Genomic DNA, 57,671 nt, shown 5'->3' with positions numbered 1-57,671 from the left:
GACGATGCTGCAATCTGCGCCAAAGCCCGCGTGTCGACTGCGGCGCGCTTGGTCGCACACGCCCCGATTGCGGCAGCGTCCCCTGTCACCGATTCCCGTCGATCCACTTCGCCATCAGACCCTTGTCGCGAAAGCATTCCTCTGGCACGGCGCGCCGCTTGATGCGGGCCAAACGCTCGGCGAAGGCCACCTGTTTGGAGGACGGCAGGCTGTCGAGGGCAGAACTGGGCGTCAACCGCGCCTGCGCGTCGATCCAGGAACTTAGGGTGCGGCGATCCTGCTGGACGTCCCAAGGGAGCAGCGTCTGGTTCCGCAAAGCCAGCGCGCGCGCATAGGCGATCTGCTTGGGCGTTGCGGGCAGGGAAAAGGTCATGTCTTCCATCGGGGAACTCCCTGTCTGGTTGGCTTTCATATATAGAACATAACCAGAACAAAATCAACCGCCACACTCATGGGAGCCGATGCCGATGCCGCAGCGGTGACCCTTGCCGTGGCTGAAAACTGCAGTCTCATACGACATCGGGTTTCCAGATCGACACGCTGCGCTTGCGGCGGAAGACAAGCCGCGCCTGTGCCGGCCGCAGGACATGGCCCTTCAGGGAGCAGTCTGAGGTCGCCATCCCGGGCAGAGCGATTGGGGGTCCTGAAATTTGCCAAACTCCTCCCTATGCAGCCCGAAGGGGGCCGTGATATCGTTTCGCATGAGGCGGGTGTGAGGCAATCTCATGGCGACTGGCGGCATCACGATCCTTGTCGGCACCACGAAAGGTGCTTTTCTTCTGTCTGGCGGACCTGATCGCGGCGGCTGGAAGGTCACGGGGCCGCATTGCAACGGCTGGCCGATCAATCACATCATCGGCGACCCTGAAACGGGCAACATTTGGGCCGGAGGTGGCGGCGATTGGCATGGTGCCGGCGTCTGGCACTCGGCGGACGGCGGCGCGTCATGGCACGTTGTGAAGCTGACGACCGGCAAGATGGACGAATGGGCCGCCAATGACCCGGGTTTCGCCAAGATGATCGGCTGGACAGGTGAGGCCCCGCCCTTCGCGTCCGAGTTTTCGCAGATCTGGTCGCTGAACCACGCCCACGGCACGCTGCACGCCGGAACCAAACCGGCCAGTCTGCTGCAAAGCCAGGATGGCGGAAAAACCTGGACCAAGGTCGAGGGTCTGACCGACCATCCATCGGCCGGCAATTGGGACGGCGGGGCGGCCGGTCTGGTGCTGCACACGATTCTTGTGAGCCCGTTCGATCCGAAAAAGGTATGGGTTGGAATATCGGCGGCGGGTGTATTCGCCAGCGAAGATGGCGGTGTGACATGGGAGCGCCGCAACCGGCTGTCCAACGCCGAGGCCTGCGCGCATCACGATCATCCGGCAGCCCCGCGCAACGGCGAAACCGGGCATTGCGTGCACAACATGATGCGCGCGCCGGGGACCGAGGATGTGTTGTATCAGCAGAACCACCACGGGGTCTGGCGTTCCTCGGATGGCGGGCGCAGTTGGGAGGATATCACGGCGGGATTGCCCTCGACCTTCGGCTTTCCGATCCGGGTGCATCCGCGCGACCCCGCCACGATCTGGACGCTGCCGTTGAATGGCGATGGCGCTGGTCGCTTTCCCCCGGATGCGGCGGCGGCGGTTTGGAGATCACGCGACGCGGGGCAGAGCTGGACGGCGCTGCGCGATGGCCTGCCGCAGGACTCCTGCTTCTTCACCGTTTTGCGGCAGGCGATGGCCGGTGACACCCGCGAACCGGCTGGCATCTACTTCGGCACCAACAGCGGGTCGGTTTTCGCAAGTCTGGACGAGGGCGAGACGTGGCAAGAGATCGCGCGTCACTTGCCCACGGTCCTGTCCGTCGAAGTTCTTGATCTTGCGGAACCGGCGACGCCGCGCGGGATATGATCAATCAGGGGCGGCTTGCGCCTTCCCGGCGCGCCGCTGTCTGTGGGCCTTCACCCCATCAGCCCCGCTGCGTCAGGCGCTTCCCGATCCCCGGAGGGCATTGCTTCAACATTGCGTTTGACCCGTGTCCGCGTGAAGAATGGACCCGCCAAAGGAGTGCCCCTTGAACCACAACGACGCCGCCCGCCTGCTGGACCGCATCAAGGGCATCCGGCTTTTCGCCCATGCTTATGCCTGGCATCTGAACTTCCGGCTGGGCGATGCCACGCCTTGCGACTTTCTGCAATTCGCCCACCGGCACGGGATGGCGGGCGTTAAGATCCATGTCGAAGACGGCGAAGAGCGTTCGCTTCTGCATGCGGTTGCCATGCGTGCCGTCTTTGGCAAGATGGCCAAATCGCTTGATCTGAAGATCCATATCGAAACCTCGGCCACTGACGAAGATACGCTGCGCGCGGCGATTGACGTGGCGAAGGACACCGGGGCCACCTCGGTCCGCTGCTATCCGCGTCATGCGGGCCCGGTCTCACGGGTCATAGCCCAGACCATCGCCGATTTGCGCCGCTTGCCCGCGCTGGACCCCGAGGGCAGGCTAGACTTCCTGCTGGAGCAGCACGAGGACCTGAAATCGCAGGAACTGGTGGCGATCCTGCAAGCGGTGCAAAATCCGCGTCTGACGCTTCTGTTTGATTTTGCCAACATGATCAATGCTTTCGAGACGCCGGAGGCAGCCTTGGCGCAAATGGCGCCGTATGTGACCGACGTCCACATCAAGGATGCCAAAATCCTGCCGGATCGCGGTGGCTTCGCCCACCTGGCCTGCCGGTCGGGCGAGGGCGACATTGACTTCAAGGGACTGCTGACCAGACTTTTGCTGCTGGGGGAAACACCGCAGGTCCGCGCTTTTGCCTGCGAGGAAGAGAACGGGATGTTCGCCCCGGCCTATCGTTTTCCTACCGATCCCGACGATCCTGTCATCCCACCGCGCGCCGCCTCGACCACCTTGCTGGCGCCGGACGAATCCCTGCCGGCCCGCCTGACGCAGGAAAAGGCGGAGGCGGTCGCGCAGATCCGGTATGTTCGCCAGATCCTGAACGAGATCGACGCAGAGGCCCGCGCGGACCTTTCGTGATCTGGTGCCGTCCTTGTCGTCGGGCTCGCGCCATGAGGTCGGTTGGGGTGGTTTGGCAACGGTCGGGCGTCGGTCCCACGGGGCAAGCCCTGCTTTGCGCGATCCATGGGCCAGGGATGGCATGAATGCCGGTTTGCAAAGGTGATGGTTCCCGGTAAAGACGCCACGCGGGCCGCAAGCCCGCCGGGACTGGCAAAAAGGTGCAGCCAGTCATCCGGATCCCGTCCTGCGCCTGTCCCACCGTGTTTTCAATCTGGCCGTTTCACCCGTGACCCCTGCCGCTCGCCTGCAAGCCACCCTTGATCTTCTGTCTGACGTGGAAAGCGCTGCCCGACCGGCGGACGCTGTCACGTCGGGCTTTTTCCGTACCCGGCGCGACATTGATGACACGGACCGGGGTGCGGTGCTGGACCTGCTGTATACCCTGCTGCGGCATCGGGCACGGCTGGGCTGGTGGCTGGAACAGCACGGGGGGCGTGACACGCCGCGCGCCAGACTTCTGGCGTGGCTGACACTCGCGGATGGCAAGACACCTGACCAGATCAAGCGCCTGTTCGAGGGGGCTGCCGCCCTGACGGAGGTTGAACACGGTCTGCTGACCAAGTTGCGCGGCGGTACGATGGTCCATCCTGCCATGCCCGACGAGGTGCGCCTGGAATGTCCGGATTGGGCGATGGACCCGCTTCGGCGCCGCTTTGGCGAGGCTTTCGGGGCCGAAATGGCGGCAACCCTGACGCCGCCGCCGCTGGATCTGCGGGTCAATCCCGTGAAAGCGACCCGCGAAGCCGTGCTGCGGGAGTTGAAAGCCCTTGGCCTGCCGGCAGAGGTCACACGGCTTTCGCCCCATGGCATCCGTGTGCGCGAACGCCTGTCGCTGGCGCGCCTGCCGGGGCTGAAGACCGGCGAGATCGAGATTCAGGACGAAGGCTCGCAGCTTGTGGCACAACTGGTTGATGCCAAGCCCGGAGAGCGCGTGGTCGATTTCTGCGCCGGTGCGGGTGGCAAGACTTTGGCCATCGCCGCGCAGATGGCCAACCGGGGCCATGTCGTCGCTTGTGATGTCAACGAGGCGCGTCTGAAGCGCTGCGCCGAGCGCTTGCGCCAAGCCGGCCTGCACAATGTGGAGACGCGGGTTTTGGCCTCTGAAACCGACCGATGGGTCAAACGCCACAAGGGTGGTTACGACCGCGTTCTGGTCGATGCGCCGTGCAGCGGCACCGGCACTTGGCGGCGCAATCCCGATGCCCGCTGGCGTGCACCGGAGTTGGGGTTGCAAGGGCTTGTGGCGCTGCAGGCCCGCATCCTTGCCAGTGCTGCGCGTCTGGTAAAGCCGGGCGGCAGGCTGGTTTATGCGACCTGCTCGATGCTGACCGAAGAGAATGAGGCCCAGGTGGCGGCCTTTCTTGCCGCGCATCCGGCCTTTTCAGTCGTGCCGCTGCACGAGGCTGCGCCACAGCTGGCGGGCGACGACGCCCACCTGTCCCTGACGCCGGCCCGCCATGGCACAGACGGCTTCTTCGCCGCCATCCTGCAGCGCGAGGTCTTGGCCCCCGCCCGCCCGCAGGACGGCGCCTGATTTACGGCTTCGGCAAGGGCACGCCTTTGGTGGTGAACTTCTGCCCCCGGAAGTTGAGGCGCGTGGGGCGCTTCTTGGCGTCCCCGGTTCCCATCGGCTGATGGACGGGCACCAGCTGCTCGGGGCGCGGGCCAATCAGATCGGCGCGGCCCATGTCTTTCAAGGCCTCTCGCAGAAGTGGCCAGTTCTCGGGGTCGTGATAGCGCAGGAAGGCTTTGTGCAGCCGACGCTGCCGCCCGCCGCGCACCGTGTCGACCTTTTCAGAGGCCCCGCGCCGGACGCCCTTCAATGTATTGACGCCCGTGTGATACATGGCCGTCGCCGTCGCCATGGGCGAGGGCAGGAATGTCTGCACCTGATCGGCGCGGTACTTGTTCTTCTTCAGCCACAGGGCGAGGTTCAGCATGTCCTCATCTGTCGTGCCGGGGTGGGCTGCGATGAAATAGGGGATCAGGTAGTACTTCTTCCCCGCTTCCTTGGCCGCCGCGTCAAACATCTCCTTGAAGCGGTCATAGGTGCCGATGCCCGGCTTCATCATCACGTCCAGCGGGCCGCGCTCGGTATGTTCGGGCGCGATCTTCAGATAGCCGCCGACATGGTGGGTGACCAGTTCCTTGATGTATTCCGGGGACTTGACCGCCAGATCATAGCGCACGCCGGACGCCACCATGACCTTCTTGATGCCCTTCACCTCACGCACCTTGCGGTAGAGGCTGATCAGCGCGTCATGGCTGGTGTTCAGGTTCGGGCAGATGTCGGGGAACACGCAGGAAGGCAAACGGCAGGCCTTCTCGATGTTGGGGTCCTTGCAGGCCATGCGGTACATGTTGGCCGTGGGCCCGCCGATATCCGAGATCACGCCCGCAAAGCCCGGGGTCTTGTCGCGGATCAACTCGATCTCGCGCAGGATAGAGGCTTCAGAGCGGCTTTGGATGATCCGCCCCTCGTGTTCGGTGATCGAACAGAAGGTGCAGCCACCGAAACAGCCGCGCATCACGGTGACCGAAGCCTTGATCATGTCCCAAGCCGGGATCTTGGCATCGCCATAGGATGGGTGCGGGGCACGGGCGTAGGGCAGGTCGTAAACCGCGTCCATCTCGTCAGAGGTCAGCGGGATCGGCGGCGGGTTCAGCCACAGGTCACGGTCGGCGTGGCGTTGTACCAGCGGGCGGGCGTTGCCGGGATTGGCTTCGCGGTGCAGGACGCGCGAGGCGCGGGCATAGGCTTCCTTGTCGACCTCGACCGTCTCGCAAGACGGAAGGCGGATGACCGTGTTGCCGGGCACGCGGGTGGCGCCCTCGTCCGGCGAGTCCAGATCATCGGCAGGCAGTTCGATGTAGCCTTCCGGCACGGGCCGGAACAGGGCCACGCCCCGGACATCGCAGATCTCGCGGGCCTTCTCGCCTGCCGCCATGCGCTTGGCCACCTCGACCACGGCGCGCTCGGCATTGCCGTACAGCAGCAAGTCGGCCTTGGCATCCGCAAGGATCGAGCGGCGCACCTTGTCGGACCAATAGTCATAGTGGGCAATGCGGCGCAGCGAGGCCTCGATGCCGCCCAGGATCACCGGCACATCCTTGAAAGCCTCGCGGCAACGCTGGGTGTAGACGATCGTGCAGCGGTCCGGCCGTTTGCCACCGTCACCGTCCGGCGTGTAGGCGTCATCATGGCGCAAGCGACGGTCCGAGGTGTAGCGGTTGACCATCGAATCCATGTTGCCGCCGGTGACGCCGAAGAACAGGCGCGGCCGTCCCAAAGCCTTGAACGGCTCTGCCGACTGCCAGTCTGGCTGCGAAATGATGCCGACGCGGAACCCTTGGGATTCCAAAAGGCGACCGATGATCGCCATGCCAAAGCTCGGATGGTCGACATAGGCATCCCCGGTCACAAGGATGATGTCGCATTCCGTCCAGCCAAGCGCCGACATCTCGGCCCGGCTCATCGGCAGGAAAGGAGCTGCTCTTTCGCCGGAAGACTCGCGGCGCGACAGCGGTGTCACGGGGTTTTGGGAAATTGCCATGGGTGGGGTGTATAAGGTGCCGCCCGGGCAAATTCAATTCGCTTTGGGCTGTTGGCTGAAAAGGTGAAGACACATCCGCAGGATCATCCCTGACACCAAAGAGCCCCGGTCAACAGGGCGCAGATCCCCCGGCCCTTCGCATCCTGGGCCACAGCGCCAAGTGCGGTCACCGCCAATCTTGCCCGGGCAAGGTTGCTTGAACCCGACGTGGCACCGGACATGCGGCCGATCCCGACGTGCAGGGTAAGGATGAAGCTGTCCGCCCAAATCCCGACAGGGCGCGAAGTCTGACGGGTCTTGTCTGCTGCCATGAAGCGACGGCGCAAGACTGCGCTGCGGTTTGTTGATTGCCCTGGGCTTGCCGGATCTTTGCCAGCAGGTCTTGTATCCCAAAGATCCTGGTCCGGCACCTTGCGCCGATCCGATCTCTGTGTGCAGCCTTCAACGCTGCGTTGCGGCGGCAAACGAGAGGCCGCGCGACAGGCAAAGACAGAACAAACTGGCGGAGGCACCACGTGCAGGTTCAATTCCCGTGCGACACGAAAGATACTGTCGAAACCTCATGCCGGGTGTGCGGTGGTGCGGCCAAAGGTCCGGTTTTGCGCGTGGCCGGTGCGCCGACAGAAGGTGGCAGGCTTGATCTTTGCCGCTGTGAGGTGTGTCTGAGCCTGTCCTATGCGGGGGACGATCCTGTCATCGGCTATGACTTTCAAGGCTTTGCCGAGAATTACTGGCACCATTACGTGCAAAGTGGCGCGGGACTCATGGCGATGCTGGAACCTCTTCTGCGGTTGAGGCCCAAAGGGGGGCATCTGCTGGACGTGGGCTGCGGTTTCGGATTTGTCCCGCACTTCTGGCAAACGGCGGGGCTGGGTCGGGCTGTCGGCCTTGAAACTTCGGAATATGGTCGGATCGGACGCGATAAACTGGGCGTCGATATCCGGCACAGCTACTATGCGCCGCTGAAGGCAGGGCTGGATGGGCGGTTCCGCTATGTTTTCGCCTCGGAAGTCCTTGAGCATGTTTTGCATCCGAAGGAATTTCTGGCCGAAATCAGTGGCGGTCTGAGCGAGGACGGCATCCTGATCCTGACGACGCCGGCCGCAGAGGGGGTCATCCCCACGTGCGATCCCACCACGCTGCTGGCCAGTCTGTCGCCGGGATTTCACTATTTCTTGAGCAGCAGGATGGGACTGGCACATCTGCTGCATCAGGCCGGGTTTCGCCACGTAAAGGTGGAAATGTCGGGGACCCGTCTTTTTGCATGGGCATCCCATCGCCCCCTTCCCGAACTTGCCCCGGTCAACGAGGGCTGGGACGCTTATATCGGCTATCTGGAGCTTTTGGCAGAACACCCCGATCATCACGTCGCGGGAGGTGCGCGCTATCGGCTTTTCAAGGACACCCTCAACACTGGCAAGTTCGACCGCGCAGGAAAGGCTTGGGCGGCACTGAGCGATCTGGCGAAGAATCACTATCAGATTGACCTCTCCTCGGGATCTTTGACGGCTGACCCCGAACAAACCGGATCACGCCATCGCCCCTTGAAGATCCCGGACTTTTCAAAATCACCGTCCTGGCTTGGATGCGCGCTTTACTTCGGTGCAAAGCATCGCCACGCCCAAGGGGCGCCCGCCGCAGAACTGATCCCTGTGCTGTGCAGGGCCATCGCGGAAATTGGTCGCGACCTGGATGATCTTGCCCAATTTGCGCAGGAACCGGCCTATTTTCTGCCGCAGGCGCGCGAACTCCTGGCCCGTCTGCTGGCAGGACGTGGCATGCCGCCCGAGGCGCAGAACACCTGTGCTTCGGGACCGATCCTCGAAAGCTTCGAAGATCTGCTTCAAGCGGGCTTTCCCCGACGTGCAGAATGTCTGCTTTGGCATGCGCTGGCAGACGCCGTTGCACATAAGGCTGGCGCAAAGACCGAGGCCGATTTCTGGCAGGCGCTTGCGCGGTGCAAGGCGCTTGATCTGGGTCCCGAGGTGCAGGAGATCTGCTTTGAAGCCGCAACGGCACGCAGACCGCAAGATGCACAGCTGCTAGCCGACGCGGGGATGTTTGCCTTTTCGAGGGGGCGTTACCGGCGGGCCTATTCCGCGTTTCGGATCCTGTGCAACATCAATCCGCTGGACCCTGTCCATTGGTCAAATCTGGCGGCAAGCGCGCTTGTGCTGACGTGTTACCGGCTGGCGCGTGCGCATGCCCTGACCGCGCTTTCCCACGACCCCAATAGCCTGACGGCGCGCAAGATCCTTGTGCGCTGCGAAACTTTGCTGGGTCGACCTGCAGCCGCACTTGCCGCCCTGGGACCGCTGACGCCCAGCGTCAGGTCAGAGGATGTTGATGTCCGTCTGCTGGAAATCAATGCGGTCCTTGCAAACGGTGATCTTGAAGTCGGTCTTTTCGGTCTGGCCGAACTTGCGGAAGCGAACCCGAATCTGGGCGCAATCTGCAAACAATTTCAGGAGGCTTTCGGTCGGTCTGTAAATGATCCGGCGCTTGTCGCCTTGATCGACTCCCTTGGCCTGTCGGATGCCGATGAAGTCAACCTTCCGACGCCTGCGGGCGGCACACCGCAAGGCCGCGGTCCGGAACTTTGCGATGTCGTGATCTTGGCTGACGATGCGCAGATCCACTTGCGCGCCTGTCTTGAGAGCCTTGCCCTGCATTGTGAAGAATGGATTGATCGGGTGTCCATTGTGGGGTCGCCCACAAGGCTTGACCTTGCCAATCTTGAAGACCTGCCGTTCCAGGTCCACAAAGCCAAAGACCGCAATGCTGCGCTTCGTGCTGGCAGCGCACCGCGCTTGCTGTTGCTTTGTGCCCAGGCTGCGGTTCTGCCCGATACCTTGCCCCCGCTGTTCCGAAGCCTGGATACCTGGTCAAGGGCGGCGGTTGCCTCGGCTTTGCCTTTGGCGGGTCCATTCTCTGCCCATCCGCTGCGCGCCGAACGCCAATCCATGGAACCCATTCCCGATGCGACCCTTGCCGCATCCATCAGGGATTGGACCCGCGGCGCAGCAGAAGCGTCGGTTCCGCTTGTGCCTGCCGCGTGCCTTCTGATCCGTCGGGATGCTTTTGAAGCGCTAGGCCCGCTTGATCCGGGCCCCATCGCGGGCGCCGTTCAAGACCTTTGCCTGCGCGCAAGTGATTCCGGCCGAAAGGTGCTTCTTGTCCTTGATGCGCCCGTCGCGCTTCACGACCAACTTCCGCCCCCACACCGTGCGGCACTTTACGCCCGACATTCCGCCCTGCGGGTGCTGATGGCCGAGGCCCTGACGGAAAAGCAGCAGTCCATTCATCACCTTCGGGTTAGGATCGAGGAAGATTTGGCGTTGAACCTGCCAGCGGTGCCACCAGATGTGCCGCCGCTGCCCACGGTTCGTCCTGTGGAAAATGGATCAGCCCAAAGCCGATGGCTGACCCCGCCACCAGAAACAATAGGCGAAGCGCAGGAGATCTGCCTTTTTGTGGCCTTCGCGCCGGATGGCGCCCTGCCGGTTCTGACCCGACGATATCTGACCGCCCTGCGCGACGCCGGGTTCAAGATCATTCTGTGTCTGAACCTGATTGATCCGGACGCGCCTGTCGATCCATCCATCGCGCAGGTTGCGGATCACGTCCTGCTGCGCTGCAATGAAGGTTACGATTTTGCCGGTTGGGCAGATATTCTGCGCCGCGCGCCAGCCATCTGGAACGCCGGGCTTGTGGTGTTTGCCAACGACAGCCTGATTGGCCCGCTGGGCAGCTTGGGTCCGCTGGCAAACCGGATACGCCAGTCCCCGGCCGATTTCATCGCCATGACCGACTCCAGAATGTATCGCCACCACATTCAAAGCTTCCTGTTTGCCTACAAGCGCGCCGGCCTTGGCTCAGACGTCATTCGCAGATTCTGGAATGAAATTGAAGTTCTGGAGAATAAACAAGAGGTTATCGACCGCTACGAACTGGCTCTTCTCGATTTGGCCCGAACACAGGCGAAGCTGAAGGTGGAAGTGTTGTTTCCGCTTGAAACCATGCTGGGCAAGGACCGCCGTCGCATGATCGGCCTGTCGCCGACCCATCATCTGTGGCGGCAATTGCTTCGGCTGGGCTTTCCTTTCGTCAAGGCGGAACTGCTCAGGCTGCCACACGCTGGTGTTCGAGGGGGCGACGTCTTGCAAGCCCTGACCGAACACGGCGCCGACATCGAAGAGATCTGCCTTCACCTCGAAGAGACGAATGTGAACCGGCTGCCGCTGATGTCCTACACAGATCCGCTGCCCGATGCGGAAGGGAATTAAGATGAAGTTCTATCCACCCACGGTCAAAACCCAGGCCGCCCCCAATACCACCGCGCAACGTTCGGCCTTGCAGGCCATCGCCTTGGGCTGTGAATTGGGTACGGGACAGGACGGCTGGCGCCATGTCATCAGCCTCGGAACCGCTCGACCCGGGGTCTCCTTTCCGGCCAGCTTCCGTGTGGGCGAGATCGCGACGCTTCAGCTGGTGCTGCGACCCCGCGCAGGACAGACCTTTCGGATCGAAGCGCATGGGCTGACGACGCGCATGGGAAAAGCCGTTGCGACGCTCGCAGCCGCCGGCGACGTTCTTTCCTGCGCCGAAGAGGTCACAGACCTATCGGCTACGGCGCAACCGGATGGGACCCTTCATATCCGGTTCTCGTTCGTACCCTTTCGCAGCCGACAGGAGGCGTGGTTTCTTTGGCTTGACGCGGAAAGTGCCGATGCCGTAGGCGAAACCCTGTTTGACATGGCCCCTGCCGTCATGGAGGCCCGCCCAATCGCCCCGGACCTGCCGATTTCGCAAGACCACATGGCAGCGGTGCCGATGGGCGACGTTTGGGTTGCCTGCCAGAACATGGCCTTTTTTCGCAACAGCCTGCATCTGGAGTTCGAAATTCACAAACCCGGAGCACAGCTTGCAGGCTTGTCGCTGCATTCGCCAATTCCATTGGGGCCTGTACAATGGTGGACGCATGAGGCGTCTCGGATCACGCCCGCTGCAGCGGAATTGAGGCCCCTGCTTCCTGTTCATCCCTTGCCGTCTCCGGCCATGATGGACCGCTTCGGTCCGGACATGTCGTCATTCGGCCATGTGATTTGCGGACTGTTTGCGGATTATGCCAACTTTGAACGGATGCCGCTTGATGTGACCGACGGCGCGCGGGATCTGGTCCTGGTTCTGCGGTTCACGGATGGCGCTGTTCGCCGCGTGTCGCTTCAAAAGGTCATGATGTCCCAAACTGATGGTCAGGATGCCGCGTCTTTCATTGAAGCCGCCCTGACGGATCTTCGCGAAAAACTCGACCGGAAGGGTGTCTTTCTGGAAGTGGGCGCCCGGGGGCCGGCATCGGCGGCCATGAGGCTGCGCCGGCAGTTGGCTTGGGATTATGTGGGTGTCGACTATCTGGCAGATGCGAATGTTGATTTCGTGGCTGACGCGCACCGCCTTTCCCAGCATTTTGCCGAAGCCTCGGTTGATGTCGTCTACAGTGCCGAAGTGATGGAACATCTGCTTTCACCGCTGACATTTGTGTTGGAAGCCAACCGCATTCTGAAGACCGGAGGGCTGTTTATCGCCTCGGTTCCAACGATCTGGCCGCTTCACGCCGAACCTTGGGATTACTGGCGCTTCACCTCGCATTCGTGGAAAGGGTTGCTGAACCGCAATACCGGGTTCGAGGTGCTGCAATTGGCAGAGACATCCGGCGCATCGGTTGTGCCCTTGTTGCCGACCATGTCCGGTTTGACCCGGATGCAGCAAAGTCCGGCGCCAACGCAAAGTCTGGTCCTTGCCCGCCGTATCGGACCTGCCGCGCCCGGCACCACAGGCTGGTCGCAGGGTCTGGAGACCGGCGCCTATGACCATGCCTGATCTGCGCAAAGGGACCGGGAGCCTGCTTTTCGGTCTGCCAAACCGGGTGCAGGCCTTGTCCGGAGGTTGGCGCGCCCTTGCGCCGTTCTTCATTCGCCTGATGTGGACCACAAAAGGTGTGCCGTTCGCTATATAGCGCCATCGCGCGCACGGGCAGCGTCGGCGGGTATTTGGTGCCTATGCGACTTTATGCGGCGGTGGTGGCGCGTAACCGCCGAGCCGGGAGGTCCGGATCCGCAGCTTTACCATGGCTTCGGCCAGCCCAACGGCACAGGACACCCCGTCCAGAACAGGCAGACCGTGTTCGGCGGCAAGGGCTTCCGCCAAATCCGCCATTCCCGCGCAACCCAGCACCACCGCCTCGCAGCGGTCTTCGGCCACGGCGCGGCCGATTTCGGCGCTGATCCGGTTGCAGGCATCGGAACCGGGGCGCTCCAGTTCCAGCACCGCCACCTCGGAAGATCTGACCCGGGCGCAGCGCGTGATCAGGCCGTAGCGGTGCAGGTTGTGTTCCAGCGCCGGGACCGAACGGGCAAGGGTGGTCACGACCGAGAACTTGTTGGCGATCATCGAGGCGAAGTGATAGGCCGCCTCGCCGATGCCAATCACCGGGCGGTCGGTCAGGCAGCGGGCGGCATCCAATCCGGTGTCATCGAAACAGGCGATCACCACGGCGTCGAAGTCTTGCGTGCTGCGGATCACGGCCAGCATTCCCGCGAGGGACAGCGCCTCGTCATAATAGCCTTCGATGCTGGCCGGGCCATTGGCGGGGTTGACCGCGACAATCTCGGTTCCGGGCGAGGCCACGCGCCGGGCCGCCGCGCCGATCTTCTCCGTCATTGACGCGGTGCTGTTGGGGTTCACAACCAGAATGCGCATCAGACTTCACCCCCCAGATAGGCGGCCTTGATGCGGTCATCGTTCATCAGCGCCTTTGACTCGCCGGTCAGCACGACTGCGCCGGTGGCCATTGCATAGGCCCGGTTCGAGATCGACAGCGCCATGCGGCTGTTCTGTTCGACCAGCAGGACGGTGACCTGTTCATCCCGGCTGATCGCCACGATGGCGCGGGCGATGTCCTGCACCAGCTTTGGCGCGATGCCGAGGGAGGGTTCGTCCAGCAAGAGCAGTTTGGGCTTGGCCATCAGGGCACGACCAATCACCATCATCTGCTGTTCCCCACCCGACAGGGTGCTGGCCTGCTGGCCGTAACGCTCCTTCAGGCGGGGAAAGCGGGTCAGGATCGACTCCAGCGTGGTGGCAATGCCCGCCTTGTCGGTGCGAGTGAAGGCCCCCATCAAAAGGTTGTCCTTGACCGACATGTAGGGAAACACCCGCCGCCCTTCCGGCACCATGGCGATGCCGCGCTTGACGATGTCAGAGGGGGACGCGCCGTCCAGCCGTTCCCCCATATAGGTGATCGTGCCGCTTTTGATCTTTCGCAGACCCGTGATCGCCCGCAGGATCGAGGATTTGCCCGCGCCATTGGCGCCGATCAGGGCCACGGTTTCGCCCTGTTGCAGGGTGATCGACACGCCTTTCAGGGCGTAGACGTGGTCGTAGTAAAGCTCGACGTCCTTGAAATTCAGCATCTCTGTCATGGCTTTACATCCCAATCGCAGCGTCTTCGGAGCCGAGATACGCCTCGATCACCTTCGGGTTGGCCTGAATTTCAGCCGGTGTGCCTTCGGCGATCTTCTCGCCGAAGTTGATCACCACGATGCGGTCGGAAATCTTCATCACGGCAGGCATGTCGTGTTCCACCAGCAGCACCGTCAGCCCGCGTTCATCGCGCAGGCGGCGGACGTTGGCGACCATCTTCATCGTCTCGTCATGATTCATCCCGGCAAAGGGTTCGTCCAGCAGCAGGATCGCAGGCTTGGTGGCCAGACCGATGGCCATGCCCAAGGCGCGCAGATGCCCTTGCGGCAAGTTGGAGGCGAGTTCGTTTCGGATGGGTTGCAGGCCAAGGAAATCAACGATCTCATCGGCCGAGGTGGCGAAGGTCGCCTCATCGGCGCGGGCATGGGCGGAACCCATGAAGAAGCCGAACAGGCTCGCCTTGGCGCGCAGATGGTGGGCCACGATGATGTTTTCGCGCACCGTCATCGACTTGAAGATGGTGGTTTCCTGAAACGTCCGCACCACCCCCATCCGCGCCACCTTGTGCGGGGCAAGGTCGGAAATTCGGGTGCCGTTGAACAGAACCTCACCCGAGGAGGTGGGCACGAAGGAGGATATCAGCTTGAACAGGGTGGATTTTCCGGCACCATTGGGGCCGATCACCGACAGAATTTCGCCCTTCTGCACCTCGAAGCTGACGCCGTTGACAGCCGTCAGACCGCCGTAGCGTTTGGTGACGGCTTTGACTTGCAGGATCACGCTCATTTGCGGCCTCCGATCCGGTCCAGCAGGCTGAGGACGCCGTTGGGCAGCACCAGCATCAGGGCGATCATGGCGCTGGAGTAGATCAGCATCTGATAATCCTGTGCGATGGTCAGCACGTCCCAGCCGAAATACAAAAGCAAGGTGCCCACCATCGGGCCGGTGACGTAGCTGAGGCCGCCGACAAAGCAGTACAGCATGAAGTTGACGCTGTCGGTGACGACGAAGCTGGACGGGTAGATCGACTGCGAGATGGCGACGAAGACCACCCCGGCGATGCCGCCAAAGAAGCTGGAAATCGCATAGACCAGCACGCGCAGGTAAGCGGTGTTGACGCCGATCGAGGCCGACAACTCCTCGTTCTGCTGCAGGCTGCGGCAAAGGTGGCCAAGGCGGGAGTTCACGATGCGCCAGAGGACGGCGTAGCTTGCCACCATCAGCGTGACGGCCAGCAGGTAGAACGCCAGCTTGGGGTTCGCCATCGTGGCAAAGTCGGGGATGATGGTCAGGCCAGCGATGGACAGCGCCCCCGGCAGCGGGATCGAGGTGATGCCCTTGGCACCGTTGGTGATGGGCAGGGCGAGGGCGGTCAGCCGGGCAACCTCGGTCAGGACCAGCGTGACCATGGCGAAGTAGACGCCCCGCAAGCGCAGGATCGGGACTCCAATTCCGACGGAGATCAGGGCGCAGAACAGGCCTGCCAGTGGCAGGGTGGCCCAGAAGCTGAAGCCCGCCTGCGTCATCAGGATGGCCGAGACATAGCCGCCCATCAGCGAAAACGCGCCTTGGCCGATGTTGATGCGGCCGATGTAGAAGGTCAGCCACACGCCTGCCGAGCCGATGGACAGAAGCGCCACCGATGTCAGGGTGTAATACAGATCCTTGCGGCCCGTGACGTCGATCACCAGCGGGACCAACACGAACACCACCAGCAGGAAGCCTGCGATACCGAGTATTTTCAACGACTTCATCTGGTCAACCCCACGGCTTGCCCATCAGCCCTTGCGGGCGGAAGGCCAGAAAAACCATCAACGAGGCGAAGATGACCAGATAGGTGATGTCGCCATAGGCCGACAGCAGCGTCAGCCCGACGCTTTCCATCATGCCCAGAATGAACCCTCCGGCGATGGCGCCCGAAATCACGCCGGCCCCGCCGATCATGATCATCATGAATGCCTTGACCGAGGTTGGCCCGCCCATGCCCAGATTGATGCCAGTGACAGCGACCAGCAAGCCTCCGACCAGGCCTGCCAGCATCGCGCCCAAGGCAAAGCCGATCATCGAATAGCGGTCGACATCGACGCCCATCAGCTGTGCTGCCATCCGGTCTTGTGCCAAGGCCCGCATGGCGCGTCCGGTGCGGGAATATTGCATGAAGGCGATGAACGCCACGATCAGCGCCACGGCGAGAAAGCCCACCAGAATGCGGTCATAGGGCATGATGATCCGCATGTTCCAATTGAACACCCCGTTCAGGATCTTCGGCACGCCGCGCTGCTTTTCACCGAACAGCAGCAGGATCACGGCATCCAGAAAGAAGGCCACACCGGCGGCCAGCAGCATGGTGGATTCGTCGCGCTTGGACCGTCGGATCACGGGGCGAAACAGGAAGACCTCTGCCACCGCCCCCATCGCCGCCAGAATGACCGCCGAGGCGAACAGCCCCACGATGAACGGCAAGCCGGCCTTGGCGACGACGGTATAGGTGATGAAGCCACCGAAAACGAACATCTGCCCATGGGCAAAGTTCAACACGTTCATCAACGAAAAGATGAGCGTCAGCCCCAAGGCGATCAGCGCGTATTGCGCGCCAAGATAAAGCCCGTTTGCTATGATCTGTTCCATGCCCGACCCCCAAGCCCGACCTGTTGTGAGAAAGGGGCCCGCCCCGCAGGACAGGCCCCGACTTTGACGTCTTCGCTGATCAGTCGACCTGCGCCACGAACAGCGTGTCGAACTTGCCGTCTTTGAAGGTGTTCACGACCAGCGGCACCGAAAGCTGGCGCTTCTGCCCGAACGAGGTGGTGCCGACGTATTGCAACTTGGCATCGCCCTTCATGTAGGGGTTGGGCGCCGAGAACGTGTCCATCGTCTTCTTGAACTCGTCGACGTTGTCGATGGCCTTCGGGTCAGCCGCGATGGTCGCAAGGATGTATTCCAGGGCATAGACCTTGGTGTTGGACTCATCGTTATACTCGCCGAACTTCTTGGTGTAGCGGGCAACGAATTCCTTCATCATGTCCGAGGCGAGGTCCGGGGTCGAAGCCCCGCCGACCGAGATGAAGCCATTGGCCAGATCGCCGGCACCTTCTTGCAGAACCGCCGCGTCCTGTGCGGTTTCGGTCGAGATCAGTCCGGTGTAGCCCATTTCCCGGGCCGAACGGATCAGCTGCGGGGCGTTGGCGGGCGACACGCCGGACAGCACCAGCAGGTCGGGGGCGGCCTGGATCACCGGGGTCAGAACCGGGGTGAAGTCGGTGGTATCTGCCTGATAGGTCACGGTATCGGATACCACCTCAAGCCCCAGCGCCTTGGCAGCGGCAGAGCCGGAATCGCGCTGGCTGAGCGGGTCGGATTCGTTGGCAGCCACAAAGGCCACTTTCTTGATGCCGTTCTTTTCCATCAGATATTTGTAGATGGCCGGACCGGATTGATAGTTGGCCACCATGCCCAGAACGGCATTCGAGGCCGGGGCGGTGTAAAGCGCCTTGGGGAAGGCGTAGGGGAAATACATGATGCCGTTCTGTTCGGCCACCGGGCGCACAGCGGCGGCACCGTCATCGACGTTGGGGCCGACGACATAGTGAACACCCGCCTGCGCCATCTGCTCCATCCCGGCAATCGCGCGCTTGGGGTCTTTCTGGTCGTCGAACGGCACGATCTCGATGTTGTACTTGGTGCCGCCGATGTCATAGCCGCCGGTCTCGTTGATCCAGTCAGCGCGGGTTTCCATCGAACGCTGGTTCGAGGTGCCCCAAGCGGCAGCCGGACCAGAGGTGACGCCGACGAAACCGATCTTCAGGACCGGGTTTTCAGCAAAGGCGGTGCCGAACATCGCAAAGCTGGCGACGGCGGCAAGGGCGGTGGATTTCAGCATAGAGCGACGGTTCATGGCAGACTCCCTGTAAGCCAAAGGGTTGGTGTTCGGCGCCCCAGTTTCAGGGCTGCCAACGGCCTGACGTAAGGCCTGCCCTGATCTGGGAATATTGTTAACAATCATGTCAACATAGATTTGAAATCGTGTCGACAATATTCCTCGCTTGAAGCAGGGCGGATTGGTAACTATCCCTTTGCATAACCACGCAATCACCTCGGAACAGACCACCATGTCGCTTGCCGCCACCGAAATTGGCAAATCTTCTGCTGCCGATGAAATCGCCGAAGAAGATATCGTCGAGCGCATTTTCGAGGCGGTTGTGGAACAGCGCCTGCCCCCGGGCACCAAACTGTCCGAATCGGCCCTGTGTGAGGCTTTTGGCGTCGGCCGCATGCGGATCAGACGGTCTTTGCTGCTGCTGGCCTCTCGCGAGGTGGTTGAACTGCATGCAAATCGCGGCGCCTACGTCGCCTCGCCCACCGCGGAACAAGCGAGAGAGGTGTTCGAGGCGCGCCTTGCGCTTGAGCCGACCATTGCCAGATTGGCCTGCGAACGTGCGACGGATGCCGATGTCGCCGCGCTTACCCGCCATCTGGAGCAGGAGCACGACGCCAACCACGAAGGCCGCCGCCACGAAGCCATCAGACTGTCGGGCCATTTTCACACCCTACTTGCCCAGATCGCGGGCAATGCCGTCTTGCTGCGGATGATGAAGGAACTGGTCACCCGCACCTCGCTGATCATCGGCATGTTTGGGGCGCCGGGCGCCACCAATTGCCGCGATGATGATCACAACGCGATTGTCGAAGCGTTGATTTCCCGGGATGGTGCGACGGCAGGCCGTCTGATGACCAACCACCTGCGCCATATTGAAAACCACCTCGATCTGGGGGCGCGCAACAGCAATGCTGTGGACCTTGTGGCCCTTTTTGCTGGGCGCTAGCCGCAGGATACCTTTGGGCTGTTGCGTGGCCGTGACGACGCGAAGCACGCGGGCAAGGATTCGGCCGATCGCCCAACGGTCGGCGGTCATTCGCAAATGCTGCTGCCCGTTGGGCGGGCTGGTTAACTGGCGCAGCGCCCCATCTTGCTGACACGCGACCGCTGGGGTCCACATCGCCGACCCCGGGCAACAGGCCCTGCGCTTCGGGTCCCGAGGTGATCTGATCCAGGCGGCGCATGCCTTTCGGGCTTTTCACCCCGGCTATCAAGGTCGTCTTGCCATCGGTCAGCGTCGCCGCATCGCCCAGCCTGCGCGGATCGTTGCGTTTGGGCACCATGACGGCGCAGGCGGCAGGGAGGACGGAATCTTCCATATCAAGGATCAACGCGTCGGGGCTGTGGCAAGGTGCTTTTCGGTCCCCATCGGAACAAACAGCCCGGCTTGCCTAGACATCGGGCTGATCATGGCCGTGCCGTTTTCGCTGGGTACTCGGCGGCGAATTCCACGCGCAGCGCGGCGGTTTGCTGGCCCAAGGATGGCACCGGGCCCAAGACGGCTTCCCGGTTGCCGTGCCGCAAACCGCGAGCCATCATCTTGACCGGGCCCGTAGGGCTTTCCACCGTGATGTGGCGGGCTTGGGGATGGCCGGCCATATCCTCCATCGTCGACAGCCTGCCGCAAGCGATGCCGGCAGCCATCAGAAGCGCCACGGCCTCTTCGCGCCCCATGCCGGCGAAGATTGGCGCGATCAGCGCCTCGACCTCGGCCATATGCGCCACGCGATCAACGTTGCGGGCATAGCGGGCATCGGTGGCCAAGGCTGGCTGACCCAGCACCTTGTCGGCAAAGGCGGCCCATTCGCGGTCGCTTTGCACCGACAACAGCACCTGTCGGCCATCGTTGCATTCAAACGCTCCGTAAGGCGCGATCGAGGGATGCCGCAGCCCGACCCTGGCCGGAGCCTTGCCGCCATATCGAGTCTGCAGATAGGGCACGTTCATCCAGTCTGCCATGGTGTGAAACAACGAGACCGCGATCGCCCGTCCCTGACCCGTGCGCCCCCGCGCGATCAATGCCTGCAGCACACCTGAAAACGCCGTCTCTCCGGCGGCGATGTCGCAGACCGAAATCCCGACCCGCGCAGACCCCTCTGCCGTGCCATTCACGGCCAACAACCCGCTTTCGCCTTGAATGAGCATGTCGTAGGCCTTCTGCTCGCGGTACGGCCCATCCTCGCCATAGCCGGAAATCGAGACATAGATCAGGCCAGGATGCGCCGCCCGCATCGCCTCGGGGCCAACGCCCAAGCGGGTGACGGCACCGGGCGCCAAGTTTTGCACGAAGACATCGGCTTGCCCGATCATCCGCTTCAACAGGTCAAGATCTGCGGACTGGCGCAGGTCAAGGCAGATCGATTCCTTGCCGCGGTTGATCCAGACGAAATAGGCGCTTTCACCATGCACCAGCGTGTCATAGCCCCGGGCAAAATCGCCCTCGGGCCGCTCGACCTTGATGACCCGCGCGCCCGCATCTGCCAGACGCGAGGTTGCAAGCGGGGCCGCAACCGCCTGTTCCAGCGACACCACCAATATTCCGTCAAGATCCCCCATCGGCAGGCTCCTCCCCTTGGTCCCTCTCGAGGGTATCCAGCCACAGGCTGAAAGGGTAATAGCGCTTTCCTTGACAGGCCAGAACTTTGACGCCTAACTCTGCGCCGCAACCCCAACGGGACGGGACATGGACATCCGGCACCTGCGATACTTCATCGCCATTTCCGAAGAGCCCTCGCTGTCTTCGGCGGCACAGCGGCTGCATGTGGCGCAACCCTCGCTCTCCCAGCACGTCATCAAACTGGAGGAGGAATTGGGTGTCTCGCTGATCATCCGGTCGCCTCAAGGAATCAAGTTGACCGAGGAAGGCCGTCTGCTGGCCCGCAAGGCCCGTGGCATCGTCCGCAGTCTGGAGGATTGCATCGAAGAGATGAAAGCTGCCGGCGGGGTGGTGCGCGGGTCCGTCGCCTTCGGCATGCCGCCGTCGGTGTCGATGGTGATGTCGGTACCGCTGGCCGAGACGGTACGGGTGGAATATCCTGCGGTCCGCCTGCAAGCCACCGAAGCGATGAGCGGCTTTCTGAAAGAATGGCTGGAGGATCAGACAGTCGACATCAGCTTTCTCTATGATCTTGATGGCAAGGGGCATTTTCGCGCCACCCATATTCTGGACGAAGACCTCTGCTTCTTTTCCGCCCCCGATGGATGGCCTTTGAAGACGCCTCCCGGCGCGCCGGTGCGCCTTGCCGATTTGACCGGGCTGGACCTGATCCTGCCCTCGCCGTCGCATGGTTTGCGCAAGTCGATCGAGCGTCATGCGGCCAGCCACCACATTCCGCTGAACGTTGTGATCGAGATGGACGCGATGACCCAGATCAAGGAGTTGGTGGCGCGTGGTTCGGGCTATACGATCTTCGCCCCGGCCGCCGCCTACGATTTTGTGGCGCGGGGCGAGTTGGTGAAATCCCGCATCATCCAACCGGTGATGTCGCGCCCTGTGCATCTGGTCAGCAATCCCGTCTATCCCATGACCAACGCCTGCCGCGTGGTGGAGCGCATTACCTTGGGGGTTGCCCGCGATCTGGTCCGCCGTGGCATCTGGGAGGGGCGTCTGGCCCGCGGCATGGACGAGGATCTGAGCTAGCGCGAAACGCTCTGGCTGGCGCAGGCCATAGCCTGCATGGTGACGACGCCATCCTCGCGTCGCACCCGCAGCTCCAATCCTTCTGGCGTGGGGCGGGCTTCAATCGAAACGGGGATGCCCGCGATCAGCGGGGCCACGCCACGATAGCGGAACTTGGCTGGCACTTGACCGAAGATCGTGGTCGCGAGGTTCAGCATCCAAGTTGCCTGCAAGGGGCCATGCACCACCAATCCGGCATAGCCTTCCACATCAGTAGCATAGGGCATGTCGTAATGGATGCGGTGCCCGTTGAAGGTCAGCGCGGAATAGCGAAACAGCAGAACCGGGTCGGGCGTGATCTGCCAACGGGTCGCAGCGGGCCAGTCCTGCGCCGTGCGCGGGGGTAGGGCGCCTTGGCCGGGCTTGGGGTCCTCGCGGTAGACGATGTCCTGACGTTCGGTGATCCGGGTTTCGCCCGCCACCGTGTAAAGGTTCAGTACCGTGACAAAGCCCAGGGGCCCGGTGCTGCCGGTTTTGAAGTTGATTTCGGCAATTGTGCTGGTGCGGGTCACTGTGTCGCCGGTTTGAAGCGGAGCACCAATTGCCAATTCCCCCCCCGCCCACATCCGTCGCGGCAGACCGGGCAGATCGGGCATGTAAAGGCCGCATCTGGGGTGGCCGTCGCGGCCAAGGTCCTGCGGTCCAGCCAGATCGGGCACAAGACACCAATGCAGGCCGGGAGGCATCGGGACAGGCGCCAAAGTGCCGGCCAATGTCAGGGCCAATCCGTCAACCTGCCGTTGGGTGATTGTCTCGGCCCGCTCAAAGACGCGTCCGGTCCAGTCCAACGGATCGCTCATTTCGCCTGCAACCCCTTGCCGAGGTCGGCCGCGCCGTGGCGGTCAAGTTCGGTCACCATCTTCCACAAAGCCTCCGCCTCGTCGCCGATCAAGCCTTGCGCCTTGGCGCGCAGACTGGTTTCCAGAATTGCGCCGCCAAGCCGAGCAGAAAGGTCATGCACGAAAGGCACCATGCTGCCATCGGTCAGCGTCACTTCACCCACCGCCTGCATGTCCGTCACCGACGCATCTCCTGTCACCGTGATCTTTTTTGCAAACCCGGCCAGCGACGGGTCCATCGCCAAATCATCCCTATAAGTCCGGTCGGCCGCGGTTGGAATGCCCGACATGGCCGAAGTGCGTATCATCATAATCCAGCGCATGGCTGGTCACGCCATTGACCAGCGCCGCCGCCTTTTCCGGAACCCGCGCCCCGCCCAAGACCGAAGCGACAGGCCGTCCACCTTCAGTCGCCACATAGGTCCGCAGGACGCTCGCCAAGGGCTCCCCAATTCCCGCCTGTCCGCAGACCATCCAGTCAAAAAAGCGAAAACCGCGCCATCTGCCGGGCAGAGGTTGGGATATTCCCGGCCGTCAGCATCGCCAGGTCCAGAAGATGGTTCAGCGTCATGCCTTCGACTCGCCATAGGATTTCGGCAGGCCCAGGACCTGTTCGGCGATGTAGCACAGGATCAGGTTGGTCGAGATTGGCGCCACCTGATAGAGCCGCGCTTCGCGGAACTTGCGCTCGACATCGTATTCCTCGGCGAAGCCGAAGCCGCCATGGGTCTGCAGGCAAGCCTCGGCCGCCTCCCAGCTGGCGTCCGCCGCCAGCATCTTGGCGGTGTTCGCCTCCACGCCCGGATTGAGGCCTGAATCGTACATGGCAGCGGCCCTGTAGACGATCGCCTCAGCAGCCATCATGTGCGCCTGCGCGCGGGCAAGCGGGAACTGCACGCCCTGATTCTTGCCGATTGGCGTGCCAAAGACGACCCGCTCTTTGGCGTAGTCGGCTGCCTTGCGGATGAACCACTTCGCGTCCCCGATGCATTCCGAGGCGATCAGGATGCGTTCGGAATTCATCCCGGCCAGAATATAGCGAAAGCCCTTGCCCTCTTCGCCAATCAGGGCGCTTGCCGGGATCCGCAGATTGTCGAAGAAGACCTCGGTCGTGGCATGGTTCATCATGGTGCGGATCGGGCGGATGGTGATCGCCTTGCCGACATGGTCCCGCATGTCGACGAGAAAGACCGAAAGGCCATCGGTCTTCGACTTGACCTGATCGCGCGGCGTGGTGCGGGCCAGAAGCACCATCAGGTCGGAATATTCTGCGCGCGATGTCCAGATCTTCTGCCCGTTGATCACGTATTCATCGCCCTCGCGCCGCGCCGTGGTCTGCAAGGCCAGCGTATCGGTGCCAGAGGTCGGCTCGGTTACGCCAAAGGCCTGCAGCCGCAGACGTCCATCGGCAATGCCGGGCAGATACTGCCGCTTCTGCTCGGCATTGCCATGCCGCAGCACGGTGCCCATCGTGTACATCTGAGCGTGACAGGCGGCGGCATTGCAGCCGTTGCGGTGGATCTCCTCAAGGATGACGGCCGAGGCCTGCAGGTTCAGGCCCGATCCGCCGTATTCCTCGGGGATCATTGCCGCCAGATATCCCTCGCGGATCAGCGCATTGACGAAATCCGTCGGATAGGCCCGACGCGAGTCCAGATCGCGCCAGTATGCCCCGAGAAAACCTTCGCAGACCCGCGCAACCCCTTCGCGGATGGCGGCATATTCGGCAGTTGGATCGAAACTTGTCATGGTGGTCTTCCTGAACTTGACTGCGCCTTATGCTGGCAGGGCCAGCGGCACTTGGGTAATAGCAATCCGGTCTTGCCCCTAGCGGTTCGGGCTCTGGCCAGGGGTCATTGGGCCGCTTCCAGTGTGGCGCGGATCTCGGCAGTGCTGGAGGGGATCTGGTCGGTCAGCCCCGGCCTCTGCCCACTCCGGCAAGGCCACGGTGCGGACATGTCGGGGTCGTCGATCATCCGCAGGTGGAAGCGACCGCGCGCCACATCCTCGCGCACCGATTGGCAGGGCAGGATAGCCGAGAGCGCGTCCTTGGGATGGCCAAGCATTGCCTTGACCATGGTCAGACTGTCAAGCGCCAGCGCCAGCGCCGGGGACCGACCGCGTGCCTTGACCATGCTGTCGGTGATGCGGCGAAACTGGTGGATGGCGCTTGGCAAGATCAGCTGTCGGCACAGCGCCTGTCCCAGCAAGATCGGGTGCTGTCTGACCGGGAGTGGGAGGTGACCAGAGCCCGCCGTGCCGGCAAAGGGCTCAATCGTGGCCATGGTGGCGGCGAGGTTGGGCAGACCTGCACCCGTGCGGGCGGCAAGCACCGGCGCTGCGATCAGCAGCGCAGGACCGCCCAAGCCGGCCACGATCCAGACCGCGCCAAAAGCCAGATTGCGCCCCACCCGTGCCGCGATGCCCAAATACAGGCAACCCGGTGCCGGCAAATCGGCGGGCTATACGGTATAGGCGGCCAGAAAGGGGTCACAGGGCAGAAAACGACCGCTGCCGCTGCCTCCGCAATGCCTGCAGCCACAGGCAGGAAAAAGGTCTCGGCAACGCCCGATTGCAGCAGCACTGCCAGAACAAGGGCCAGACCTGCGGCGGCATAAAGCACAAAGGACAACGCTGCTTCCTTGGCCGTGAACGTGGCCTCAAATGGTGCGCTTACGTTCACATGCAGCGCGCAACCCACCGGAAGCGCGACGAACCCCGCCCGAAGCCAAGCCCCGCCCGCCCCGGCAAAGCCGTGATATATCATGCCCAAGGCCACCAGACCGGCGGGCAGCCACACGGCGCTGAGGACGGCGGTGCGGTCCTGCGCCTCGGGTTGGGGATCATCTGACGGGCACATGGGTCACACCTTCCTCAATCGTTGTCCTTGGTGGACTTGGCCCCGGCAGGAAGATGCGGCAGGACGTGCCGTCTGCGGACCCGAGGTTCTTCAGCGGCAGGCCGGTTCCCTCCATCGGCGCATCCACGAAGGCGAAATGCGTGCAGTATTTCATGGCCGAATTCATCACCTGATCGGACAGGTTCCCCGACCCGCCGCCGCCAATCCCGCTGGTTTCGGACGGGCTGTTGAGGCCGTGCAGGCCATCGATTTGCAGGATCTTGATGCTTTCGATGTTCCCCACCGGTTTGAACGGCTCGGGGATGATCTGCGACAGGGTCTGGACGAGGTGTTCGTAAATCGCGCTGCGGCAGTTTCGCGTCGGTCCGATCCCCGCGCGAGAGATGTCCGGCCGCATGCGCAGAGGGGGTGGCTACAAAGCCTTAAACTGGTTTGACCGGGTTTTGCACGTCAGAACGGCTTCCTCATGGCTTTGGTCGATGCCGTCATCGATCAAAGCCAGTGTCGCCTCGGTGACTGACCGTTCAAAGGCATTCAAATCGTTGGCGAGGTTCGGGCGGGGCTGCCCCCTCGATCATCGCGGCGATCCGTTTCAGAAGGGTCTTGGCTTGTTTCATGTGCGGGCGATGATGCGTCGGGTTTCATGAAAGGCATCAGAGGTGTCAGCGACCGCGTGGCAACAGCGATTGTGGCATGTGCAGGCGGATCAGCAGGGCCTCGTAAAGCCGGTTCAAGAAGGACCAAAGCCTGGCTCGGCCGGGAAACAAGGTCACCAGACCCACGCTTAGCAATGCCAGAACCGCGCCACCGAGGATATCAGAGGGATAATGCGCCCCAAGAAAGATCCGCGCCCAACCCACGGACAGCGCAAGTGCCAACAGCGCAAGCCCCGCCAGCCGCAGGGGCGCTGCACCCACGAACGCGAACGCCAACGCGAACATCAGCGTGGCGTGATCGCTTGGAAAAGAGTTCTCTGGCAGATGGCCAAGCAGATTGGCCCCAAGACCCGCTTCAAACGGGCGTGGGCGGTAGTGGATCCAGCCGATGACCTGAACGCACCCCAGACCAAGCACCCCGGCGGCAACCGCATCGAGGAGGGCAGGGCGCCAGCCTGACCGCGCCCGCACCCATGCTGCAAGAAGGCCCGCGATGACCAAGGGCACAACAGCGCTGGCCAGAATCAGCGCAAGCCTCACCACCCAGCCTGCGGACAGAGGGGCCGCAGTGAGCCATAGGAAGGCGGCAGTGTCTATGTCCGGCATCGTGGTCCTTCTTTCCTGCATCAGCAGCGTGGCAGCCGTGGATCACCGTCTGGCGATCTTGCTGCGTCTCAGGTGCCCGACTGCCGTGTCCCTTCGACAGAGGCCGGTGGCTGAGCCCCAGATCCTGTCCACGAAAGATATCCCAGACCAGCAAGGATCAGAAAGCCCAGAACCAGACTGACCGGCCCCGTGCCCCAATCCAGCCCGCTGCGGGCCTGACTGACGCCCATCCAGTCGGCAAAGGATGCCCCCAGCGGGCGCGTCACGACATAGGCGAACCAGAAGGCCGGGACCTCGGCCAGACCCATCTGCCACCATGCCAGGGCCGGAACCAGAATGATCACGCCGAACACAAGGCCCGAGGTGAAGTAGCCAAGGCCCAGACTGCTGGCCGTCATGTCGCCTGCTGCGGTGCCCAAGGCAAACGTGATCAGCACGGTTGCCCAATAGAAGACCTCGCGCCGACGGGTGGTGATGGAATGGATCGACAGGGTGCCCTCGACGCGAAACCAGACCGCAAAGGTAAGGACAAGCGTGGCCAGAAAGAAGACGGTAGAGGCCACATAGGGCACGCCAAGACCGACGTGCAGGACATCCGCCGCCATGGTGCCGAAGATGCTGACACTGAGCGCCGCAGCCCAGTAAACCCAAGGATTATAGCGGGGGAACACGAACTGCACGACCATGGCCGCGACAAAGATCAGGAACCCAAGGGCCACTGCCACGGGCGGGCCCATCTGCCGCACCAGAAAATCTGATGTCGTTTCGCCCATCCCGGTGGTCAGGATCTTGATGACCCAGAACATCACGGTGATCTGCGGCACCTTCAAGATCGCTTTCGGCAGGGCAAATGACCCCGCCTTGGGATAGTGTGTCTGAGGGATCAAGAAACTGTTCTCCGATGAAGAGCGGCGGCCCCCCCAGCTGGGTTGGCGCCGACGGCAGGTGTCGGGCTGCGGTATAGGCCTGCGGTGCCGGAAAAGCCCACAACGCAGAAGAGGAGCCTGACCTATCCTGAAGGTTGGTCCTCGGTTCTCTGCGCTTTTGCTTTCAGGCCTCAACCGCGAGCTCTTCGCCCTCTCGGGTGACGGTCATGTAGGCTACGATCAGGATGATCGTGGCAAGGAAAACCGCGCTGGTGATGATCGTGCCAAGGCCAAAGCCGCCGTATTCGTGCGGCTGGGACATCAGGTCGCCGATCGAGGCGCCGAGGGGTCGGGTGAATATATAGGCCAGCCAGAAGCCAAGGATCGGGTCGAGCCCCAGAAAGAAATAGCCCACCGACAGGGACGCGATGATCATGCCAAACAGGATGCCGGTGCTGAAATAGCCAAGGCCGAACTGTTCAGACACCAAGTCCCCCGCCGCCGTACCCAAGGCGAAGGTGAACAGGATCGCCAACCAGTACCAGATCTCTCGTCTTGTCGAGAGGATCGAATGGATGGAAAGCGTCCCCTCGGCCCGGTACCAAAGCGCGAAGGTTGCCGCGAGGGCCAGCGTGAAGACCCAGGTCGTCGTGATCAGCTTGACGCCAAAGTTGTCGACCAGATTGTCGGTCACCAATGTGCCCACGATGGAAATCAGCACCACGGCCAACCAGTAGCTCCACGGCACATAGCGCTTTTGGCGGAATTGCAGAACCAGCGCCACGACCAGAACCGCGGTCATCAGGATCGAAGTCGTGGTCAGGCCAAGGCCAAGGTTGACGCCAAGATAGTCGGCAGCCGTCTCGCCCATGGTCACGGCCATCAGCTTGATCAGCCAGAAATCGACGGTGACCTTGGGCACGCGGTTCAGCGGCGCTTTGGAACCCGGGGCCGTCGGATTGGCAAAGGGGATGGTTGTCATGCAGATCTATCCTTGAAAGGGGGAAGCCTTACTTGCCAGTGGGGTTGTCCAGCGCGGCCATCAGGGCGGCGAGGGCAGGGTTGACGACATCGGCGGTGGGCGTGCCTTTGCGCAACGACTTCAGGGCCGCGTCCGAGGCGGCGTCGATCTTGTTCCAGGCGTCGGGGTTCAAGGGGCGCATGCCGGCCTCGGCATCGTCCCAAGCGGTTTCCCAATCGGTGATGCGGGTCGCGGCGGCGGCGAAATCGCCGGTGGCCACGATCTTTTGCACATCCGCCACAATGGCCTTCATCGGCGACAGATCCCCCAGGGATGCGTCCGCTTGTGCATAGCCGACAAAGGTGATCTCAAACGCGGTGAAGGCCCCGACCGGGGCCAGGATCAGGGCGGTGGCCAGCAGGATTTGTTTCATCTGTTTCTCCGATTGGGTCATTCAGGGCATCTTGCGCCCTGATCTTGGGATGACGGATAGGCGGGCCGCCATACCGGCAGATGTCAGCCGGCTTACAAATCTGTAAGCTGACCGAAAGATGGCTGCCATCGTGAGGCCGTATGTCCGAAATGCTTGACCCCGACGCAGAAAGCCCACCATGCGCCTGTTGCTGATCGAAGATGACCTGTCCATGTCTGCCTATGTCGCCCGCGGGCTGACTGAGGCCGGGCATGTCTGTGATGTGCTGGCAGATGGCAAGGACGGGCTGTTTCAGGCCACGCGAGAGGCTTACGACGTGGTGGTCGTGGACCGCATGCTGCCCGGCCTCGACGGCCTGTCGCTGGTGCGCGCCTTGCGGGCTGCGGGCGGCCGGGTTCCGGTGCTGTTCCTGACCGCCCTTGGCGGCATCGACGACCGGGTTGAAGGGCTTGAGGCGGGCGGCGACGACTATCTGACCAAGCCCTTCGCCTTTGCCGAACTGATGGCGCGGGTGAATGCGTTGGCCCGCCGCCCTCCGGTTCAGGATGTACAGACAGTCCTGCGCGTGGCCGACTTGGAATTGGACATGATGCGCCGTCAGAGCCGGCGCGGCGGCCAGATGATTGACCTTCTGCCCAAGGAATTCACCCTGCTGGAGGTTCTGATGCGCAACGCGGGACGCGTCGTCACCCGCACGATGCTGCTGGAACGGGTCTGGGATTTCCATTTCGACCCCAAGACCTCGGTCGTGGAAACCCACATCAGCCGGCTGCGGGCCAAGATCGACAAGCCGTTCGACGTGGCGCTGCTGCACACCGTCAAAAACGCCGGATACATGCTGCATGCGCCCCGCTGACCTGATGCGCCGCACGGCCTTCCGGCTGGCGCTGGGGGTGACCCTGTTCGTGCTGACCTCGCTCGTGCTGGCGTCAGCCATAGGCTACAGCCTGCTGCGCCAACAACTGGTGGCCCGGCAGGACGCCCGCGTGACCGAGATTTTCACGGCCTTGCAGGAAACCAGCCAATCTGGTGATGAAACCGATCTGGTCGAGGCTGTGTCCACCCGCATCAAGGCCAGCCCCGATTTTGCCACCGTGTACCTTCTGCGTGGGCCGGATGGCAAGGTTCTGGCCGCCAGCATCCCCGACATCTGGTTCAAGCCGGGCTGGTCCACGGTCGATGCCGCCAGCCTGCACGTGCCGACCGACTATCCCTACCGCATCTTCGCCGCCTCGGTGGATGGCTATTCCATCGTCGTCGGCCTCACCGACGCCGATCTGGATGATCTGGCCGAGATCAGCCTTGGCGCTTTTGGCTGGTCCGCGCTTGGCGTTCTGATCGCGGCCATTGGCGCGGGCGCCCTGATTGCTGCCCGCATTCAGGCCCGGATCAACACGGTGGAGGCGACCTTGCACCGCGTGGCGCTGGGTGACCTGACGGCACGTCTGGCGGTTTCCCCCAAGGGCGACGATCTGGACCAGATCTTTCGCGCCATCAACCACACCCTTGCCCGGCTCGGCGGGTTGGTCGAAGCGATGCGGCAAGTCAGCGCCGATATCGCGCATGACCTGCGCTCTCCCCTGAACCGTCTGCGCATCAAGATCGAGGCTGCGGCTGAGGCCGAAGCCAAAGGCCAGCCTGCCAGCGCCGATCTTGCCGCTGCCCTCGCGGAAAGCGATGCGATTGACCAGACGTTCTCTGCCCTTCTGCGCATCGCCCAGATTGAGGCCGGCACCGTCCGCCAGAAGTTCCGACGTCTTGATCTGTCCGCCGTGCTTGAGGCGGTCGTTGAAGTCTATGCCGATGTGGCCGAGGACGCGGCCATGACCCTGACGTGCCAGACACCCGGACCGGCTTTCATCGAGGCCGACAAGGACTTGTTGACCCAAGCCCTTGCCAATCTGATCGAAAACGCCCTGCGTCATTGCCCGCCCGGCACGGCCATCGCCTGCAGCGTCGAAGCCAATGCGGCGCGCATCCGCGCTTCGGTGCAAGACACCGGTCCCGGCATTCCGGAAGCCGAACGCGACAACGTATTGCGGCGGCTGTACCGGCTGGAAAAAAGTCGCACCACCGAGGGCTCTGGCCTTGGACTGGCCTTGGTCAAGGCGGTGGCAGAGGTCCATGATGCGGGTTTGTCTTTGACCGACGCGGAACCCGGCCTGAAGGTCACCCTGAACTTCCGCCCGGCTGGGAAATGACAGCAGTTAGCCCCCCGCCACAGCCGTTCGACGTTTCAAGTTTCGACAAGCCGCTTCATCCGCCGGGACGTGTGCCCGAGGTGTGCTTGACAATGGGAGACATTCGGAACCTGACAGCCAAGGATGACAACACGTTGGAAGATCGCGCCTAGTCTGCACAAATCCGCCAGCAAAACCGGGTCAAACAGGCGGACCACATGGTTGCGAGCGTTCGTCTCAAGCTCGCGATCTCCGTCGCTGGTGCGACGGGGGGATTGCAACTTGGGGGCGGATCCAGCGGCGAAGCCCTGTCAGACCCGGCCAGGCTTTGCCGCGCTTGCCAAAGGGACCGTGGGAGGCGGAATAGTTCAGCCTGCCAACTCTTGTCGTTTGGCGAACAGCACCTCGTCGGCGATCTCCTTGCGCGCCACCAGCAGGCTGCATGGCAGGCTGTTGGTCAGATCAGCGGTGACCGATCCCAGCAGCCATCCGGCCACAACGCCTTGACGGCGATGGCCGACCACCACCAGATCCGCCGCGATCTCTCGGGCGACGGCAGAGATCCTCTCGGTGGGTTGGCCCCGTTCCAGCCGGGCTTCGTGGGACAAACCCATGCGGGTCAGCCGTTCGATGCCTTCGTCCAGCACCTTCTGGAACGATGCGGTCTGATCTGGCGGGATGTAGGCGCCGATCGGATCGACGGCGAGCCCAAGACTGTAGGCATCTTCGACCACCGCCATCAAGGTCACCTTGGCCCCGGTAATTTTGGCAAGCAGGGCGCCTTCCCGCAAGGCGAGGCGGCCTTCAAGCGTGCCGTCATAGGCCAGAAGGATGTGTTGATACATTGAGCCCTCCACGTCAGCTGGTTGATGAGATCACCCTAGCACGCTCCGCTCCCGATTGTGCCATACGCTCTGCGACCCGGCGGTTTTCCCCGCCGGGCAGATCAGAACCGCCGCGTTCAGCGTCCACGCCAGATGCCCGGTGCGCCATCAGGCTTTTGCAACGGCCCTTGCAAGGTCTGCAGAACGATTTGGCCCGGCCGATGGCCGACCCGATCGGCACCAAGGGGCAAGCCTGCCCGCCGACTGACCTTTGAACCTGCCGGACCCGGCAGGGACTTAGGATTTCCGCTTCAAGCTTCCTTCGAACTGGGCGCCGGTTTCGATGGTAATCGTCTCATGCGTGATGTCCGCCTGAACGCGAGAGGAACCGGACAAGGACACTGATTTCGCGGCAATCGCACCGTCGATGGTGCCAAGAACCGAAAGGTGAAGTGCCGTGACCTGACCGACAACATGGCCGCTGGTCGATATGAGAACATCCGGCGCCCGCACCGTGCCCGTGATCCGGCCCAGAATATCGATCGGGCCTGCGGAACTGACGTCGCCGTCAATGTCCAAATCTTCGGCCAATCGCGATCGCGCTGCGCCAGTTGATGCCGCAATCGGCCAATCCGTCACCGTCATTTCCGTGCCCATCGCCTGTCGCTCACCTTGTTTGAATTGTTGTGCTGCATAGGACCCGAAGTCGCGGCGGCGTCAATGACGGGGCGATCTTCCGTGCCATATCGGCAAACAAGTGCCGCCAAAGGCCGGTCAATCGGGCGCCGCCCGCAAATGCAAACCGCCAGCCGGTTTGCCGGATGCCAAAGGGCGCCACCCACCACCGCGTCGTTGGCCGAACGCACCCGCCCGATTGCCATCTGAGCCACCCTGCCATCACCGCGTGGCCAGATGGAACGAGCGTTCCAGAGCGGCGGTTGGGCTTTACCAACGCGTCCTTTGACCGCGATAGGATTGAGCTGGTTCATCGCCTTGGGCGGACGGGTTCGGCTGATCGAGCCAGATTTCGGGTCACGGATGCTCGTCAAAGAAGCGGAGGACTTCGGTGGTGGCTGAAATTTCCTGCGTGTTGCCCAAGCCCATGCGGCCCGGCGCTGGCCAGACATGTTGCCCGCCGGTGATCGTCAACAGTCGGATCTCGGTGCGGCCGTTCGTGTCAACATAGTCATCCTCTGTGATAGACGTCCCATCCGAGACGCGGTTAATCTCGTGAGAGGCTCGCTGCAACGGGCCAAATGCCGCAAGAAAGGCCGCGATTTCAGTGGGTACCGAGGTAAAGGGTGACCGAACGTGCTTGGTTCCATATTCTGCACCCGTGGCACCATAGGGGACCATCGTGTCGGCAAGGCCATGAATATGCAGCAAGGGTACTGCTGCGGCCCGCGTCCTTCCCAGATCGATTGTCCCCGCGACACCGGCCACGGCCTTGACGCGGTCTGCGTGCCTTGCGGCATAGGTCTCGGCCAGGACGGACCCGTTTGACATCCCGGTCAGATAGACCTTGCCCGGGTCCAGCCCGAACCGCGCGGCCGCGTCGGCAATGACGCTATCCAGAAAACCCATGTCATCCACGCGGTCGACCTGGGCAGAGCCACAGCAGTAAAACCCGTTCCAGGACAGATGGTGTGGGGTGCCGGTGCCTTGCGGATAGATCACCGCATAACCCTTCGGCAATGCTTGCGTGCTCAGGCCGGTCTTGTCGCGAAACTCGGTTGGCGTGCTGGCGGCGGCATGCAGACCGATGATCATGGCCCCGGTTGGGTGGGCTGGCAGATCAACGAGATAGGACCGGTTTCCAATGAACACCGTCTGCTGTTCGGCAACCGCCTGTCCACCTGCCAAAAACAAAGCCAACATACAAAGACGCCACATGACCACACCTTACCTTACACATCTTGGCAAAACATAGTCCGCGGCCGATGCGCTGTTAGCATCACAGGTTAGGACCGCAGGTTTGCGCTGCAGCGTCCGATGAATCTAAGAGCGGTTGTCCACGGCAGTTGTGTGCCTGAAATGCCCCGACAGATCTTTGCGCCCTTGCAAGTTTCCTCTCAACTCTGGCGTGTGATGTCTTGGCCGCGTGCGGTCTTGCCAAAGCGTAAGAATCGATTCGGTCTTTGACGGCGCACGCTTGATGCCGACCCAGCCCAAGGTTGAAAACCGTGCGAATTGCCAGATTCGAGCGCTTTGAGGTCGTGAAAATGCTTAATCATGACACAGGCTGTATACATGGATCAGTTTCTGCGACTGCATAATGCTTCAATGTTGAACATGATGAACGCAGGTTTGTCCGCTGGCTGCCAAGCCCTCCGATCCTAAAATCGACAATGCCGCAACTTTGGCACTGCAACACCCCTATTGGCGGTGAACGGGAAAGGTTTGCGGGCTGCTTGTTGATCGTCCTGCGAAGAGCCAGAAATGGCGAAATATGTATGTTTATCAGTGTGGAGTGGTAGGTGATGGCAAGAATTTCGGTTTTCGGGATTGGGTATGTCGGCGTGGTTTCTGCGGCCTGTTTGGCCAAGGACGGACACCGGGTTGTGGCGGTCGATATTGTTCCTGACCGCGTTGCAATGATCAATGCAGGCCACTCGCCCATTGTGGAAAACGGTTTGGAGCAGTTGATCGCGGCGGCAGTCTCTGCGGGCGCATTGACCGCGACTTTGGACGCCGATGTGGCCGTGCGCGACACCGATGCCAGTTATGTCTGCGTCGGTACCCCCTCGAACCGCGATGGCTCGGTCGGGCTGGCATACGTCACAGAGGTGTGCGGCATCATTGGCCGCGCAATCGCCTTAAAGGCGACTTTTCATTCGGTCATCATCCGGTCCACCATCGTGCCGGGGACCATGGAACAGGTCTGCGTGCCTTTGCTGGAGGCCGCTTCGGGCAAGAAGGCCGGGGTCGATTTCGGCGTGGGGTACTACCCCGAGTTTCTGCGCGAAAGCACTGCGATTGCCGATTATTACGACCCCGGCCTGATTGTCTTCGGCGCGCTGGATCAGCCGACCTTTGCGCTCCTGAACCTGCTGAATCGTGACATGCCCTGCGTGGCGCATGAGGTTGATCTGCGCACGGCAGAGATGGTCAAGTACACGTCCAACTCTTGGCGGGCGGTCAAGGTGACCTTCGCCAACGAGATCGGCAACATTGCCAAGGCCTGCGGTCTGGATGGCCAACTGGTGATGAAGCTTCTGTGTAGCGACGAGAAGGTCAACATCTCCTCCCACTTCATGCGGCCGGGGTTTGCCTTTGGCGGCTCCTGCCTGCCCAAAGACGTGCGCGCCCTGCGGCAACTGGCATGGGCCAAGGACATCGCGGCCCCGCTGATGGGGGCGGTGCTGCAAGCCAACGAGGAACAGATCGGGCGGGCGGCACAGATGGTCTCGGCCACAGGGCAGCATGCGGTCGGTTTGGTCGGCATCAGCTTCAAGTCCGGCACTGATGATCTGCGCGAAAGCCCGTTGGCCGAACTGGCTGCGCGGCTGATTGCCAAGGGTCTGGATGTGCAGGTCTATGACCCGAATGTCAGCATTGCCCATGCTTTGGACGCCGATGCCTCGGGGCGCGGCAATGATGTGGTGCCGGACCTGCGCAACCGCATGGTGCCGACGATCGAGGCGCTGATTGACCGCGCGGGTGTCATTCTGGTCGGCAATAGCTATGCCGAGGCGACCGGGCCGCTGAGCCGTGTGATGGATGATCATCCGATGGTCGATCTGGCCCGGCTGCAGGCCGGCGTCGTCTCACACGGGACCTATCAGGGCATCTGCTGGTAACATGCAGATCCTTGGTCACACCCTTTATTTGACAGTGCTGGTGCTGGTGGCGCTGGCCATCCCGCAGGCGGCCCTGTCGCAGGCGCATGGGGCGGTCTTCGTGCTGGGGGCCATCGGCATCTGGCGCTATGCTTGGGCGGGCACCAACTTTGCGCGTGCCGTCTGGTATCAGCGCGTCGCCTTCCCCCGGGCAAAGCGCCGGGTGCTGGCCCTGCATGCGGCGCGCAAGACGGCGCCCCATGCGTTCTTCCTGGTCACCAGCTTCAAGATCGAACCCGAAGTGACGACCCGGGTTTACCAATCCATCTTCCTGGCTGCCTCCAAGGCAACCGGCGGGGCGAGTGTCATAGCCTCGGTCGTCGAGGGAGCCGATGCGCGGCTGATCCGGACGATCTTCGCCCAGATGCGGGTCGACATGACCGGGGTCAGCCTTCTGCTGGACCAGATCGCCGGCACCGGCAAACGCGATGCTCTGGCAAAGGGGCTGAAGATGATCGCCGGCCAAGCGCCGTCTTGGCGCGACATCGTGATCTTTGTCGACGGCGACAGCTGCGTGCCCGACGACATCATCGCGCAATCCGCCCCGTGGTTCAGCGACATGACAGTCGGCGCCCTGACCACCGACGAGCAGGCCGAGATCCCCGACGCTCCGGCCTTCCGCGACTGGTTCGCCCTGAGATTCACGCAGCGCCATGTGCTGATGTCCTCGATGGCCTTGGCAGGGCGCGTGCTGACGCTGACCGGGCGCATGTCGGTCTTTCGCGCCGACCTTGCCACCGATCCGGGCTTCATCGCCCAGGTTCACAGCGACCATCTGGACCACTGGCGCTTGGGCCGGGTCAATTTCCTGACCGGAGACGACAAGTCGACGTGGTTCTGGCTGCTGAAGTCCGGCTATCGGATGCTGTATCTGCCCGACGTCCGCACCCTGTCGATGGAGCGTCAGCCGCTTCCGGGTTTCGTCGCCTCGGCCACCACGCTGATGGTGCGCTGGTATGGCAACATGATGCGCACCAACGGCAGGGCGCTGGCGCTGCCGGTGTCACGGATCGGGGCCTTCACCTGGTGGTCGCTGTTTGACCAACGCGTCACGATCTGGACCACTTTGGCCGGACCCCTGGGCGTGGCCCTGACTGCGATTGTCACTGGGCCGGCGATCCTGGTCGCCTATCTGGCTTGGGTTCTCTTCACCCGCTACGTCTTCTGCCTTGCCCTTTCGATGTTCCGCGGCACGGCCTTTCCGATCCGTTACCCGTTCCTTTTGTACTTCGGGCAGATCATGGGCGCTGCAGTCAAAAGCTTCGTCCTGTTCCGGCTGGATCGCCAGCGCTGGACCCGGCAAGCCAGCGGGGGGCCCCGCGCTGTCACCGTTTCGGACCGCATATCCACCTTCATCCACGTTCTGACGCTGGGCTGGCTCACGCTGGGTGTCACGCTCGTCTCTGGCCTTCTTTGACCGTCTGGAAAGGCAACTCATGGAAAACGCACCGCTTATCCTCACTTCACCGGCCGTCGCACCGCTCAGTGCCGGCTATGATCATGCCATGGTGGACCTGCCGTTCACCGCGCTGATCGACGGACGGCAATTTCGCGGCCACGGCCTGTCCCTCGTCAGCGCGCAGGTCGTGGGCCTGATGGGCGCCACCACCCCCGGCGTGCCCAAGATCGTTCGTCTGATCTTCGACTTCGACGGCTTTGCCGTGACGCTGGTCGTTCTGGCCGATGTGCGCGAGGCACCTGGCGGCACTGGCGAGGTGGAGCTCGACTTTACCGAGCCCTCCGGCCCCCATCTGCCGCAACTGCGCCACATCCTGAATGCCTATATCGCGCGGGACCTGGTTGCCTTGGGCACCGTGATCGGGGTGGCCGGAACGGCTCCACCGAAGCCCGCCAAAGGGTCCGTCGCCTCCTCGGGTCGCAAGGTTCTGCAGGGCACGGCGCTGGCCGGGCTGGCCGTGGTGCTGATCGCTGTCGCGGGCGGGCTGATCTATCAGCGCAGCTACGTGCAGCTTCTGCCCGATCTGGGCACCGTGATGCTGCAGGGCGAGACGCTGCGCGCCACCGCCAGCGGCCAGATCGGCTTTCTGGATACCGCAGCGCCCTTGGGTCAGGTGGCGCTGGCCATCACGACCTCGACCGGCGATGTGCTGAGCCTGACCATGCCGTGTGACTGTGTCGCCAGCAGCCTTGGTCTTGCCGTAGGCTCTACCGTGCTGGTTGGCGAGCCGGTCTTGCAGCTGACCAAGCCGAATGCCGGTGTCGTTGTCTTATCGCTCATCCCGCCGGCCTTGGCCTTCGATGTGGCGCGCGGTGACCGGGTCGAGCTGACCCTGCCCGATGGATCCGTCGTGCCGGCCAGTGCCCAGTTGAACGCCAGTCAGCCCGCCGTGCTGACCCCCGTCTCGGCCCTGCCCACCGCCCTGATCGGCGCGCCGGTACAGGTTCGTCTGATCCGTCAGGGCGGCTGGTTTGGCGAACAGATCTCCGCCGTCCGTCAATGGTTCCTTGCAGTGTCAGGAAGATCCTAAAATGCAGATGATTTATCCGCTCGTCCTGTGTGGCGGCATGGGGTCCCGCCTGTGGCCGATGTCGCGAATTGATCAGCCCAAGCAGTTTCAGCCTGTGGCCGGAAAAGGCAGCCTGACCTATTTTCAGACCACCGTGCAGCGCCATCGCGGCCCGCAGTTCCATGATCCGATCGTGGTGACCAATCACCGCCACGCCGATCTGGTCCGACATCAGTTGCAGGAAATCCAGAGCGGCGGCCAGATCATCGGCGAACCCGCCGGGCGCAACACCGGTCCTGCCGTGCTGGCGGCGGCACTCAGCGTGCTGCGCGTCGACCCCGAGGCGCTGCTGCTGGTTCTTCCCGCCGATCACATCATTCTTGGCGACCTGAACACCACCGTTCAACGCGTCACAGAGGCTGCAGCCGAGGATCGGATTGTCATCTTCGGCATCACGCCAGGTTATGCGGAAACCGGCTACGGTTACATCATCGACGGTGGTCCGACGGGCTTGCAAAACGGCCTGCATCGTGTCGACCGCTTCGTCGAAAAGCCGGATGCTGTCGAGGCGCAGGCACTCATCGATGCGGGCAACGCCTATTGGGCCTCGGGGATCAGCCTGTTCCGGGCGGCGCTGATTGCGTCGGAATTCCAACGGCTGGAGCCAGAGACCCACGCTGCGGTTCAGGCTGCTGTTCTTGGCGCGTCTTCCGGGCCAAATGGCATCGTTCTGGAACCACAGTCGTTCCGCAAGGCAATGAGCGAGCCGACGGAAAGGGCGGTCTTTGAACGCTCACCGGCCGTGTCTCTTGCCCCGATTTCGGTGCAATGGGACGATATCGGCGCTTGGCCGGCCGTCTATGACGTCAACGCCAAGAACACGGATGGCAATGCCATCAGCGGTGACGTTCTGACGCTGGACACCACGAACGCCCTGATCCGGTCGGATGGAAGGCTGGTGGTCGTGGTCGGCATGGATGACGTGATCGTCGTCGATACCAAGGACGCGCTTCTGGTCACCAACCGCGCCAATGCGCAAAAGGTCAAACAGGTGGTCGAAATGCTCAAGACCAGCGGCAGGTCCGAGGCCGTCAGCCATCTGTTCAGGCCGAAGTCATGGGGCGGGGTCGAGAACCTGCGTTCGGATCCCGGTTACAAGCTGGAGATGCTGACAGTGCGCCCGGGTTCGACCGCCCAGATCAACGGTCATGGGCTGGGGGCCAGCTTCCTGTCGGTGGTGACCGGCGAGGGCAGCTATCTGGAGGATCACGCCTTGCCGGGCAAACGTATCGGCATCGGGGCGATGCTGCCGATCGACAAGGACACCGAAGTCAGTCTGACCAACACCCAATTGACCGATCTTCAGGCCATCCTGCTGTCAACCGGACAACATCATGCCACCTCGACGCTGGTGCATCATGGCTGATCGGATCAGCCTTGCGCTCCTTATGGTCCTGCTGTTGATGGGGCGCGTGCAGGCCCAGCCGCTTGCCCTGGATGACGGCGGTCTGGCTGTTGCCGTCTCGGCCTTGGGCCGCCTTGACACTGTCCCTCAGGCGCAAACCGCGGCCGCGGCCTTGAAGGCGCGCTTTGGGTTGGCCAGCCCGTCAGCCGCTGGCCACAGACCCATGCCGCCCTTTGCGGTGCGGGGTACGCCCGTGGTCGAGATGGTCGACATGCGGCTTCTGCTGGCGCAAATCGCCGTGCAGACCGGGGCGAAAGACCACCTTGCCCTGGCCCGTGCGCAGGACGAGGGCGTGCATCAGGTGATCCTGCTGCGCGGTGGATTTGTCACGCTTCCCGGCCTGCTGGCCCTTGTCGCCAAGACACCCGCCGGCGCCTTTGTCACCGCAGATGCCAAAGGCGTCACCTTGTCCCGCGCCATCGTCGTCTGGCCGGACGCAGGGCTGACGCTGGGGCCAGACGACAGTCTGACCCTCAGCCGGGCGGACGGTGCCTTCTTGGCCAATCTGGGCTGGCTGAACATCGACGGCGCCGCCGTGCAGGGCACCGAGGCCGCCAATTCCGGTGAACCCGCCTTCCGGCCCTTTCTTCTGACCGCCGGCCGCGGCAGCCTGACCGTCTCGGACGCACATTTCGCCCATCTGGGCTTTGGCGAGACCCAGCGTTTTGGCGGTGTGTCCATCGACAATTCCGGCCTGCAGCCCCCCTTGCGGACACCTCTGGTGCAATCCAGCCAGTTTCTGGATGTCACGGCCTTGGCCCTGATCAACACGACCGCCGCTTCGGTCACCGAAAACCGGATCGACGGGGGAGCCATCCTTCTGGCGCACTCCACCAAGGCCGAGGTGGCGCAGAACCTGCTGACCGGCGCGCCCGGGCAGGCGATCCGTGTGTCAAACGCCTCTAGCGATGCGGTGGTGGTCAACAACATCGTGCTGGGCGCGCTGGCCGGGATCTCGGTCGATCAGGCCAGTCTGCGCATCACGCTGTCGGGCAATGTGCTGGCAGGGCAAAGCACCAGCGGCATAAGGCTGGACAAGGTCGATTGCGTCGAGGTGACGGGCAACCTGACCGCGCTTGCGTTGGGCACAGGTCTGTCCCTGTCCAACACCGGGCGCGTCGGCATCACCGGCAACGCCATTTTCGCGAACAAGGGCGCCGGCATCCTGCTGCGCGACCAGCAGGCCAAGGCCAGCGTGCAGATCACCGGCAACCGGATCGCCGGCAACCACGAGGGCCTGCGCGGTGCCACCGCCGGCGCCATCGTCCTGACCGGCAATGATCTGGAAGGCCAGCTGCCCCGCCTTTTCGCCGGCGACCTTGCCCCCCGCACCATCGGCTGGCTGGAAGACCGCCGCGCCACCCGCAAGCCAGAGCCAATGCAGGCCAACCTGTCGCCCGTCTGTCCGGTTGGGGGGAGCATCTGATGGTCTTCTCCTCGGAAACCTTCCTGTTCCTGTTCCTGCCGCTGTTTCTGGCCGTCTATTATCTGACGCCAGCCCGGCACCGGTCGGTCACCATTCTGGTCGGCTCCTACGCCTTCTACGGCTGGTGGCGGATCGACTATCTGGCGCTGCTGTTTGCCACCACTCTGTGGACCTACATTTTCGGCCGAAGCATTGGAGCGGCGAAAAGCCCCCGCGCGGCGAGGATTTACCTGACGATTGGCCTGACCGGGTGTCTGGCCGTGCTTGGGGTCTTCAAGTACCTGAACTTCTTCATTGAAAGCTTCGCAACCCTTTGGGGCACCAATGCCGCCGGCCTCGGTGTTCACTGGCGGCTGATCCTGCCGATTGGCGTGTCATTCTACGTTTTCCACGCGGTCAGCTATCTGGTCGACGTCTACCGCAAGGACGCCGTCGCCACCGCGCGGTTCTTCGACTTCGCCGCCTTCATCTCGCTCTTTCCACAATTGGTCGCAGGCCCGATCCTGCGCTTCAAGGACCTGACCAACCAGTTCGCACAGCGCACCCATTCGCTGACCCTCTTCATCGACGGCACCACGCTGTTCGCCATCGGTCTTGCCAAGAAGGTGCTGTTGGCCGACACCGTGGCCCCGCTCGCCAACCTTGCCTTTGCGACCGAGCATCCCTCGCTGACGCTGTCCTGGCTGGGCGCCATCGGCTACATGATGCAGCTTTACTTCGACTTTTCGGGCTACAGCGACATGGCCATTGGTCTTGGCCTGATGATCGGCTTTCACTTCCGGCCCAATTTCGACACGCCCTATATCAGCGGCTCGATCACCGAGTTCTGGCGGCGCTGGCACATCAGCCTGTCGGTCTGGCTGCGCGACTACTTGTATATCCCCTTGGGCGGCAACCGCCTCGGTAACGTCCGCACCTACGTCAACCTGCTGCTGGTGATGTTCCTCGGTGGGCTGTGGCACGGCGCCAACATGACCTTTGTCATCTGGGGTCTGTGGCACGGCGGTTGGTTAGCACTGGAGCGGGCAACCGGCCGGGCGCACGGCAAGGCGGCACTGAACGTCGCGTCGACCCTACTCATCGTGCTTCTTGGCTGGGTCATGTTCCGCGCGGCAGATCCTGCGCAGGCTGGAGGCATTTATGCCGGGATGCTGGGTCTGAACGGCTGGACGACGGCCCCGGGCGTGGCGATCGAGGTGACGAAGGAAAGCCTGATCTTCCTGACCCTTGCCATCGCCCTTGCCGCCTTCGAGCCGCGTCTGAACAGCTTCGCCTCGGCCCATCTGCATCCGCGCGGCGGGGATCTGACCTGGCTCAACGCCATGGTCCCGGCGGCGCTGATGAGCGTTCTGGCCATCGTGACCCTGATGAAGATGGCCGAGCAGAGCTTTTCCCCTTTCCTCTATTTCCAGTTTTAGGTGCCCGATGGTTCCCCTGTTCCAAGCTGCCCGACTTGCCCTGCCTTTGTTGCTGTTCGGCTACGGCCTTGCCGCCAACCTGACCGTGCTGACCGGCCCCGCGACACCGCTGACTGTACCCCACACCGACCTTCTGGCCGGTGGCCTGACCCGCGATTTCGAGCGGCTTTACAAAAGCACCCTGCCGCATTTCGCCCCCTCGTTCGGGCTGATCGGGGCTGCCCGCTATACCCTGCTGCATGAGGCGCGCAATGGGGCGGTGGTGGGGCAGGGCGGCTGGCTTTTCACCAACGAGGAGACCCGGGCCCTGCCTTCGGCCGGCCAGATGGCAGCCTCTGTCGCGCGGATCAAGGCGGTGCAGATGGCGCTGGCGGCACGGGGCGTGAAGCTGGTTCTGCTGCCTTTGCCCGCCAAGATCGACATTGCGCGGGATCATTCGCCCGATGCCGCGCTGTCGTCGGCGATGGCCGGCCTGGACCTTGACTTCCTGGCTGGCCTGAAGGCTTCGGGGATTGCGGCCATCGACCCGCGCGCTGGCTTGGTGGGGCAGGGCGATGCCGCGTTTTTTGCCACGGACACCCATTGGACACGGGCAGGCGCGGCAAAGGCGGCGGCCGTCGTGGCAGAACACCTGCCGCACGGGCCTTTGACCTTCACCGCAGGCACGTCCATCGAAAAGCCGCTGACCGGCGACCTGATCCGTTATGTGACGGAAGACAGCCTTGCCCCCGCCATCGGCCTGCCGCCCGAAAAGGTCACGCTGACCCAGATCGTCGCGGCAGACGCCCCGACCGACATCTTCAACGCGGCCCCCATCGACATCGTCCTGATCGGCACCAGCTACAGCGCCAACACCGACTGGGGCTTTGCCGATGCCCTGACCCAGGCCCTTGGCCGCGAGGTTGAAAACCTTGCCGCCGTGGGAATTGGACCGGTTGCCCCGATGCAGACCTATCTGACGGGGGCCGAGTTCCATGACACGCCGGCACAAGTCGTCATCTGGGAGTTCCCGGTTCGCTACCTGACCGACCCCAAACTCTGGCCTGAGGACCAGCCCGCAGCCCTGCCCTTGGCCGGGTCCGCGCCGGCGACGGTGGCCTCCAATGGGTAAGACCCTGATTTCCATTCTGGCCTTGGCCGTGGTCTTGGCATCGCCGGTTCAGTCAGGGCCGCTGCCCGCCGACGTGACCCGCGTGGATTTTGTTTTTGACAACAAGGTGGCCCACACCACAGATCTGACCGACCTTGGTCTGCAAGCGATGCGCAAGCGGATGGTCGCGGGCGGTAGGGTTTCGATGAGCGACCTGCAAGCTTTGGCTGATGCCGGAGACGGCCTCGCCGCCTATCGCTTTGCCAAACGGCTGCAAGCGGCCGTTCCGCCCGCAAAGCCCGGAGCCGCAGCCCATTACTATGCCATTTCCGCCTACACAGGTCGCAGTTTTGCCGTGCCGCCCTTGGCCAAGCTGCTGGTCAGCGAGGGGAGCGGCTACGGAAAGAGTTTGCTGAAACAAAGCCTGAATGCCCTGACCATTCAGGCGATGAGTGGAAATGCGGCGGCGGCCAAGCTGTTGGGCCAGATGTACACCGACGGCACGCCCTTCGGCCATGACCTGGGCCAAGCCCAGCATTTCCTGACCCTCGCCGGGAAAAGCGATCCTGCGGCGGCATTGAAACTGGGGTTGGCACTGATCGCTGATCCTGCAGATGCCGCCCTTGACCACGTGGGCGCGAGGGCGGCGCTTGGACTTGCGATGCAAGGCAGCGACTTGTCTGCCCACATCACCGCCGAGAACCTGCTCCGCCTGCTTGATGCCCCCGCCACCCTTGTCGCAAAGGCCACGCCATGAAACTGATCCTGGCCCTTGTGGCCCTGCTTGCGGCCCCCGTCTCCGCCGAGACCACGCCTTCGGCCTTTGGCTGTGCCTTCACCGACACGGCCTCGTCCCTGCCCTCGATCGAAGGCAAGGATGGCACTTTCTTCCGCGTGCAGGCCGACCTGCGGATGCGCCATCCGATGGAGGACCCGGTGATCGCCCGGATGGCCGCGCTGTCGCGGGCCCTGGCGGCGGGCGGGACGACGCTGATTTACGTCACGGTGCCGACAAAAAGCGAGGTGATGCCGCAGCTTCTGCCAGCCGCCGCCGCAGACTATCAGTTCGACAGTACGACGGCGAGGCTGGTCTACGAGGATATCATCGCGCGGCTCACCGCGCAGGGCATCCTCGCCCCCGATCTGCTTAGCGCGCTGACCGCGGCCAAGCCCGATACGCCGCCCTTCTTCAAGACCGATTTCCACTGGACCGCTGCCGGGGCACTTCTGGCCGCCGATGCGATCGCGGCCAAGATCAAGGCGCAGCCTTTCTATGCCGAATTGCCGCAGGCCAAGTACCTCACCACCGCAGGACCGATGACGGCCTCGTTTTCGACCATGCGGCGCACCCTGCAGGCCTTGTGCAAGTCAGAGTTGCCCCGGGTCGAGGCCAAGGCCGAGGTGACCACCAAGACCTCTGATCCTACGGCCAAGGCTGACATCTTTGCCGGCGACCAGTCGCCGCAGATCGTGCTGGTGGGCACCTCGTTCTCGGACGCACCGCTTGCGAATTTCGCAGGGTATCTGTCTCAGGCGTCCGGCCTTGATGTGCTGAACTATGCCGTCACCGGGGGCAATCAGTTCGGTGCCATCACGTCCTACCTGATCTCGCGCGATTTTGCGGCCACGCGGCCGCGGTTCCTGATCTGGGAAAACCCGATCTACAACAACCTCGCCCAATTCGGCCCCGATGCGATGGAAGAGCTGATCGCTGCCGCCAGCCCCGCTTGCTCAACAGTGCTGCCGTCCCACGTCACGGCACCCGATACCCTGACCGCAGACCTGACCGGGCTGGCCCTGCAACCGCAGGATTCCATCCTGGCCGATCTTGGGGCCGATGGCGGCCGCCGGGTCGACTTCCGGCTGGAGACAGCCTCGGGCATCACCCGCACCGCGATGATTGACCGAAGCGACCGCGTGCAAGCTTCGGGCCGGTTCTTCAAATCCTTGGGCACGCTTTGGCATCCCGATCTGAAAACCCTGACCGTCACATTCGATCACCCTGTCAGCGCAGACACCACCCTGTCGCTCTGCCGTTCCGGAAAGGAACCCTCATGATCTGCAAATCCCTTTTCCTTGTGTCATTCCTATCCCTGCCGCTGCAAGCCGCTGCGCAAGATCTGTACGCCGCGCCTGCCGACCCGAATTCCTCCTTCGTCCGCGTCGTCGCCCCCGGAGAGACGCTGGCCGTCGTCAACGGCACCACTTTCAACAGCTTTCAGGGTGGGGTGACGCCCTTTCTGCTGGTGGCGCCCGGCCCGATCGCCGTGGCCGTGGGCAACCATGAGGCCAAGGGAGAGGTTGCCCCCGCCTCGTTCTACACCTTTGCGCCGGGGGCGGATGGCGCCTTGCACATGCTGAAGGACACCATCTCCAACAGCCCGGCCAAGGCGGATCTGGTGTTTTACAACGATTCGGATCTGCCCTTGGTCGATCTTTACGTGCCGTCGGTTTCAGCCGTGGCGATCAAGGACATTGCCCCGGGCACCTCGCGACAGGTGACCCTCAAAGCCCCGCTGACGCTGGATTTCGAAGTGCAGTCCAAGGGCGCGGTGCTGGCCAAACTGCCCGGCATCCAGATGGAGCGGCGAGCTGGCGTGACCGTGGTCTTTTCTGGCTCTGCGGGGGCTTACACGGCCTACAGCACCCAAAACACCTACGCGAAATGAGTGGGGGCGACATGACGCCGGAAAAGAGCAAGCCATGATCAAGATCAAACGCGCAGTGCTGGCCGCTTTGCTCTGTGCAGGGGCAGCCGCCCATGCCCAAACGGCAGCGGACCCTACGGCGCTGGACCAGTCAGGTCAGGACCCGACGACCCTCGACCAGCCCAGTCCTGCCCCGCCCGCCGATGACCAAGCCGGACAAGCGCCGCCGGGCAAGACGTTGACGCTGAACTTTGCGCCGCCCGACATGCAGGTCAAGCCGATCTGTCAGGCCCGCGACCCGGATGCAACGTTGATCGCCCTGTGGGGTGGCTGGGATCGCAAGACGTTGCCCGCCCGTGACCCCGGTCTGATCACTCGCGACCTGCGTCGTCTGGCCGAGATGGACGCGGCCAAGTGGGACCCCGTCATTCAGGCTGCCATTCTGGCGCTGGCCAAAGCCTCGCCCAAGTTCACCGCAGATGATGTGATGCTGGCACAGATCACCCAGATGATCGCCATGGGCCAGTTGAAGGCGCTGACGGCCTCGGGGCTGGTGCAGAAACTGCTGGATCGGGGGGATCAGGCGTCCTCGCGCATGCAGTTCGAGTTGTCCGGGCTGCTGACCGAAGGCACCGGCATTGCCAAGGATCCGGCGAAAGGCACCGAATTGCTGATTGCGGCAGGCTATGGCGGCAATGCCGATGCCCTCTTGACCCTGTCACGGTTGAGCGTGGCCGGTCAGGCGCCCGCAGGATGGGACATCACGCCCGATCTGGCGGTGACGATGGCCTTTGGCGCTTTGGTGGGCCAGATGGACCCGCTGATCTGCGACCGGATCGCCCGGATCGCGCGCGAATACACCTCGGGAACGGTGGTGACGGTCGACGACGGTCTGGCGATGCGCTGGTACCGTTTTGCCGCTGATCTGGGTGACCCCGTCTCGGCCTGGCGGGTGGTCGAATATCAGATGCAGTCGGAACTCGTCACCAAGGACAACGCCGTGCTGCTGACGTACCTCAAGAAGGCAGCGGACGGCGGTTTGCCCTATGCCATGGTGGCGCTTGGCCGTGTCCTTGAAGTGGGGGCCCTTGCCCCGCAGGATGCCAAGACCGCACAGGCGCTGTACGAAAAGGCTGCGGCAGTGGGGGACCACGCCGCCCTGGTCCGTCTGGCCGGGATTCTTGAGGCGCGGCTGTCCTCCGAACCGGATCAGCGTTCGGCCTATCTGGATATCCTGAAGCGTCTGGCCGCCTTGCCGGACGCGCCCGGCTGGGCCTTTGCCAAGCAGGCCGCGTTGATTCTGGCCGATCAGGGTCGTTGGCAGGGGCAGGCGGACGCCCGACCACTCTGGCAAGAAGCGGCCAAGCGTCAGGACCCGGCGGCCATCCGCGCGCTGGCCGAGGCTGATCTTGGCCGTGCGACCACCGGTGCGCAGTTTTATGCTGCGGTCGATCCCCTGATTCAGATGGTGTCGAATCTGGGAGAGGTCGCGCCCGCCACCGACGTGAAAGAAGCCTTCATGTGCAAGGCTCCCCATGCCCCGCACCTGCGCGAGGCGGCCTATTGGGCGGATGTTGAGACCTCGATCGGCTCGTCTTCGCTGGATTTCACACCGGCGATGCTGGCAGACCTGACCACCAAGGCGGACCCGCTGGCGATGGCGGCGTTGCAGACGCAGGCGCTTTCCGGGCGGGCAACGCCCTTGGCCAACATGCTGGCTGTGCTGAAAGACACTCATGCGGCGCCTTCGGCCACGGCTTTTTGGGTCAGCTATTCTTCGGGGTTTGCCGGGGTGACCACGGCATCCGCCACGCTGGACCTGTCACGTGCCAAGACGCCCAGCCAAAGGGCGCAGGCGCTGGCCCTGTTCAGCAGGGCGATTGCGGTGGGCGACACTGGTGCTGCGCTGAAGCTTGCAGCGGCGCTGCTGCAGGATCCGACCCTTGCCAACCGGACCAAGGCGCTTGCGCTGCTGGACCCCTTGGCCACGTCCGGTGTGGGGGACGCCATGACGCTGTTGCAGATTGCCGACCCGGCCACCTATCCCACGCCGCAGTCGGTCTATACCAAATATGCCAAGGCCATAGCGGCCCGCGGCGATTTCAGCGCGCTTCTGCTTGCCATGCCTTTCCTGTCCGATCCCGCCATGCGCGAGCTTTACCGCGCAAGGGCAACCGAGGTGATGGGCTGCTCTTTCCCTGCCGCGATTGCGTTCGCCAGCACTTGGGGCAGCATGGGCCAGACATCGGAAGCCAAGCGCTGGCTGGCCATCGCGTCCCAACTGGTCGGGCAGGACAATTGGCAGATGGTCGTTCTGGGCGACACCCAGCGCGAGGTTCTGGGCGCTGCAGGGCTGGCCTCTGCCGTGGCGCTTTACGAACAGTCCGACGCCTTGGGGTCCAAGACCGCCGTGCAGCGTCTCTTGAAGTTGTATGGCGTGCGTGGTGATCCGGGCTATGACGCTGTCCGCGCGGCCGCACTTTATGCCAAGTTGATCGCCCGCAGCGATCCGGCGACGGTTCCCGATCTTCTGGCCGAACTGACGCGGCGCAACCCGGCTTTGTCGGTCACGATCAGCTCCTCGCTGGACTTCTATGCGCTGAACAAAAGCGCGGCAGAGGCCGGAAATCCGGCAGGCATGCGCGAATATGCCCGCCTCTTGCGCGAGCAGGCCACGACACTGCCCGAGATGGCGGTGGCGACCAACTGGCTGGTCCGCGCCTCGGAGGCGGGGGATGCCAAGGCCATGGTGCTGCTGTCACAGGCCTATTCGCTGGGGGTGGGCATACCGCCCTCGCTCGACCTTGCTCACAAATGGCTGCAACGCGCCGCCGATGCCGGAGAACCCACCGCCTTGGACCTTGTCAAACTTCTGCAAACCCAAGGGGCGTCGAATTGACCCGCCCTTGGCCGCTGATCCTGCTGCTCGCCTCGGGGCTGTGCGCGGTGACGATGATGCCCGCAAGGGCGCAGGACGCCCCGAAACCCTTCGTTTGTCCCGCCATTGCGGCGCCTGTCATCCGGCTGGACCATGGCAGCCGGTACAAATCCAAGGACAAAAGCCACTCATCCTTTGACGCGGTGAGCAATGCTGATGTGAATGCCCAGTTGAAGCCGGTGGATGATTTCGTCACGGTCATGATCCTTGCGGCCAACGAAGCCCTGTCTGCGGCCGATCCCAAGGCCACTGACTGCGTTGTGGCGGGCCTGTCGGCCTGGGCCAAGGCCGGCGCCTTGGGTGACATGGGCTCCGTCAACGCCAGCTTGTCCGTTCCTTCTCGGGTGGCCGGGTTGGCCTATGCCTGGGCCGAGGTCAAACCACTGGTCGCCCACGGCCCGGACAGCGCGCTGATCGAGGCCTGGTTGTCCGGTCTGGCCCATTCGACCATGACCTTCTTTGATACAGGGGCCCCGGGCAATTCCGGCAAGAACAACCTGCGGGCCTGGGCCGGATTGGCGGTTGCCCGGGTTGGGCTGACGCTGAAGGACAAGGCGATGACGGATTGGGCCGATGCCAGCGTGCAGCTGGTGGCCTGTTCGGCCAGTGCCGATGGCAGCCTGCCGCTGGAGATGGCGCGCAAGGATCTGGCCCTGCATTACCAGTTGCATGCCCTGACCGCACTGGTCACCACAGCGGTCTTGTTGCAGCAGGACGGCCATTCGCTGTTCGAAGCCTGTGGCGGAAGCCTGCACCGCAGCATCCGTTTCACCATTCAGGCCTTCAGCGATCCGGCATTGGTCACCAGACTTGCAGGTGCCAAACAGAGCTATTTCAATGGCTCTGACAAGTTGCAGGGGTTCGAGCTTGCTTGGGCGCCAGCCTATATGTCCACCTTCTATGCCCCTGATCTTGCGGTTTTCGTAGCGCCCTACAAGGGGCTGGCGAATTCCAAGCTTGGCGGGCTGCAATCCCTGCTGTGGAAAACCGCACCATGAGGGAACCTTGATGAGCCCGATTTTGGCGACGATGCGTCCTGCGCGCCTGCCGCGCAGACTTGACCTGATGCCTGCGGGCGTCCCCGATTTGGAAACAGGAATGCCTTTGACTGTCAGCCCTATTGCGCGAAAATTGGCCATGTTTTCGGACCTTTCGCCGTCCGACCTGCAGGCATTGACCGACCTGCACCGCAGACGCCGCAAATTCGCAGCCGGCCGCAGCCTTCTCCACCAGGGCGAGATCCTGCAATCGTCCTTCATTCTGGCCCATGGCTGGGCCTTTTCCTACAAGGTGCTGACAAACGGCGGTCGCCAGATTGTGGACTTCAAGATCCCGGGCGATTTCCTGGGCCTGCGTTCGATGCTGTTTCGCAGTTCTGATCAAAGCGTTGAGCCGATCACGCCGATCGAAGCCTCGGAATTCCTGCAAAGCGACATGTTCGAGATCTTTGGCCGGGCCCCGCGCCTTGCGACGGCGATGCTTTGGGCCGCCTCACGCGATGAAGCAATGGTCGTGGAACATCTGGTCGGCATGGGCCGGCGCAACGCGGCAGAGCGCACGGCCCATGTCTTGCTGGAGCTTGGCGCCAGGCTGCAACTGGTGGGACTTGCCGACGCCGGCGGCTATTCTTGCCCATTGTCGCAATACCTGTTGGCCGATGCCCTGGGCCTGAGTGCGGTGCACGTGAACCGCGTCCTGCGCGACATGCGCGAGCAGGGATTGCTGACCTTTCAACATGGTAAGGTCAGCTTCGACAACCTCAAGGGCCTGGTGGACTTTGCCGGGTTTGATACGGCCTATCTGGATCACAGCGGCCCCCTGCAGCCGTGATCGGGCCATCACAAAAGCATGTCACCGGCCGCGATGATGTGGCTGCCGAAGGATATTGCCAGATCGGCCACGCCATCGCCGTTCACGTCGCCGAAAAGATGCCCGGCGGTCAGCCACAATGCGCCAGCCCCACCCGGCCCGGCATGCAGGACAAAGCTTTGATGCCCGGCGAGCAGGGTGTTGGCGTCGATGGCTGTCAGGTCGATATGATCCAGTCCGGTCTGGAAGTCCTGCACCGAGTCCGGAGCCGCTTTCGAGCTGTCCTCCACCGAGGTGAAGACGAAGATATCCGCCCCCCCTTCGCCTTTCAGTTTGTCGCGACCGGCGCCACCGTCAATCACATCGTTGCCGGCCCCGCCGGACAGGATATCCGCGCCCACGCCGCCAAGCACATGGTCATCGCCCGCCCCGCCGTAGATCGTGTCGTTGCCTGCGCCGCCGGTCAGCACATTGGCCGCCGCATTGCCAAAGATCAGATCGGACATGGCCGACCCGGTGCCGTTGATGGCAGAAGTGCCGATCAGGTTCAGGCGCTCCATATCCTCCAGCATCGTGAAGTCGACCGTCGAATTCACTGTGTCGCTGCCTGCAAGACCATGCACGACTGTCCCTGCCACAGTTACGTCGAAGACATCCGCGCCTGCTGTTCCGGTCAGCACGGTGCCCGTCGCGCCATGATAGATGCCCGGACCGCCAAACATACCCGTCACCGCCGAAGTGGAAAGGAACGTCATGTCCGACAGGCGCAAGGCTCCGTCGTCAAACAGCAACCACTCGACCCCGTTCAGAAGGTCGCTGGAATGGACCCCCGTCTTTTCCGTGACATGCAGTCCATCCGCTGCCGTGCTGACCGCAAAATCCGCCCGCGCCCCGGTATAGGTCGCAATATCGACGCCAGCCCCGCCGATCAGCGTGTCATTGCCCTCGCCGCCGGTCAGCAGGTCATTGCCGGCCCCCCCGGTCAGCGTGTCGTCGCCGCCCATTCCGGACAACCAACTGCCGTTGTCATAGCCATGCACATCATCGCCGAGCCGTGAACCGACCACATGGCCGAACTTCACGATATTCGTCGAAGGATCGGTCGCCGTGCCATAGTGGGTGCCTGTCTCGTTGTAGAACACCGACATGCCGATGATGTCTGAAGCCACATCGCGGATCGAGGCGTCAACCATCACCACGTTGTCATGGTCGCGCCCGCCGTGGAAGTTGATGTCGCGGTCGGTTTGCAGCACATGCACGAAGTTCCCCGCCGCCGAGGTCCATGAGGCGAAGACGACGGAATGGCGCATGTCCTGATCGGTCAGATTATCGAAGGTGCTGTCATAGACGTCGCGGATCTGCAGGGCATAGCCATTGCCGCCGTCGCCCTTGTTATGCGACCCGGTCATTGTCATGCCATCAACGGTGGCCCCGATGCTCGCCGCGACATTGACCCCAAGCGATGGCACATCGTGCGCGGTGATGTCGAACAGATGCACGCCTGCCGTGCCATTGACCTCGATCACGGCGTTGCGGTCATACGCCGAGAGGGTGTTGGAGAAATTCGACGGGTCAGCCGCCGGCAGTCCATAGCTGACGGTAAAGCCGCCGACACTTACCCGCTCGGCCATCGCGATTTCACTGACCGTGGTTTCGCCCGGCACGAAGTCGAAATGCACGCCAGAGGCCAGGGTGATCACGTTGCCATTGACCGAAGCCACCTGCGCGATCGAGGTGCGTAGCGGGACATCTGTGTTGCGCCAGACCGTATCGCCGATCGAGTCAAAGAAGGCTGTGGTGCTGGCCCGCGACAGATAGACAAAATCGCCGGCGACAAAGCTGTGTGCCCCGGTCAATGTCAGGTGCGTGTCACCCGTTGCCACATCCGCCGCGAGGGTGAAATGGCCAGAAGTGGCACCCTGTCCGATCCGGAAGGCTTCCGCCCCGAGGGTGGGCTTGACATCAATAACCGTCTTGCCCGACCCGGCGCCCTCGACTGTTATGTCGTCTCGGGCGATCACGACGGTGCGGTCGAAGCTGAAATGCCCTTCGGCCAAATGAATGACACTGCCCGCCGCCGCCCCGTTGATCAGGTTTTGCAACGCCGCGGCACTGGTACCCGCCGCCACAAGCAATTCGGTCTGGATCGCAGGGGCAAGACTGGCAGGAGCGCTGCCAAGGTGGGTCGAACTGCCCGCGCTCACGATAAGCGGGCTTTGTCCCGGTGACAGGTTGGCAGCGACGAAAAGCGGTTTTGAACTGATCTGAATTAGCGCGTCGGTTGATGGCGGTGCTAGTTTGAAGGCCAAGGGGGAGATTTCCTGCTCGGTCGAAAACACTGACAAACCCGATGAATCGGTCATGGCACGCCCCTGTGATGTGGTGGATCAGGCCCCGTTCGCGGGACTAGTCCAGAACACCCCAAAGTCGAAGCAGCGCCAGCGCTGTTTTTTCGGCTGACAGAAAGCCGCCCAAAATGAGCGCAATGGGCGAAAAGATGCCGATACATTCTGCCTAAGGTTGTATTTGCGCTGGTGGCTGAGGTGTTTTGGTGATGAGGTTCGTTTCCGAATCCGTCTCAGACCCAAGTCAATCCCAGAGCTTTCGCGCCCGTCTCTCACACGGGGATCGGCCATTTATCAAAGTATCTCTGGCCCGCCGGTCTGAACCCTGTTGCCCTCTCGAAGGGCGGCACGGCTCAGGTGCGCGGTCGACGGTTTGCGCGCGGCTCCCTTCTTGGCCGCGTCTGGGGCCTTGTCCCAAGCGGCCTATCCGGTTTCAGGAAGACAATGACGCATGAAGGGCATGTCAGTGCCGTCAAACCGACGCCGGTTTGGCGGCAAGATGGAACCCAAACCGACGTCTCGCGTTGTGTGCAAGAGCATGATGGCTCGGCACAACACCTCAGGAGATGGCATTTGGATCATTCCACCCATATGGCTTTGACCAGCGACGAGCTGACCGCAACGAACCTGACCGATGCAGTGGTCTATGGTGCAGACGACGCAAAGATTGGCACCGTCTCGCATGTGCACGGCTTTGGCGCGGCGGTTCAGGTCATCGTTGATGTCGGCGGGTTTCTGGGCCTTGGTGCCAAGCCGGTCGCGCTGACCACAGATCAGTTGACCTTCATGCGCGCCGAGGATGGTTCGGTCCACGCCAAGACGTCCTGGACCAAGGATCAGGTCACGGCCTTGCCCGAACATCGCGATTGAAGACGACTGCGCAGCGCCCGGCACAGGCTTGGCGCCACCGCAGGTAACGCGGATCTGACGATTGGGGTGGGCATGGGAAAGCTATTGCTGGGTGGCGCGGCATTCGGGGTGCTTGCCTTGGTCGGACTTGGCCTGACGTCTTGCGAAAGGGCCACGGTGGACGTGGCCCGCGGCTACGGTCCGACCCCGGTCTTGCCCGAGCCGGATCCGGGTCTTCTGCCAACCGTGAACATTGCCCCGGCGACGGGTTGGCCGGCAGGGGCCACGCCTGTGGCGGCGATGGGCCTGTCGGTGGCCGCGTTTGCGGCGGGGCTTGACCATCCGCGCTGGCTGCATGTCTTGCCCAACGGCGATCTTCTGGTCGCCGAAAGCAATGCCCCCGCACAGCATGATGCGGGATCAGGCGTGAAGGGTTGGGTGATGGCTCAGGTCATGGCGGTTGCCGGGGCCGGCGTGCCGAGTGCCAATCGCATCACGCTCCTCCGCGATGCTGACGGCGATGGCGTGGCGGAAACCCGTTCGGTATTCCTGACCGGGCTGAACTCTCCGTTCGGCATGGCGCTGATTGGGACACAGCTGTACGTCGCCAACACGGACGCGGTCGTGGCCTATAGCTACCAGACCGGGGCGCTGACGGTCGACGGGCCGGGGCAGACCATCGTCACCCTGCCGGCCGGGCCGATCAATCACCATTGGACAAAGGACCTCATCGCCAGCCCCGATGGCAAACGCCTTTATGTGACCGTCGGCTCCAACAGCAATGTCGGGGAAAACGGCATGGCAGCCGAGACGAACCGCGCCGATGTGTTGGAGATCACCCTGGCCACGCGGGCGGTCAGCGTCTTTGCGTCGGGCTTGCGCAATGCCAACGGGCTGTCCTGGCAGCCCGACAGCGGCGCCCTCTGGGTTGCCGTCAACGAACGCGACGAAATCGGCAGCGATCTGGTGCCCGATTACATGACCGCGTTACGGCGCGGCGGGTTTTATGGCTGGCCCTACAGCTATTTCGGCCAGCATCCCGACAGTCGTCCACAGCCTCAGCGCCCGGATCTGGTCGCCACGGCTGTTGTGCCGGACTATGCCTTGGGCCCGCATACCGGGTCGTTGGGATTGACCTTCAACACGGGTGCCTTGTTCCCCACGCATTTTGCCAATGGCGCCTTCGTGGGCCAGCACGGGTCCTGGAACCGGCAGCCGCGTTCCGGGTACAAGGTCGTCTTTGTGCCCTTCGCCAAAGGCGTCCCCTCCGGTCCGCCGCAAGACATCCTGACCGGATTTCTGACTGCGGGAGGTGAGGCGATGGGACGGCCCGTCGGCGTTGCCATCGACCGCAGGGGCGCGCTTCTTGTGGCCGATGACGTTGGCAACACGATCTGGCGCGTCGTGCCCAAGGGCAAATAGACTGCGGTCGGCCAGATCATTCGCCCCTTTCGCGGCGACCTTCGCATGAGTGGTGAAACAGAAGGTCCGGGGATGGGATAAAGGCTCGACTACCGCTGCGTTGGTCAGAAGGGGAAATCAGAAAAACCCCGCTGTTCCTCGTGCCACCTGGTCTGATTGACGCCCGGCCCTCCTGCTTCAGATACCCAACGCGTCAAGATCAATCCCGTTCCCTCGCCCGCGCGCATGGGCTGGCCGGTCCCGGCGGATTTGGTCACCAATTGGGGAACCATGATCGTCTCAAAACGTTCTGTCCTGCCTGAAGTGCCAGGGGATTGGTGGGCACGATCGAAAGGATACCAAGTGAGCAGCATCATCTACCTTGTCGGCCTTGTGGTCGTCGTCCTGTTTGTCCTGTCGCTTCTCGGCCTGCGCTGAGACAGGGGGACATGACCATGGAACGGACTGAAGAAAACACGCGGGCTTCTGCACCGGACAAAGTTCTGGAAGGATCCTATCTCGACTGGCACGCAATTCTGGGCGGCGGTGTGGTTGCAGTGGCCATTGCCTCGGTCTTCACCGGCTTTGGTGCGGCGCTTGGCCTGTCGACCATCTCGGCCAAACCGGGTGAGGGAAGCTTCAGCCTGATGCTGATCCTCAGCGGCGTCTGGGTCGTGGTGACACTCGTCGCAAGCTACATGGCCGGGGGCTATATTGCCGGACGGATGCGGCGGCGCGTCGATACCGTCGGTGCCGACGAAGTAACGGTTCGCGACGGTTTGAATGGGCTGGTCGTCTGGGGACTGGGCATCATCGTGTCGGTCCTTTTGCTCGGGTCTGCGGTTTCGACCACCGTGGCGACTGTCGGGGCCATCGCATCTGACGCCGGCTCCGTGGCGGGAAGTGTTGCGCAGGCGACAGGCACCGTGCTGGCAGGTGCCGCCAATGGGGCGATCACCGCTGCAGCCTCCATGATGCCACAGGACTCCGGGGTAACCCCGATGGACTACCTGAACCGCACCCTGCTGCGGCCGATGACGCCGGCCACCGCGCCCGCAGATCCGGCGACCATGGCCGGCGACACGGCGGCAATCCTTGGCAATGTCCTCAAGACGGGCGCGATCTCGGATGCCGAGCGCGCCTATCTTGTCAGCGCGGTCGTGACAAGTTCCGGCGCCACACCCGCCGAGGCCGCAACCCGGGTCGATGCGGCCGTCACGGCGACGCAAAAGGCGCGGACCGATGCTGAAACGGTCATGGCAGATACCAAGGCCGCGGCGGACAAGTTGGCCGCAGATGCCAAGACGGCTGCGATCAAAGCGGCAGAGATGGCGCGGGTCAGTGCGATCCTGTCGGCCTTCTTGTTTGCCGCCTCGGCCATGGTGGCTGCTGCCGCCGCCTATATCGGCGCGGTACATGGCGGACGCCATCGGGACGAGGGCCGCATCTTCGGTGGCTTTGCCTATCGCCACTGACGGGACGACAAAGAAGACAAGCCTTGTGCCAGGCATGACTGGTTCAAGAAGGCCAAGGCAAACAGAACGCAGGCGCCCCGACCTTTGGGGCGCCTGATCTTTAGCTCTGGCTCCCGCCGCACGGCACGGCGCCATTCGACGGGGCAGGCTATGGGCGGTCCTCAGAAGCCATAGACGATCGACACGCCGACCTTGTTGTCCGCCCGGATCGCGCGGCTGTCGTTGTATTCCGTCAGGTAGCTGATCCGGGTCGACAGCATGTCGGACATCTTGATGTTCACGCCGATGTCGTTGTTGATGCGCAGCGACGATCTGGTCTTCAGAACATCCATGTCATCGGACAGAAAGACCGTCTCGTTGAAGCCATAAAACAGGCGCGAGGATGCGATATAGCCCAACTCCGAGTTGGAATGGCCAGAGCCGTCCTTCAGATAGCTTTGCCCGATGCCCGCCTGGACCCGCCAGGTCACCTGCTGGGTGTTGATGATCCGATAGCCGGGGCCGAACCCAAGGAAAGCGTCGGTGGCGGTTTGATCGGCCGTCTCGGCCAGCCCGTTCGACAAGGCCCGGCCCAGAACGAAGCCATAGAACTTGTCGTC

The 57,671-nt window shown here is 62.9% G+C and carries 49 protein-coding genes (1 of these 49 running past the window's edge); 25 read left to right on the top strand and 24 right to left on the bottom strand.

Features of this window, described 5'->3' with window-relative positions; all coding sequences use genetic code 11:
* Positions 1-85 precede the first annotated feature (85 nt).
* A complete protein-coding gene (locus AC1Y2B_RS02045) occupies positions 86-382 on the bottom strand; it encodes a hypothetical protein (RefSeq protein ID WP_482251384.1) in 297 nt (98 codons plus the stop codon).
* A gap of 343 nt (positions 383-725) precedes the next feature.
* Between AC1Y2B_RS02045 and AC1Y2B_RS02040 the strand changes: the two genes are divergently transcribed.
* The 3 genes from AC1Y2B_RS02040 to AC1Y2B_RS02030 all read left to right on the top strand — a co-directional run bounded on the left by AC1Y2B_RS02040 (position 726) and on the right by AC1Y2B_RS02030 (position 4,618).
* Positions 726-1,910: a WD40/YVTN/BNR-like repeat-containing protein gene (locus AC1Y2B_RS02040; protein ID WP_482251383.1), complete on the top strand. Its 1,185-nt coding sequence runs from the start codon at positions 726-728 to the stop codon at positions 1,908-1,910.
* Positions 1,911-2,073: 163 nt separating this feature from the next.
* Positions 2,074-3,042, top strand: coding sequence for a sugar phosphate isomerase/epimerase family protein (locus tag AC1Y2B_RS02035; protein WP_482251382.1), 969 nt, complete (start codon positions 2,074-2,076; stop codon positions 3,040-3,042).
* 268 nt (positions 3,043-3,310) lie between these two features.
* Positions 3,311-4,618, top strand: a complete 1,308-nt coding sequence (locus tag AC1Y2B_RS02030) for an RsmB/NOP family class I SAM-dependent RNA methyltransferase (protein ID WP_482251381.1) — start codon at positions 3,311-3,313, stop codon at positions 4,616-4,618.
* 1 nt (position 4,619) lies between these two features.
* On the opposite strand, the gene AC1Y2B_RS02025 is transcribed toward AC1Y2B_RS02030, so the two are convergent.
* On the bottom strand, positions 4,620-6,638 hold the full coding sequence (locus AC1Y2B_RS02025; RefSeq protein ID WP_482251380.1) for a YgiQ family radical SAM protein: 2,019 nt from the start codon (positions 6,636-6,638) through the stop codon (positions 4,620-4,622).
* Positions 6,639-7,153: 515 nt separating this feature from the next.
* On the opposite strand from AC1Y2B_RS02025, the gene AC1Y2B_RS02020 reads away from it, so the two are divergent.
* On the top strand, positions 7,154-10,924 hold the full coding sequence (locus AC1Y2B_RS02020) for a rhamnan synthesis F family protein (RefSeq protein WP_482251379.1): 3,771 nt from the start codon (positions 7,154-7,156) through the stop codon (positions 10,922-10,924).
* Between the two features lies 1 nt (position 10,925).
* A complete protein-coding gene (locus tag AC1Y2B_RS02015) occupies positions 10,926-12,518 on the top strand; it encodes a class I SAM-dependent methyltransferase (RefSeq protein ID WP_482251378.1) in 1,593 nt (530 codons plus the stop codon).
* A gap of 177 nt (positions 12,519-12,695) precedes the next feature.
* Here AC1Y2B_RS02015 and AC1Y2B_RS02010 read toward each other — a convergent pair whose 3' ends face one another.
* The 6 genes from AC1Y2B_RS02010 to AC1Y2B_RS01985 all read right to left on the bottom strand — a co-directional run bounded on the left by AC1Y2B_RS02010 (position 12,696) and on the right by AC1Y2B_RS01985 (position 18,015).
* Complete coding sequence (locus AC1Y2B_RS02010; protein WP_482251377.1) at positions 12,696-13,397, bottom strand: aspartate/glutamate racemase family protein; 702 nt, start codon at positions 13,395-13,397, stop codon at positions 12,696-12,698.
* Positions 13,397-14,119: an ABC transporter ATP-binding protein gene (locus AC1Y2B_RS02005; RefSeq protein WP_482251376.1), complete on the bottom strand. Its 723-nt coding sequence runs from the start codon at positions 14,117-14,119 to the stop codon at positions 13,397-13,399. Before AC1Y2B_RS02005 ends, AC1Y2B_RS02010 begins: the two co-directional genes overlap by 1 nt.
* A gap of 4 nt (positions 14,120-14,123) precedes the next feature.
* Complete coding sequence (locus tag AC1Y2B_RS02000) at positions 14,124-14,906, bottom strand: ABC transporter ATP-binding protein (RefSeq protein ID WP_482251375.1); 783 nt, start codon at positions 14,904-14,906, stop codon at positions 14,124-14,126.
* Positions 14,903-15,874 carry a branched-chain amino acid ABC transporter permease gene (locus AC1Y2B_RS01995; protein WP_482251374.1) on the bottom strand — a complete coding sequence of 324 codons (972 nt, stop codon included), beginning with the start codon at positions 15,872-15,874 and terminating at the stop codon, positions 14,903-14,905. Before AC1Y2B_RS01995 ends, AC1Y2B_RS02000 begins: the two co-directional genes overlap by 4 nt.
* Before the next feature lie 4 nt (positions 15,875-15,878).
* Positions 15,879-16,748 (bottom strand): branched-chain amino acid ABC transporter permease, encoded by an 870-nt coding sequence (locus tag AC1Y2B_RS01990; RefSeq protein ID WP_482251373.1) that lies wholly within the window; start codon positions 16,746-16,748, stop codon positions 15,879-15,881.
* A gap of 79 nt (positions 16,749-16,827) precedes the next feature.
* Positions 16,828-18,015 (bottom strand): ABC transporter substrate-binding protein, encoded by a 1,188-nt coding sequence (locus AC1Y2B_RS01985; protein WP_482251372.1) that lies wholly within the window; start codon positions 18,013-18,015, stop codon positions 16,828-16,830.
* A gap of 214 nt (positions 18,016-18,229) precedes the next feature.
* Between AC1Y2B_RS01985 and AC1Y2B_RS01980 the strand changes: the two genes are divergently transcribed.
* Positions 18,230-18,943: a GntR family transcriptional regulator gene (locus AC1Y2B_RS01980; protein ID WP_482251371.1), complete on the top strand. Its 714-nt coding sequence runs from the start codon at positions 18,230-18,232 to the stop codon at positions 18,941-18,943.
* Between the two features lie 461 nt (positions 18,944-19,404).
* On the opposite strand, the gene AC1Y2B_RS01975 is transcribed toward AC1Y2B_RS01980, so the two are convergent.
* On the bottom strand, positions 19,405-20,553 hold the full coding sequence (locus AC1Y2B_RS01975) for a CaiB/BaiF CoA transferase family protein (protein ID WP_482251370.1): 1,149 nt from the start codon (positions 20,551-20,553) through the stop codon (positions 19,405-19,407).
* Positions 20,554-20,680: 127 nt separating this feature from the next.
* Between AC1Y2B_RS01975 and AC1Y2B_RS01970 the strand changes: the two genes are divergently transcribed.
* Positions 20,681-21,637: a LysR family transcriptional regulator gene (locus AC1Y2B_RS01970; protein WP_482251369.1), complete on the top strand. Its 957-nt coding sequence runs from the start codon at positions 20,681-20,683 to the stop codon at positions 21,635-21,637.
* Here the strand turns inward: AC1Y2B_RS01970 and AC1Y2B_RS01965 are convergent.
* The 10 genes from AC1Y2B_RS01965 to AC1Y2B_RS01920 form a co-directional block, all read right to left on the bottom strand.
* The gene (locus AC1Y2B_RS01965; RefSeq protein WP_482251368.1) at positions 21,634-22,476 is read right to left on the bottom strand and encodes an HTD2 family dehydratase; all 843 of its coding nucleotides are present in this window, start codon (positions 22,474-22,476) and stop codon (positions 21,634-21,636) included. The genes AC1Y2B_RS01970 and AC1Y2B_RS01965 overlap by 4 nt on opposite strands.
* Positions 22,473-22,754, bottom strand: coding sequence for a hypothetical protein (locus tag AC1Y2B_RS01960; protein ID WP_482251367.1), 282 nt, complete (start codon positions 22,752-22,754; stop codon positions 22,473-22,475). Before AC1Y2B_RS01960 ends, AC1Y2B_RS01965 begins: the two co-directional genes overlap by 4 nt.
* A gap of 13 nt (positions 22,755-22,767) precedes the next feature.
* On the bottom strand, positions 22,768-22,956 hold the full coding sequence (locus AC1Y2B_RS01955; protein WP_482251366.1) for an MmgE/PrpD family protein: 189 nt from the start codon (positions 22,954-22,956) through the stop codon (positions 22,768-22,770).
* Positions 22,957-23,082: 126 nt separating this feature from the next.
* The gene (locus tag AC1Y2B_RS01950) at positions 23,083-24,264 is read right to left on the bottom strand and encodes an acyl-CoA dehydrogenase family protein (protein ID WP_482251365.1); all 1,182 of its coding nucleotides are present in this window, start codon (positions 24,262-24,264) and stop codon (positions 23,083-23,085) included.
* A gap of 104 nt (positions 24,265-24,368) precedes the next feature.
* Positions 24,369-24,944, bottom strand: coding sequence for a type 2 periplasmic-binding domain-containing protein (locus tag AC1Y2B_RS01945; protein ID WP_482251364.1), 576 nt, complete (start codon positions 24,942-24,944; stop codon positions 24,369-24,371).
* Between the two features lie 414 nt (positions 24,945-25,358).
* Complete coding sequence (locus AC1Y2B_RS01940; protein ID WP_482251363.1) at positions 25,359-25,772, bottom strand: flotillin domain-containing protein; 414 nt, start codon at positions 25,770-25,772, stop codon at positions 25,359-25,361.
* A 265-nt stretch (positions 25,773-26,037) separates the two neighbouring features.
* A complete protein-coding gene (locus tag AC1Y2B_RS01935; RefSeq protein ID WP_482251362.1) occupies positions 26,038-26,637 on the bottom strand; it encodes a phosphatase PAP2 family protein in 600 nt (199 codons plus the stop codon).
* Between the two features lie 68 nt (positions 26,638-26,705).
* Positions 26,706-27,524: a COG4705 family protein gene (locus tag AC1Y2B_RS01930; RefSeq protein WP_482251361.1), complete on the bottom strand. Its 819-nt coding sequence runs from the start codon at positions 27,522-27,524 to the stop codon at positions 26,706-26,708.
* A gap of 163 nt (positions 27,525-27,687) precedes the next feature.
* A complete protein-coding gene (locus AC1Y2B_RS01925) occupies positions 27,688-28,485 on the bottom strand; it encodes a COG4705 family protein (RefSeq protein ID WP_482251360.1) in 798 nt (265 codons plus the stop codon).
* Between the two features lie 28 nt (positions 28,486-28,513).
* Positions 28,514-28,897 carry a hypothetical protein gene (locus AC1Y2B_RS01920; RefSeq protein WP_482251359.1) on the bottom strand — a complete coding sequence of 128 codons (384 nt, stop codon included), beginning with the start codon at positions 28,895-28,897 and terminating at the stop codon, positions 28,514-28,516.
* A gap of 178 nt (positions 28,898-29,075) precedes the next feature.
* On the opposite strand from AC1Y2B_RS01920, the gene AC1Y2B_RS01915 reads away from it, so the two are divergent.
* Both AC1Y2B_RS01915 and AC1Y2B_RS01910 read left to right on the top strand, forming a co-directional pair.
* Positions 29,076-29,753, top strand: a complete 678-nt coding sequence (locus AC1Y2B_RS01915) for a winged helix-turn-helix domain-containing protein (protein ID WP_482251358.1) — start codon at positions 29,076-29,078, stop codon at positions 29,751-29,753.
* Positions 29,740-31,098 (top strand): sensor histidine kinase, encoded by a 1,359-nt coding sequence (locus AC1Y2B_RS01910; protein ID WP_482251357.1) that lies wholly within the window; start codon positions 29,740-29,742, stop codon positions 31,096-31,098. Before AC1Y2B_RS01915 ends, AC1Y2B_RS01910 begins: the two co-directional genes overlap by 14 nt.
* 347 nt (positions 31,099-31,445) lie before the next feature.
* On the opposite strand, the gene AC1Y2B_RS01905 is transcribed toward AC1Y2B_RS01910, so the two are convergent.
* The 3 genes from AC1Y2B_RS01905 to AC1Y2B_RS01895 form a co-directional block, all read right to left on the bottom strand.
* Positions 31,446-31,922, bottom strand: coding sequence for a universal stress protein (locus AC1Y2B_RS01905; RefSeq protein ID WP_482251356.1), 477 nt, complete (start codon positions 31,920-31,922; stop codon positions 31,446-31,448).
* A gap of 276 nt (positions 31,923-32,198) precedes the next feature.
* Positions 32,199-32,546: a bactofilin family protein gene (locus AC1Y2B_RS01900; RefSeq protein WP_482251355.1), complete on the bottom strand. Its 348-nt coding sequence runs from the start codon at positions 32,544-32,546 to the stop codon at positions 32,199-32,201.
* 387 nt (positions 32,547-32,933) lie between these two features.
* On the bottom strand, positions 32,934-33,779 hold the full coding sequence (locus tag AC1Y2B_RS01895) for a CE1 family esterase (protein ID WP_482251354.1): 846 nt from the start codon (positions 33,777-33,779) through the stop codon (positions 32,934-32,936).
* Between the two features lie 602 nt (positions 33,780-34,381).
* Here AC1Y2B_RS01895 and AC1Y2B_RS01890 point away from each other — a divergent pair.
* The 13 genes from AC1Y2B_RS01890 (at position 34,382) to AC1Y2B_RS01830 (ending at position 51,023) form a co-directional block, all read left to right on the top strand.
* On the top strand, positions 34,382-35,701 hold the full coding sequence (locus AC1Y2B_RS01890) for a nucleotide sugar dehydrogenase (RefSeq protein WP_482251353.1): 1,320 nt from the start codon (positions 34,382-34,384) through the stop codon (positions 35,699-35,701).
* Between the two features lies 1 nt (position 35,702).
* Positions 35,703-37,157 (top strand): glycosyltransferase, encoded by a 1,455-nt coding sequence (locus AC1Y2B_RS01885; protein ID WP_482251352.1) that lies wholly within the window; start codon positions 35,703-35,705, stop codon positions 37,155-37,157.
* A 19-nt stretch (positions 37,158-37,176) separates the two neighbouring features.
* Positions 37,177-38,229: a hypothetical protein gene (locus AC1Y2B_RS01880; RefSeq protein ID WP_482251351.1), complete on the top strand. Its 1,053-nt coding sequence runs from the start codon at positions 37,177-37,179 to the stop codon at positions 38,227-38,229.
* Position 38,230: 1 nt separating this feature from the next.
* A complete protein-coding gene (locus AC1Y2B_RS01875) occupies positions 38,231-39,634 on the top strand; it encodes a mannose-1-phosphate guanylyltransferase/mannose-6-phosphate isomerase (RefSeq protein ID WP_482251350.1) in 1,404 nt (467 codons plus the stop codon).
* Entirely contained in the window at positions 39,627-41,099 is a 1,473-nt protein-coding gene (locus tag AC1Y2B_RS01870; protein WP_482251349.1) for a NosD domain-containing protein, read from the top strand. The genes AC1Y2B_RS01875 and AC1Y2B_RS01870 overlap by 8 nt, the downstream gene beginning before the upstream one ends.
* A complete protein-coding gene (locus AC1Y2B_RS01865) occupies positions 41,099-42,517 on the top strand; it encodes an MBOAT family O-acyltransferase (protein ID WP_482251348.1) in 1,419 nt (472 codons plus the stop codon). The genes AC1Y2B_RS01870 and AC1Y2B_RS01865 overlap by 1 nt, the downstream gene beginning before the upstream one ends.
* 7 nt (positions 42,518-42,524) lie before the next feature.
* A complete protein-coding gene (locus AC1Y2B_RS01860; RefSeq protein WP_482251347.1) occupies positions 42,525-43,628 on the top strand; it encodes an alginate O-acetyltransferase AlgX-related protein in 1,104 nt (367 codons plus the stop codon).
* The gene (locus tag AC1Y2B_RS01855) at positions 43,621-44,364 is read left to right on the top strand and encodes a hypothetical protein (RefSeq protein ID WP_482251346.1); all 744 of its coding nucleotides are present in this window, start codon (positions 43,621-43,623) and stop codon (positions 44,362-44,364) included. The genes AC1Y2B_RS01860 and AC1Y2B_RS01855 overlap by 8 nt, the downstream gene beginning before the upstream one ends.
* Positions 44,361-45,665, top strand: coding sequence for an alginate O-acetyltransferase AlgX-related protein (locus tag AC1Y2B_RS01850; protein ID WP_482251345.1), 1,305 nt, complete (start codon positions 44,361-44,363; stop codon positions 45,663-45,665). The genes AC1Y2B_RS01855 and AC1Y2B_RS01850 overlap by 4 nt, the downstream gene beginning before the upstream one ends.
* Positions 45,662-46,276, top strand: a complete 615-nt coding sequence (locus tag AC1Y2B_RS01845) for an alginate O-acetyltransferase AlgF (RefSeq protein ID WP_482251344.1) — start codon at positions 45,662-45,664, stop codon at positions 46,274-46,276. Before AC1Y2B_RS01850 ends, AC1Y2B_RS01845 begins: the two co-directional genes overlap by 4 nt.
* A 34-nt stretch (positions 46,277-46,310) precedes the next feature.
* Positions 46,311-49,154, top strand: a complete 2,844-nt coding sequence (locus tag AC1Y2B_RS01840) for a hypothetical protein (RefSeq protein ID WP_482251343.1) — start codon at positions 46,311-46,313, stop codon at positions 49,152-49,154.
* Positions 49,151-50,191, top strand: a complete 1,041-nt coding sequence (locus AC1Y2B_RS01835) for an alginate lyase family protein (protein WP_482251342.1) — start codon at positions 49,151-49,153, stop codon at positions 50,189-50,191. The genes AC1Y2B_RS01840 and AC1Y2B_RS01835 overlap by 4 nt, the downstream gene beginning before the upstream one ends.
* Before the next feature lie 139 nt (positions 50,192-50,330).
* On the top strand, positions 50,331-51,023 hold the full coding sequence (locus tag AC1Y2B_RS01830; RefSeq protein WP_482251341.1) for a Crp/Fnr family transcriptional regulator: 693 nt from the start codon (positions 50,331-50,333) through the stop codon (positions 51,021-51,023).
* 8 nt (positions 51,024-51,031) lie between these two features.
* On the opposite strand, the gene AC1Y2B_RS01825 is transcribed toward AC1Y2B_RS01830, so the two are convergent.
* On the bottom strand, positions 51,032-53,365 hold the full coding sequence (locus AC1Y2B_RS01825; protein WP_482251340.1) for a calcium-binding protein: 2,334 nt from the start codon (positions 53,363-53,365) through the stop codon (positions 51,032-51,034).
* 555 nt (positions 53,366-53,920) lie between these two features.
* On the opposite strand from AC1Y2B_RS01825, the gene AC1Y2B_RS01820 reads away from it, so the two are divergent.
* From AC1Y2B_RS01820 to AC1Y2B_RS01810, 3 genes are all read left to right on the top strand, one after another.
* Positions 53,921-54,217, top strand: coding sequence for a PRC-barrel domain-containing protein (locus AC1Y2B_RS01820; RefSeq protein ID WP_482251339.1), 297 nt, complete (start codon positions 53,921-53,923; stop codon positions 54,215-54,217).
* A gap of 72 nt (positions 54,218-54,289) precedes the next feature.
* Positions 54,290-55,618: a PQQ-dependent sugar dehydrogenase gene (locus tag AC1Y2B_RS01815; protein ID WP_482251338.1), complete on the top strand. Its 1,329-nt coding sequence runs from the start codon at positions 54,290-54,292 to the stop codon at positions 55,616-55,618.
* Positions 55,619-56,052: 434 nt separating this feature from the next.
* Entirely contained in the window at positions 56,053-57,072 is a 1,020-nt protein-coding gene (locus AC1Y2B_RS01810) for a hypothetical protein (RefSeq protein WP_482251337.1), read from the top strand.
* 161 nt (positions 57,073-57,233) lie between these two features.
* Here AC1Y2B_RS01810 and AC1Y2B_RS01805 read toward each other — a convergent pair whose 3' ends face one another.
* Positions 57,234-57,671, bottom strand: partial view of a DUF481 domain-containing protein gene (locus AC1Y2B_RS01805; protein WP_482251336.1) — the 3' portion only. It continues 390 nt past the right edge of the window; the window shows 438 of its 828 coding nt (coding positions 391-828); its start codon lies off the right edge, out of view; it ends in the stop codon at positions 57,234-57,236.

Source organism: Stagnihabitans sp., assembly GCF_964946895.1.
Note: the sequence above shows the minus strand (reverse complement) of the source record. Positions and strands in the feature narration are given on the sequence as shown.

What these genes read in the sequence shown, in the direction of transcription:
- AC1Y2B_RS02045 (WP_482251384.1), bottom strand. Translation starts at nt 382, where the DNA reads ATGGAAGACATGACCTTTTCCCTGCCCGCAACGCCCAAGCAGATCGCC.
- AC1Y2B_RS02040 (WP_482251383.1), top strand. Translation starts at nt 726, where the DNA reads ATGGCGACTGGCGGCATCACGATCCTTGTCGGCACCACGAAAGGTGCT.
- AC1Y2B_RS02025 (WP_482251380.1), bottom strand. Translation starts at nt 6,638, where the DNA reads ATGGCAATTTCCCAAAACCCCGTGACACCGCTGTCGCGCCGCGAGTCT.
- AC1Y2B_RS02015 (WP_482251378.1), top strand. Translation starts at nt 10,926, where the DNA reads ATGAAGTTCTATCCACCCACGGTCAAAACCCAGGCCGCCCCCAATACC.
- AC1Y2B_RS02010 (WP_482251377.1), bottom strand. Translation starts at nt 13,397, where the DNA reads ATGCGCATTCTGGTTGTGAACCCCAACAGCACCGCGTCAATGACGGAG.
- AC1Y2B_RS02005 (WP_482251376.1), bottom strand. Translation starts at nt 14,119, where the DNA reads ATGACAGAGATGCTGAATTTCAAGGACGTCGAGCTTTACTACGACCAC.
- AC1Y2B_RS02000 (WP_482251375.1), bottom strand. Translation starts at nt 14,906, where the DNA reads ATGAGCGTGATCCTGCAAGTCAAAGCCGTCACCAAACGCTACGGCGGT.
- AC1Y2B_RS01995 (WP_482251374.1), bottom strand. Translation starts at nt 15,874, where the DNA reads ATGAAGTCGTTGAAAATACTCGGTATCGCAGGCTTCCTGCTGGTGGTG.
- AC1Y2B_RS01990 (WP_482251373.1), bottom strand. Translation starts at nt 16,748, where the DNA reads ATGGAACAGATCATAGCAAACGGGCTTTATCTTGGCGCGCAATACGCG.
- AC1Y2B_RS01985 (WP_482251372.1), bottom strand. Translation starts at nt 18,015, where the DNA reads ATGAACCGTCGCTCTATGCTGAAATCCACCGCCCTTGCCGCCGTCGCC.
- AC1Y2B_RS01980 (WP_482251371.1), top strand. Translation starts at nt 18,230, where the DNA reads ATGTCGCTTGCCGCCACCGAAATTGGCAAATCTTCTGCTGCCGATGAA.
- AC1Y2B_RS01975 (WP_482251370.1), bottom strand. Translation starts at nt 20,553, where the DNA reads ATGGGGGATCTTGACGGAATATTGGTGGTGTCGCTGGAACAGGCGGTT.
- AC1Y2B_RS01970 (WP_482251369.1), top strand. Translation starts at nt 20,681, where the DNA reads ATGGACATCCGGCACCTGCGATACTTCATCGCCATTTCCGAAGAGCCC.
- AC1Y2B_RS01965 (WP_482251368.1), bottom strand. Translation starts at nt 22,476, where the DNA reads ATGAGCGATCCGTTGGACTGGACCGGACGCGTCTTTGAGCGGGCCGAG.
- AC1Y2B_RS01960 (WP_482251367.1), bottom strand. Translation starts at nt 22,754, where the DNA reads ATGGACCCGTCGCTGGCCGGGTTTGCAAAAAAGATCACGGTGACAGGA.
- AC1Y2B_RS01950 (WP_482251365.1), bottom strand. Translation starts at nt 24,264, where the DNA reads ATGACAAGTTTCGATCCAACTGCCGAATATGCCGCCATCCGCGAAGGG.
- AC1Y2B_RS01940 (WP_482251363.1), bottom strand. Translation starts at nt 25,772, where the DNA reads ATGCGGCCGGACATCTCTCGCGCGGGGATCGGACCGACGCGAAACTGC.
- AC1Y2B_RS01935 (WP_482251362.1), bottom strand. Translation starts at nt 26,637, where the DNA reads ATGCCGGACATAGACACTGCCGCCTTCCTATGGCTCACTGCGGCCCCT.
- AC1Y2B_RS01925 (WP_482251360.1), bottom strand. Translation starts at nt 28,485, where the DNA reads ATGACAACCATCCCCTTTGCCAATCCGACGGCCCCGGGTTCCAAAGCG.
- AC1Y2B_RS01920 (WP_482251359.1), bottom strand. Translation starts at nt 28,897, where the DNA reads ATGAAACAAATCCTGCTGGCCACCGCCCTGATCCTGGCCCCGGTCGGG.
- AC1Y2B_RS01915 (WP_482251358.1), top strand. Translation starts at nt 29,076, where the DNA reads ATGCGCCTGTTGCTGATCGAAGATGACCTGTCCATGTCTGCCTATGTC.
- AC1Y2B_RS01910 (WP_482251357.1), top strand. Translation starts at nt 29,740, where the DNA reads ATGCGCCCCGCTGACCTGATGCGCCGCACGGCCTTCCGGCTGGCGCTG.
- AC1Y2B_RS01905 (WP_482251356.1), bottom strand. Translation starts at nt 31,922, where the DNA reads ATGTATCAACACATCCTTCTGGCCTATGACGGCACGCTTGAAGGCCGC.
- AC1Y2B_RS01900 (WP_482251355.1), bottom strand. Translation starts at nt 32,546, where the DNA reads ATGACGGTGACGGATTGGCCGATTGCGGCATCAACTGGCGCAGCGCGA.
- AC1Y2B_RS01895 (WP_482251354.1), bottom strand. Translation starts at nt 33,779, where the DNA reads ATGTTGGCTTTGTTTTTGGCAGGTGGACAGGCGGTTGCCGAACAGCAG.
- AC1Y2B_RS01890 (WP_482251353.1), top strand. Translation starts at nt 34,382, where the DNA reads ATGGCAAGAATTTCGGTTTTCGGGATTGGGTATGTCGGCGTGGTTTCT.
- AC1Y2B_RS01885 (WP_482251352.1), top strand. Translation starts at nt 35,703, where the DNA reads ATGCAGATCCTTGGTCACACCCTTTATTTGACAGTGCTGGTGCTGGTG.
- AC1Y2B_RS01880 (WP_482251351.1), top strand. Translation starts at nt 37,177, where the DNA reads ATGGAAAACGCACCGCTTATCCTCACTTCACCGGCCGTCGCACCGCTC.
- AC1Y2B_RS01875 (WP_482251350.1), top strand. Translation starts at nt 38,231, where the DNA reads ATGCAGATGATTTATCCGCTCGTCCTGTGTGGCGGCATGGGGTCCCGC.
- AC1Y2B_RS01870 (WP_482251349.1), top strand. Translation starts at nt 39,627, where the DNA reads ATGGCTGATCGGATCAGCCTTGCGCTCCTTATGGTCCTGCTGTTGATG.
- AC1Y2B_RS01865 (WP_482251348.1), top strand. Translation starts at nt 41,099, where the DNA reads ATGGTCTTCTCCTCGGAAACCTTCCTGTTCCTGTTCCTGCCGCTGTTT.
- AC1Y2B_RS01860 (WP_482251347.1), top strand. Translation starts at nt 42,525, where the DNA reads ATGGTTCCCCTGTTCCAAGCTGCCCGACTTGCCCTGCCTTTGTTGCTG.
- AC1Y2B_RS01855 (WP_482251346.1), top strand. Translation starts at nt 43,621, where the DNA reads ATGGGTAAGACCCTGATTTCCATTCTGGCCTTGGCCGTGGTCTTGGCA.
- AC1Y2B_RS01850 (WP_482251345.1), top strand. Translation starts at nt 44,361, where the DNA reads ATGAAACTGATCCTGGCCCTTGTGGCCCTGCTTGCGGCCCCCGTCTCC.
- AC1Y2B_RS01845 (WP_482251344.1), top strand. Translation starts at nt 45,662, where the DNA reads ATGATCTGCAAATCCCTTTTCCTTGTGTCATTCCTATCCCTGCCGCTG.
- AC1Y2B_RS01840 (WP_482251343.1), top strand. Translation starts at nt 46,311, where the DNA reads ATGATCAAGATCAAACGCGCAGTGCTGGCCGCTTTGCTCTGTGCAGGG.
- AC1Y2B_RS01830 (WP_482251341.1), top strand. Translation starts at nt 50,331, where the DNA reads ATGTTTTCGGACCTTTCGCCGTCCGACCTGCAGGCATTGACCGACCTG.
- AC1Y2B_RS01825 (WP_482251340.1), bottom strand. Translation starts at nt 53,365, where the DNA reads ATGACCGATTCATCGGGTTTGTCAGTGTTTTCGACCGAGCAGGAAATC.
- AC1Y2B_RS01815 (WP_482251338.1), top strand. Translation starts at nt 54,290, where the DNA reads ATGGGAAAGCTATTGCTGGGTGGCGCGGCATTCGGGGTGCTTGCCTTG.
- AC1Y2B_RS01810 (WP_482251337.1), top strand. Translation starts at nt 56,053, where the DNA reads ATGGAACGGACTGAAGAAAACACGCGGGCTTCTGCACCGGACAAAGTT.